The 57671-nt window shown below is 54.0% G+C and carries 45 protein-coding genes and 1 pseudogene (1 of these 46 running past the window's edge); 12 read left to right on the top strand and 34 right to left on the bottom strand.

Going from position 1 to position 57671, the window contains the following annotated elements; translation table 11 throughout:
* A protein-coding gene (locus WBG83_RS15320) for an ABC transporter permease (RefSeq protein WP_336746031.1) crosses the window boundary here: on the bottom strand, positions 1 to 173 show its start. The gene continues 685 nt to the left of window position 1, outside the view; the window shows 173 of its 858 coding nt (coding positions 1-173); the start codon lies at positions 171 to 173; the stop codon falls past the left edge of the window.
* 433 nt (positions 174 to 606) lie between these two features.
* Between WBG83_RS15320 and WBG83_RS15315 the strand changes: the two genes are divergently transcribed.
* Positions 607 to 1380: an alpha/beta hydrolase family protein gene (locus WBG83_RS15315; protein ID WP_336746030.1), complete on the top strand. Its 774-nt coding sequence runs from the start codon at positions 607 to 609 to the stop codon at positions 1378 to 1380.
* A gap of 381 nt (positions 1381 to 1761) precedes the next feature.
* Here the strand turns inward: WBG83_RS15315 and WBG83_RS15310 are convergent, their stop codons facing one another.
* Positions 1762 to 2751, bottom strand: coding sequence for a hypothetical protein (locus tag WBG83_RS15310; RefSeq protein ID WP_336746029.1), 990 nt, complete (start codon positions 2749 to 2751; stop codon positions 1762 to 1764).
* Positions 2748 to 2888, bottom strand: a complete 141-nt coding sequence (locus WBG83_RS15305) for a hypothetical protein (RefSeq protein WP_336746028.1) — start codon at positions 2886 to 2888, stop codon at positions 2748 to 2750. Before WBG83_RS15305 ends, WBG83_RS15310 begins: the two co-directional genes overlap by 4 nt.
* 154 nt (positions 2889 to 3042) lie before the next feature.
* Between WBG83_RS15305 and WBG83_RS15300 the strand changes: the two genes are divergently transcribed.
* Complete coding sequence (locus WBG83_RS15300; RefSeq protein ID WP_336746027.1) at positions 3043 to 3183, top strand: hypothetical protein; 141 nt, start codon at positions 3043 to 3045, stop codon at positions 3181 to 3183.
* A gap of 442 nt (positions 3184 to 3625) precedes the next feature.
* Here WBG83_RS15300 and WBG83_RS15295 read toward each other — a convergent pair whose 3' ends face one another.
* The 19 genes from WBG83_RS15295 to WBG83_RS15205 form a co-directional block, all read right to left on the bottom strand.
* Positions 3626 to 6016 (bottom strand): helix-turn-helix domain-containing protein, encoded by a 2391-nt coding sequence (locus tag WBG83_RS15295; protein WP_336746026.1) that lies wholly within the window; start codon positions 6014 to 6016, stop codon positions 3626 to 3628.
* Between the two features lie 61 nt (positions 6017 to 6077).
* Complete coding sequence (locus tag WBG83_RS15290; protein WP_336746025.1) at positions 6078 to 9512, bottom strand: glycosyl hydrolase; 3435 nt, start codon at positions 9510 to 9512, stop codon at positions 6078 to 6080.
* 5 nt (positions 9513 to 9517) lie between these two features.
* On the bottom strand, positions 9518 to 10546 hold the full coding sequence (locus WBG83_RS15285; protein ID WP_336746024.1) for a sialidase family protein: 1029 nt from the start codon (positions 10544 to 10546) through the stop codon (positions 9518 to 9520).
* Positions 10547 to 10618: 72 nt separating this feature from the next.
* On the bottom strand, positions 10619 to 12262 hold the full coding sequence (locus WBG83_RS15280; protein WP_336746023.1) for an extracellular solute-binding protein: 1644 nt from the start codon (positions 12260 to 12262) through the stop codon (positions 10619 to 10621).
* Between the two features lie 162 nt (positions 12263 to 12424).
* Positions 12425 to 13309 carry a carbohydrate ABC transporter permease gene (locus WBG83_RS15275; RefSeq protein ID WP_336746022.1) on the bottom strand — a complete coding sequence of 295 codons (885 nt, stop codon included), beginning with the start codon at positions 13307 to 13309 and terminating at the stop codon, positions 12425 to 12427.
* A gap of 14 nt (positions 13310 to 13323) precedes the next feature.
* Positions 13324 to 14205 carry an ABC transporter permease gene (locus tag WBG83_RS15270; protein ID WP_336746020.1) on the bottom strand — a complete coding sequence of 294 codons (882 nt, stop codon included), beginning with the start codon at positions 14203 to 14205 and terminating at the stop codon, positions 13324 to 13326.
* 363 nt (positions 14206 to 14568) lie between these two features.
* Positions 14569 to 15942: a DUF1593 domain-containing protein gene (locus WBG83_RS15265; RefSeq protein WP_336746019.1), complete on the bottom strand. Its 1374-nt coding sequence runs from the start codon at positions 15940 to 15942 to the stop codon at positions 14569 to 14571.
* Between the two features lie 357 nt (positions 15943 to 16299).
* Positions 16300 to 17577 (bottom strand): MGH1-like glycoside hydrolase domain-containing protein, encoded by a 1278-nt coding sequence (locus WBG83_RS15260; protein ID WP_336746017.1) that lies wholly within the window; start codon positions 17575 to 17577, stop codon positions 16300 to 16302.
* 16 nt (positions 17578 to 17593) lie between these two features.
* Complete coding sequence (locus WBG83_RS15255) at positions 17594 to 20248, bottom strand: glycoside hydrolase family 78 protein (RefSeq protein WP_336746016.1); 2655 nt, start codon at positions 20246 to 20248, stop codon at positions 17594 to 17596.
* Between the two features lie 50 nt (positions 20249 to 20298).
* On the bottom strand, positions 20299 to 21744 hold the full coding sequence (locus WBG83_RS15250; protein ID WP_336746015.1) for a DUF5060 domain-containing protein: 1446 nt from the start codon (positions 21742 to 21744) through the stop codon (positions 20299 to 20301).
* Positions 21745 to 22218: 474 nt separating this feature from the next.
* Positions 22219 to 23775, bottom strand: coding sequence for a DUF5605 domain-containing protein (locus WBG83_RS15245; protein WP_336746014.1), 1557 nt, complete (start codon positions 23773 to 23775; stop codon positions 22219 to 22221).
* Positions 23776 to 23878: 103 nt separating this feature from the next.
* Positions 23879 to 25372, bottom strand: a complete 1494-nt coding sequence (gene glpK / locus WBG83_RS15240) for a glycerol kinase GlpK (protein ID WP_336746013.1) — start codon at positions 25370 to 25372, stop codon at positions 23879 to 23881.
* Positions 25373 to 25387: 15 nt separating this feature from the next.
* The gene (locus WBG83_RS15235; protein ID WP_336746012.1) at positions 25388 to 26395 is read right to left on the bottom strand and encodes a transketolase family protein; all 1008 of its coding nucleotides are present in this window, start codon (positions 26393 to 26395) and stop codon (positions 25388 to 25390) included.
* Complete coding sequence (locus WBG83_RS15230; RefSeq protein WP_336746011.1) at positions 26392 to 27219, bottom strand: transketolase; 828 nt, start codon at positions 27217 to 27219, stop codon at positions 26392 to 26394. Before WBG83_RS15230 ends, WBG83_RS15235 begins: the two co-directional genes overlap by 4 nt.
* A 196-nt stretch (positions 27220 to 27415) precedes the next feature.
* Positions 27416 to 28852, bottom strand: a complete 1437-nt coding sequence (locus WBG83_RS15225) for an L-fucose/L-arabinose isomerase family protein (protein WP_336746074.1) — start codon at positions 28850 to 28852, stop codon at positions 27416 to 27418.
* 27 nt (positions 28853 to 28879) lie between these two features.
* Positions 28880 to 30352, bottom strand: coding sequence for a DUF5605 domain-containing protein (locus WBG83_RS15220; protein ID WP_336746010.1), 1473 nt, complete (start codon positions 30350 to 30352; stop codon positions 28880 to 28882).
* A 41-nt stretch (positions 30353 to 30393) separates the two neighbouring features.
* Positions 30394 to 31236 carry a carbohydrate ABC transporter permease gene (locus WBG83_RS15215; RefSeq protein WP_336746009.1) on the bottom strand — a complete coding sequence of 281 codons (843 nt, stop codon included), beginning with the start codon at positions 31234 to 31236 and terminating at the stop codon, positions 30394 to 30396.
* Between the two features lie 2 nt (positions 31237 to 31238).
* Entirely contained in the window at positions 31239 to 32189 is a 951-nt protein-coding gene (locus WBG83_RS15210; protein WP_336746007.1) for a carbohydrate ABC transporter permease, read from the bottom strand.
* A gap of 96 nt (positions 32190 to 32285) precedes the next feature.
* Positions 32286 to 33605 (bottom strand): ABC transporter substrate-binding protein, encoded by a 1320-nt coding sequence (locus WBG83_RS15205; protein ID WP_336746005.1) that lies wholly within the window; start codon positions 33603 to 33605, stop codon positions 32286 to 32288.
* Between the two features lie 469 nt (positions 33606 to 34074).
* Here WBG83_RS15205 and WBG83_RS15200 point away from each other — a divergent pair, with 469 nt between their 5' ends.
* Complete coding sequence (locus tag WBG83_RS15200) at positions 34075 to 35139, top strand: LacI family DNA-binding transcriptional regulator (protein ID WP_336746073.1); 1065 nt, start codon at positions 34075 to 34077, stop codon at positions 35137 to 35139.
* 294 nt (positions 35140 to 35433) lie between these two features.
* Here WBG83_RS15200 and WBG83_RS15195 read toward each other — a convergent pair whose 3' ends face one another.
* The 6 genes from WBG83_RS15195 to WBG83_RS15170 form a co-directional block, all read right to left on the bottom strand.
* Positions 35434 to 36243, bottom strand: a complete 810-nt coding sequence (locus WBG83_RS15195; RefSeq protein ID WP_336746004.1) for a polysaccharide deacetylase family protein — start codon at positions 36241 to 36243, stop codon at positions 35434 to 35436.
* Between the two features lie 27 nt (positions 36244 to 36270).
* Complete coding sequence (locus tag WBG83_RS15190) at positions 36271 to 37533, bottom strand: MFS transporter (RefSeq protein WP_336746003.1); 1263 nt, start codon at positions 37531 to 37533, stop codon at positions 36271 to 36273.
* Between the two features lie 494 nt (positions 37534 to 38027).
* Positions 38028 to 38348 carry an SPW repeat domain-containing protein gene (locus tag WBG83_RS15185; RefSeq protein ID WP_336746002.1) on the bottom strand — a complete coding sequence of 107 codons (321 nt, stop codon included), beginning with the start codon at positions 38346 to 38348 and terminating at the stop codon, positions 38028 to 38030.
* A gap of 288 nt (positions 38349 to 38636) precedes the next feature.
* Complete coding sequence (locus WBG83_RS15180) at positions 38637 to 40544, bottom strand: ABC transporter ATP-binding protein (protein WP_442955841.1); 1908 nt, start codon at positions 40542 to 40544, stop codon at positions 38637 to 38639.
* On the bottom strand, positions 40528 to 42273 hold the full coding sequence (locus WBG83_RS15175) for an ABC transporter ATP-binding protein (RefSeq protein ID WP_336746000.1): 1746 nt from the start codon (positions 42271 to 42273) through the stop codon (positions 40528 to 40530). Before WBG83_RS15175 ends, WBG83_RS15180 begins: the two co-directional genes overlap by 17 nt.
* Before the next feature lie 251 nt (positions 42274 to 42524).
* Complete coding sequence (locus WBG83_RS15170) at positions 42525 to 43310, bottom strand: IclR family transcriptional regulator (RefSeq protein ID WP_336745999.1); 786 nt, start codon at positions 43308 to 43310, stop codon at positions 42525 to 42527.
* Between the two features lie 318 nt (positions 43311 to 43628).
* On the opposite strand from WBG83_RS15170, the gene WBG83_RS15165 reads away from it, so the two are divergent.
* Positions 43629 to 44627: an aromatic acid exporter family protein gene (locus WBG83_RS15165; protein WP_336745998.1), complete on the top strand. Its 999-nt coding sequence runs from the start codon at positions 43629 to 43631 to the stop codon at positions 44625 to 44627.
* A 293-nt stretch (positions 44628 to 44920) separates the two neighbouring features.
* Here the strand turns inward: WBG83_RS15165 and WBG83_RS15160 are convergent, their stop codons facing one another.
* The 4 genes from WBG83_RS15160 to WBG83_RS15145 all read right to left on the bottom strand — a co-directional run bounded on the left by WBG83_RS15160 (position 44921) and on the right by WBG83_RS15145 (position 47320).
* The gene (locus WBG83_RS15160; protein WP_336745996.1) at positions 44921 to 45187 is read right to left on the bottom strand and encodes a hypothetical protein; all 267 of its coding nucleotides are present in this window, start codon (positions 45185 to 45187) and stop codon (positions 44921 to 44923) included.
* A 47-nt stretch (positions 45188 to 45234) separates the two neighbouring features.
* Complete coding sequence (locus WBG83_RS15155; protein ID WP_336745995.1) at positions 45235 to 45954, bottom strand: 3-ketoacyl-ACP reductase; 720 nt, start codon at positions 45952 to 45954, stop codon at positions 45235 to 45237.
* Between the two features lie 89 nt (positions 45955 to 46043).
* Entirely contained in the window at positions 46044 to 47180 is a 1137-nt protein-coding gene (locus WBG83_RS15150; protein WP_336745994.1) for a glycerate kinase family protein, read from the bottom strand.
* A complete protein-coding gene (locus WBG83_RS15145) occupies positions 47180 to 47320 on the bottom strand; it encodes a hypothetical protein (protein WP_336745993.1) in 141 nt (46 codons plus the stop codon). Before WBG83_RS15145 ends, WBG83_RS15150 begins: the two co-directional genes overlap by 1 nt.
* 360 nt (positions 47321 to 47680) lie before the next feature.
* Here WBG83_RS15145 and WBG83_RS15140 point away from each other — a divergent pair, with 360 nt between their 5' ends.
* The 5 genes from WBG83_RS15140 to WBG83_RS15120 are packed head-to-tail and all read left to right on the top strand — an operon-like array spanning position 47681 to position 51776.
* Positions 47681 to 47917, top strand: a complete 237-nt coding sequence (locus tag WBG83_RS15140; protein ID WP_336745991.1) for a hypothetical protein — start codon at positions 47681 to 47683, stop codon at positions 47915 to 47917.
* Positions 47918 to 47945: 28 nt separating this feature from the next.
* A complete protein-coding gene (locus tag WBG83_RS15135) occupies positions 47946 to 49061 on the top strand; it encodes a GerAB/ArcD/ProY family transporter (RefSeq protein WP_336745990.1) in 1116 nt (371 codons plus the stop codon).
* Entirely contained in the window at positions 49058 to 50569 is a 1512-nt protein-coding gene (locus WBG83_RS15130; protein WP_336745989.1) for a spore germination protein, read from the top strand. Before WBG83_RS15135 ends, WBG83_RS15130 begins: the two co-directional genes overlap by 4 nt.
* A 23-nt stretch (positions 50570 to 50592) precedes the next feature.
* Positions 50593 to 51240, top strand: a complete 648-nt coding sequence (locus WBG83_RS15125; RefSeq protein WP_336745988.1) for a Ger(x)C family spore germination protein — start codon at positions 50593 to 50595, stop codon at positions 51238 to 51240.
* A complete protein-coding gene (locus WBG83_RS15120; RefSeq protein WP_336746071.1) occupies positions 51228 to 51776 on the top strand; it encodes a Ger(x)C family spore germination C-terminal domain-containing protein in 549 nt (182 codons plus the stop codon). The genes WBG83_RS15125 and WBG83_RS15120 overlap by 13 nt, the downstream gene beginning before the upstream one ends.
* 265 nt (positions 51777 to 52041) lie before the next feature.
* Here WBG83_RS15120 and WBG83_RS15115 read toward each other — a convergent pair whose 3' ends face one another.
* Complete coding sequence (locus tag WBG83_RS15115; protein WP_336745987.1) at positions 52042 to 53202, bottom strand: sulfite reductase subunit alpha; 1161 nt, start codon at positions 53200 to 53202, stop codon at positions 52042 to 52044.
* 965 nt (positions 53203 to 54167) lie between these two features.
* Here WBG83_RS15115 and WBG83_RS15110 point away from each other — a divergent pair.
* A complete protein-coding gene (locus tag WBG83_RS15110; RefSeq protein WP_336745986.1) occupies positions 54168 to 54692 on the top strand; it encodes an RNA polymerase sigma factor in 525 nt (174 codons plus the stop codon).
* Positions 54689 to 55822: a hypothetical protein gene (locus WBG83_RS15105; RefSeq protein ID WP_336745985.1), complete on the top strand. Its 1134-nt coding sequence runs from the start codon at positions 54689 to 54691 to the stop codon at positions 55820 to 55822. The genes WBG83_RS15110 and WBG83_RS15105 overlap by 4 nt, the downstream gene beginning before the upstream one ends.
* Before the next feature lie 582 nt (positions 55823 to 56404).
* Here WBG83_RS15105 and sigK read toward each other — a convergent pair.
* Entirely contained in the window at positions 56405 to 57106 is a 702-nt protein-coding gene (gene sigK, locus WBG83_RS15100; protein ID WP_336745984.1) for an RNA polymerase sporulation sigma factor SigK, read from the bottom strand.
* 125 nt (positions 57107 to 57231) lie between these two features.
* Here sigK and WBG83_RS22640 point away from each other — a divergent pair.
* Positions 57232 to 57306: pseudogene (locus WBG83_RS22640) on the top strand (IS66 family transposase); the annotation flags it as partial.
* Between the last annotated feature and the right edge of the window lie 365 nt (positions 57307 to 57671).

Genomic DNA, 57671 nt, shown 5'->3' with positions numbered 1-57671 from the left:
CCCAGTTCTCCGCAAATTTGCCATACGGCTAAAATGGATACGGGCAGCAGCGCCCCGCGCCAAAAGGCTTGAAGCCTGGAATGGCCCGTCCTCGCTCCGGATCTGTCCCCGGATGCCCCGGTGCCGCTGCCGAGCGGCTCTGCGCCTGTTGAAATAATCTGCGGGTTACTCATCGATTGTCACCTCTTGTCCCTGGAGTTAGAAAGAATAAAAAAAGAGACATTCCCGGCGCTGGCGCTGCAGGAATGCCTCCGTTCATACGGTCGGCAAGCACTAGAATGGAGCGGATTCACAAAGGCTCGCATCGTTTAATTCTGACTAATCCAATTGGTTTTTAAATATTTGAGACTTATCTTAGCAGAGCGGCTTCCACCCTGTCAATCGTTTATTTTCGAGGATTTATCGGATTTATTTTGTATTTTCCCGTTGACAGCGAACTGACGAAACTGATATTATTCATATCATTATTATCGGAATTAAATCCACTGCTTTAAGCCGGGTTGACCGTCCAAACGGAAACTTCTTCCATTACACCGATTGAAGAAGTTTTTTCTTTTTCTCATTTCATTTCCCTCTTCCTTACACTGATTAAAGGAGTGATTCGTTATGGCCAGCACGCTCGTCGTTAGAAAAGAGTTTCACCTTGATTTGGTTCAAGGTCTTTTTGTCCATGGAGAAGTGAAGGCCGTCAATGACGGAACGGTTAAGCCCGTGCTGATCGCCGCTCACGGCTTCCGGGGCCACAAGGATTGGGGCTTCTGGCCTTATGTGACCTCCTGGCTTGCCGAGCGGGGCTTCTACACCGTACAGTTCGATTTCTCCCGCATCGGGGTCAAAAATAGCGGCGGCGACGAATATGCCGTGCAGCAGGCCAGCACCTTCTCCAGAGAGCTTGCCGACCTGGGGGCCGTGCTGGAACGGGTGCTTGACCGGAGCCTGCCGCTTGCCGAGCAGAGCGACCCGGCCAGCATCACCCTGCTCGGCCACAGCCGGGCGGGCGGCAGCAGCATCGTGTTCGCCGCCGAGCATCCGGAGGTAAGCGCGGTTATCGCCTGGAATGGCGGCGTTAGCCCGGCTCCGGCCCCTGCAAGCAGCCATCCGGTGCTGCGCGAGGATATCGAAAAAAATAAAGAACGCTTCAATACCTCCCGGCTGCTCGCTTCCTTGACAAGACCCGCACTGCTTATCCAAGGAAGCGAGGATGCGGATCGGCTGCTGGAGAACCACGCCCGGCTGCGCCAAGAGGCTCCGCACCATCACTATGTGAGCATTCAAGGCGCTGACCATGCCTTTGGCGCGGAGCATCCGTTTCACCGGAGCACCCCGCATTTGGAGGAAGCGCTGGAGGTCACTTATTCGTTCTTGACGCGGCGGCATTAGCATGTTGTGGTTCAACCGGCCGCCGTCATGCGGCGAAGCACCGTGCGCTGGGAGCTGTGCGCGGTGCGAATTTGCAGCGTGTGCGGCTTCCAGTCCGCAATGCCCGCACGACGGCGGCCGGTTGATTTAAAGCGCGATGCCCAATCCCCGTTGCCGTCCGGCGTGAGGCGGCTGAAGCTTTATAGCCGTTGAGACGTTCTCACAGTTACCGCTGCCCTATGCGCCAGGGAAGCCCGCAGACATTACCGTCCCGGGCTTCCCTGGCATTTCGTTATCCTCACGCCTAGCCTTTAATCCCTGTCATAGTCAGCCCCGCCATGAAATACCGCTGCCCCGCGAGCCTTACGGACTGGAAGCGGCAAAATGTAATTCGAGCCTTCATTACTTCCCTACTACGTTTGATCTGAAAAAAACTTCCCCTTCAATAACCGTTTCTCTCCAGGCATCAATATCTACTTCTACATAGGTTTTACTGGCTAACGATGTAACCACTGCTTTATCATCAACAAGTGATAAGTGGTAAAAGTTCTGCGGAAGCTGTAAGGTTTCGATTTGTCTTGTTCTGACATCCATTCGACTTAGCACGCTTTTAACTTCTTTATCTACGCTCGCCAAATCGACATGAAGGATTAGAAGGAAATTATCCTTTCTCACCATGTCAAAGGGATATTGGGACGACGGAATGCGTTCTATGAGCCCCAAATCCTTATCATAAATCGCCAGATGCGATTGACCCTCAAGTCCACTATACACACCTAAATACAGCTCGTTTAGGTGAGCCTCTATAGAATAAATCCGCCCACTTTCTACGATCGTCTTCTCGCTTGAAAAATCGTCCAGTTGGATTCGATAAAGGTTACTATTTTTTCCGTCTGTCGTTATGTTACTCACCACATATAAATACGTATCATCGAAAACAGCATCCTGGATATCTCCCTCGATATCCAGGATTTTTGCAACCGAAAAATCCGATTCTTTTATGAAAGTAACTTTTCCTGTTACACCGTCTTCTGCACTCAAAACCGCATGAACATCATGTCCTTCAATCACCTTTATCGGAAAAGACGGCAAATCGTCTATCGTTTTGACAAATTGGAAATCCTTTATGACGATCACTTTGTTCTCGGCAGCTCGTCTATCCTTCTTATATTCCAGAGGAATCCAGATTTGCCCTCTACGGTCCTTCATTATGTAGGAAGAACGTCCGGGAAGCTTCAATCCCTTCTGCGTCGGCAAATCTGAAGTGAAGACCGGCCCCGAACCATCGGTAGACTGACCGTAAAATTTGGAGGCGGGATCATCGGTTATTCGGACTGTGGTGCAAGAACAAAGCATGAACAATAAAAGTACAGCCCCAGCACAGCTTCTCATGCCTCAATCCAGCCCGAGCTTGTCCGACTCAAATGAAAGCTGATGAATGCTTTTCGTCTCAGGCCTTCTACAGCTTTTTCCATGGTTGGAGGTGTCCCATACGCGCCATGCACAGAATGGACCCAAGCTTCGCTCATGCATTATTCTCCTTCCAGCTTCGGTTTACGTTTAAAAACTTGAAAACTGATGTAAAGCTATTTTCCATAATGTACTCGTCATGTTTAGAACCAGCGCCTCCCGCAACCAAGCACCGGTCTGTGCGTATACGTTTTCAGATCGGAGGTGATGCTGATGTCAGGAACGAAAAGAAGGAAGTTCAAGCGTTATTTTACAGCCTTTGTGGATGCCATGGAATTTATTTTCGGGTTTATCCCCTTTGTGTTCCGAATTATCGGAGCAGGATTCCGGTTTCTATTCAAATGGCTGGATTAGCTGACCGCCGCTTTCCCTTTTCCCTGTGAGCAACCACCGAGAGATTCACCAATATGGAAAAATAACCCGTTCAAATTAAGGCTATTATAGTTCTCCTCTCACAGGATTGTCTACATTTGTAAAAAGAAAAAACACGGAGCATGGCGGTTTTTCGGGTTGGTCCCCACACACATACAAAAAGACACCATCCGGCAAACAGATGATGTCTCTGGTTCATTCAAGGTGCCCGCTTGAATTTTAGCTGAAGCTGCGCTGTATAAACAGCATGCGGCGGTCTAACCATTGCCGTACAGTCTGCGCCAATCGCTGTAATGTACAGTGCATTTTGCTCCGTCATAGCGCATGAAATGGCAGCAGCCGCAGGGCAAAAAACAGGTGTCAGGGTACATTGCTGGTGCTGCGTAGCAAGCCTCAGCTGCGCTGGCGGTTAGTTTGCCTAGCCTCACCCCTCCCCCTTGGCCTGATGCAGCAGCCGGTACTCATTCGGAGAGATGCCTTCGGTTTTTTTGAATACGCGCAGGAAGGTTGTGCGGCTGTGGATGCCGAGCTGCTCGGCAATCTCATTTACACGCAAATCGGTGCCGACGAGCAGCGCCTTGGCCTTGTCCATACGGACCTGATGAATGTATTCGGTCAGATTGATGCCGGTTTTATCCTTGAAGACGCGGGACACATATTTGACGGAAACGCCCATTTCATCGGCGATTTGCTCCAGGCCAAGGTCCTGGGTGTAATGCTCCTGAATGTATTTTTCAATTAAGGTGACGAGATTGTCCGACCGCGGAGCGCTGCCGGGTCGGGCCTCGGCCATATCCATCATCCCGGCATAAAAGCTGTTCAATGCAGCCAGCAGCTGCGGCGTGCCCGCAAACGATTCCCGCCGGTCCGTGCCGGTGTCCATGAACAGCCGCTGCGGCTGCCGCAAATCCAGCCCCGCTGCATCCAGCCCCTTGTCAGCCAAGAAGCGCAGACCCGTCTGGTACATCTCCTGAAACAGCCGGCGCAGGTGCTCATAGGAAATCCCGCGTCCGGCATTGCTCTGCACAATCTCGCCGACCACCTCCTGCAGCCCCTTACGGTTGCCCAGCTTCAAATAATTCAAAATCCGCTGCTCATCTGTAAAAGAGTACACATAACGGGTTGCGATCGACAGCTGCTCGGCATCCACAATCTGAAAACCGGTTTCCGCATCACGCTGATCCAGTGCCGTCAGCGCATCGTTGCAGGACGTTCCGATGTCATTAATTTCGTCACAATAACGGCCGAGTCCGACGGTCATGTTATAGTACAGCTGCAGATCATGCCGGAAAATATGCAGCATGCGCTCAAACACCTGCGCCAGCCGCTGCTTCTCGCCGGCATGCGCCATGTTCACAATACCCACATACATATGCTGCCGGTATTCCAGCACATATGCAGGCGCCTCGGCATTCAGAAGCGACCACACAATCTTTTTAATCCCATTCATCACCGACAGCCGTTCCGTATCCTGCACATGCTCGTAGAAAGCTGCGTTAAACTCAAAATAAACCGCGCAGCAGCAGTAGCCGGCCCGGTTAAAGCCGAATTCCGCCTCCAGTGTCTCCCGCAAAATCTGCTCCTGATTAATGGTATGCCCCTTGAGCAAAAACAGGAACGAGGATTCCACATATTCACTGGTATGCTGGTCATACCGCACCTTATACTGCAAATGATGGTCGGTCAACCGGCGGATGCCCTGCCGGATTTGCTCGAATTCCCCTTCCGCTTTGTCCGCCGGGCCGTTAAGCCCGTTTTCCCACAAATCGCTTTTATCCAGCAAAATGTTGCGGATGCTGCGAATAGGACTATAGATCCGGTAGCTGAACATAAAAGCAAACTGGATGCCCATCAGCAGAAGCACCAGGGACAGCAGCAGCGTCATCTGCAGAATACTGAACGTATGACGGTTAAACTCCGAAGCAGGCGTAAACGAGTAATAATCCCAGCCGTACAGATTGGACTTGGCATGGGAAATTTCATAACGCCGTCCGTCCAGCTTCAGTTCCCGGGACACACCGGGTGCCTCCGTATCCTGAAGCATGCCGGACGATAGGCCGGAGGCTGCCATCAAGCCGTCCGGATCGTACATGACCTGTCCCTGGCCGTCCGTCACCACAAAGCCGGTCGCGTCGAACACCGTGTTCCCCCGCAGGGTCCGCTCCATTGCCTCTACCATAATGTTCAGCACCACAATGGCATTATGGCGCTGAATACGGTTGACCATGACAACCGGAACGACCTGCTTCGTGACCCGGGTTTCCTGCTGGCGGACCGAAGTCACCGGAAGCAGCTCAATCGGCTTGTCGGAGGACAGCTTGCTTCGCCAAAACGCCGCGTCATAGTGTTCATAACGGTACATACTGCCGAAGAACGACTCGAATTCATTCACGCCGCCGCCAACGTACAGATCCTGGTCATCCACATACACAAACATCCGGTCCGTGAAATCGCTTACAATATTTTCGCTTCGCTGGATAATCTTAGGCAGCCGGGAGAGCTGGGTTTTCATCTCCAGCGTATGCTCGGTTCGAGGGACAAGCAGCTGCTGTACCATATCGTCGTAAAAGAAATCCACACTGGTCTCCTGTGCGGTTTCCAGATACAAATCGATCGTAGCCGCCGCCGAGGCCAGATTCGCGGCAATCCGCTCGGTAAATTCATGCTTCATCATTTGCACGGAGTACAAATAAGTGCCAACCCCGATAATTACAATCGGAATCAGGAGGGACAGGAAGTATGATAATATTTTGAGAAACAGCCGGTTCTCCTTGCCGCCCAGACTGCGTACTAGTGCGATCCCTTGTTTTATCATACGTCCTGTCCTTTCCTCCTTGAATTCGTTGCTCTTGTACTAGTTTTCGTTACAGGGTTTGTTACACCTTGCGGAGCAGCTTGACCTGCTGATTCAGGCCGTACGGCTTCACCACATACTCCGCGCAGTATTCCCGGCCTTCCGTGCGGAAGGAGCCCCAGTTAGTCGTCGCCGTCGCGCCGCGGGCCTGATGGAACGGGCCGAACATATTGCGCGGGCTGCCCATCACTTCAATCTCCAGCTTGTTCCGGCCCGCCTGCAAATAGCTCGTTACATCCAAACCGTCGGCAGCCTTCCATGGAATTTGTCCGGCCGGCATGCCGTTAATCCGCACCTCGACCGTAACCGCCGAGAAATCGCCCAGCTCCAGCACAGCTCGCACGCCGGGCTCCGGCGGATGCTCGTAATCCGCCTCGTAAATCATGCTGCCGCAGTAATGATAATATCCCTGCAGGCACCAATCCCCAACATGAAGCCGCTGCGGCTCGCTGACAATACGCCGGTCCGGGCTAACGCCGAACTCCCCAATCAAATAAATGTCCTCCAGCTCCATCGCGTTCGTATACGCGCAGGACAGCTCGATCTCGTTCATTCCTTGCCGCAGGAAGCCGGACTCCAGGCGGATGCAGTCAAAGGTCCGGTCCAGAAACCAGCGGTCGGCTCTGTTCTCCACCGCTGAGCGGTTCAAGCGGATATCAAACTGCTTCGCCCCCTCCAGCACAAGCGACAGCCCCTGTGCCGGAATTTCGCTGACTTCAAATTCAAACCGCAGCGTGACTGGCGCGCCATCGTTCGGATGCGGCCGGGACGCCCATTTGTAGCGCTGGGTGATGCCGTTATAGTAAACCTGCCGCATTCCCAGCGATTCGCGTATACGCCGCTGAGCCTGCCATACCTCCAGCTTCTCCGACCACGCTTCATCCTCCAGCTGGTAGAAGCATTGATCCAGCGTCAGCACATTCGGCATCGTCCGCCGAAAGCGGAACGCCGGGCCGAAGGCGGCATACAGGTCCTCATCGTGGAAAACAACAGGCTCTACCGTCTTGCCGGAGGCTTGGGGCGGCAGCGTGCTGTTAATGAAGAACAGCTTGGAATCCGCCGGGCCAAAACGCACATCCAGCCGCAAGCCCCTGCCCTCCTCCAGCCAAGCCTCGATTTCCTTGCGCTCGCCGGTAAGCGCATTCCATTCCTCGACCCGCCCGATATCCCCCGGCAGCTCAATCGACGCCGGAACGGATCGGTAACGGTCGTTGTTGACGATAAACAGAATGCTGCCGCCTTCCAGACGCCTCAGCATATACAATAGCTCCGGTGCTTCAGTCCCGTACTCGCTGCGAATGGATATATTCCGGGGCAGCACTTCCTCCAGACGGGCAATAGCCTCGCCGGGATGTCTTGCCGGGATAAAGCCGGGATGCTGAAACAGCCGCTGCCGCAGCTCCTCCGCCGCGCTTCGGCCCTCGATCATCGACGGCAGCGGCTGCACGCCAATGATGCGCCCGCCGGCGGCCATAAACTGCTCCAGCAGCTCCACCGTGCTGCGCAGCAAAGTATGTACCGGCGGCAGGACTACCGTTTTATACCGGGATCGGTTCACAACCAGCCGGCCGTCCTGCACCGATCCGGTCTCCGCCATAATCGTCTCGTCGCCGAGGTCAAGGTCATGGTGCGCGCCGAAAAGCGCTTTCAAAAACGCGTTGAATTCATCGCCGTACCGGTTAATGCCGGGGATATCCCGGTCGCGCCCGCGATTGGGCAGGCCGTATGGATTCGAGCCCAGCAAGGACCATGCGGTGGAAGCCGGATGCAGCACCAGCAAATCCCGGACAGGCTCGCCTTCGCTAAGCACTGCCCCGATGCGGGCGAAATAATCCTCCATCACGTGGTCGTATTTCCACCAGGAGGTATTATAATTGAATACCGGCGGATAATCCCGCTTCCGGCAGCCCTTGATGGAATAGAGCGCCAGATGCTGGGACAAGAAGTTCACACCGAGCACATACTGCCAATCACCAAGCCATTTTTGCCCTTCAAAAGTAAACTCCCAGCCCGTGCAGCCGTACGTTTCCGAGATGACCTTCTCCCGGCCGTACTGATTGGCTACACTGGTGCATTGCTTCACTGTCATATATTCGTCTGTCTGCTCGGTAAGCAAATCAATGCCGGGAATATGCTGATACCGGTAATGCGGCATCAGCGCCCCGCCGACACGGGTGCCAAGTCCCAGCTTATCCTCCTGCAGATAGTGGCCGGTAAGAGCCAATTGATTGTCCTCGCACCAGTCGTACAGCTGCTTCGTAAACGCCTCGCAGAACTTCTCGGCGACCGTCCGCCAATAATCATGGCGGGCCGCCGGGGATTCGCTGCTGTTGAAAAAAAGATGCGGCGCTGCATCCAGAATATCATATCCCCGCCTGCTGCTAAAGTAGGAGGCAAAATCATACGTCCACGGTACCCAGCCTCGGCCCGCCGTGTATTTGCAGTGCCGGTCATTAATGCTCGGCTCATCGGTGAAGATCCCCCGAATGGTCCGCCCGAAATGCTCTCCGACCTCCCGCTTGTAAACCTCATGTGTCCGGTCAATAAATTGGCGCACTGTGGCGGGATTCAAGCTGTCCGGCGGCGCCTCGTCATTAAACCATTCCACCGCCTCCGACACCTCGATACGGAAAGCAAGAAACACCTCGCCCTTCGCGGGCTGGGAGAAGCCTTCTTCGGAAACCGGACGCTGTCCTTGCTGTTGTCCTGGCGGCTGGCTATGACTGTGTTGACCAGACGGAGCGGAGTGCTGAGAGTGCGGAGCCCACTGCACCGCCTCCTCCGCCCAGTCAACCGCTGCACGCGCTTCAGCCCCCCGCTTCGCCGAGACCGCCTCCTCCCCTTCCGGCTCTGAGCTTCCCCTGTCTGCCCGCCCGGCCCCCGCTGACTCCAGCTCCCAGCGCCGGCCGGGCTCTCCGTCCAGCGGCAGGCGCTCACAATGGGCCAGCGACATGTCGTCCACCTCGGCCCGGAACAGCGCGACCTCCCGGCCATCCGTTATATACGGTCCCGAAACGACCTCAATCGTCAGCCCCTTGGAACGATACTCATCCCCGAGCGCAGGCACCTTGCCCCCTACATTACCTGAGGGCCAGCGGTCTTCGTCGTACATCCATGCCAGAAGCCCGACCTCCTCCGCCCGCTTCACCGAGGCTTTGACGGCCTCCATCCATTCCGGGCCCATGTATTCCGTCTCCAGACCGTCCCGGGAATGCATAAAAAAGCCGCCCATGCCCTGCTCCTTCATGCCGTCAATTTGCCGAACCAGCTCTTCGGGGTCCAGCTTGTCGTTCCAGCCCCAAAAAGGGGCGGAGCGGTATTCTGCAGAAGGGCGGTCAAACTTCGCCCTCAGCCGCTCCAGCGCCTCCGCCTGCCCCGTTATTCCCGGTTGTGCCGGTGCCGCCTGCTGCGGCTGCCCCTCTACCGGTTTCCGGCTGCGGCTGTCCTTGTCACCCATTCGCCTCACTCCCCGATTTCAAGACTCCAGCATACAATTCGTTCGCGCTTCCAGGTGTAGGTTACATAGACGCGGTTTCCTTCCGCAAGCACCGCAGGATATGAATATTCACCAGGCTCTCTTTCCAGTACCAGCAGTTCCTCCCAGGTATATCCGTTATCGCTGGAGACGCTTAACAGCAGCGGCGTACGCGGTCCCTTATACATCCCGACGGGGTTGTAGGCCAGCACAAGCGTCCCGTTTTCCATCTTAGCCAAATCAATGCCGCTGTTGTTGTTGGGCAAGTACGTCTTGTACGCCGGTGACCATGTCCGCCCGCCGTCCGCCGAATCACTGCGGTAGATGAAGCCGGCGGTGCTGCGCAGCAGCATATGCACTTGACCCGGAGCAGACTCCCATAACGTCGGTTGAATAATGCCCCGGCCGTGAACAAGCTGCAGCTTCTCCAGCACCTGCCCTGCTTGCTCCGGTGCCCGAACCGAACCCGGATGCAGCACCGGCACAAGGCCGCTGGCCGTCCAGGTAGCTCCTTCGTCGAAGGAGAGATCTACAAAAGCGTCCCATTCCACCGGCGTTTCCAAGGAGGCCGGAGCAGCCCAGGTGCCGTCCTGGAGCACAATGAGCTTATTTTTGACCGGACCGCGGCCTCCGACATCACCCGGCACCAGCTCAACCGGCTCGCTCCACGTTTGCCCGTCATCCAGTGAGACGATAAGCCGGGTATACCACTGCGGAATCGGATAACCAACCTTGTAGAACAGTAGAATTTCCCCTGATTCCTTGCGGTGCAGCACCGGATTCCAGTGAACAAGGTTTTCCTCATCGGCTACCTTGTACGGCGGGGACCATACCCCGTCTTTTTGCCTGGAGCACCAAATCGCCTCATCCGGCGCGCCTTCCTTCGATCCGGCGAAATACGAGATCAGCAAGCCTCCGTCCGGAAGCGTCACAATCGTAGAAGCATGGCAGCTCGGGAACGGGCGGTCCTCCTCAAATAAAAATTGTTTCTCCTGTTTCATCAGCTTCACACTCATGGCACACACTCCTATAGGATTAGTAGTAAGTTTTACGTTTGCTTCTCTACAAGCTTGAACGAATGCAGCCTCTTATTTTTTAAGCCGAGCCAGAGCGTCATTATAAATTTTTTCCAGCTCGCCCGCACCCATCTGCTGTGCTTTCTTCATTACCTCGTCATACGCCTCAATCGGCTTAACCCCCATAATAAACTTGTCGTATTCCTGATCCAGCATCGTGTTCAGGGTTACTGTCAGCTCCTTCACGCGGGTCGCCTCTTGCTTCGAAAGCGGCGGGTCCATCACCGGCTCGACATAGGCCTTGTCGTTTGCCACGATGCTCCAATATTCCTCGTTCAGAGCATCCCAATTTCCGGTCAGCTTCTCGATTTGGAACTGAGACATCGTGTTGGAGTAGTACGGCGTGAAGTTAAGCTGGCAGCAGCCCAAATCGGAATAGACGGCGTAATACGGTGTCGGCTGGGCATTTTTGAACTGGGCGATATAGTCCTCCTTGTACTTCGGCTGGCCCTTGTCATCCAGTGTGTAATTCACACCTTCCACGCCGAAGTTCATCAGATTGGACGCAGGCTCGGAATACATCCAGTCCACCAGCTTCACCAGCGTTTCCGGGTCCTTCGCTTTGGCGCTCAAGGCAAACGCCTTGCCTGTGAACGTCGTCGCATAAAATTGGGCCCGCGCCTTGCCGTTGGCGTACTGTGGAATCGGGAGAATCTGAAACTTGGCATCCGGCTGCGTCTTGCGCAAATCCCGGGTGTAGTTCAGCCCGAAGCCGCTGTTGTCCAGGAAGAAGAACGACTTCCCGCTGGTCAGCTTCTCTGTCCACTGCTGGGAGGTGGAGACCGCGTAATCCGGGTCCAGCACGCCCATTTTATACGCTTTATGGAAGTAAGCCAGCACGTTCTTGAAGGCAGGGGTTCCCGGACCGAACACATAACGTCCCCCGTCCACATCCTTATCAAAATAGATGCCGTTGCCGCTCGAATAGCCGCTGCCCAGCATGTACGCCCCGGTGCCGATAAGCTGCCCGGTGCCCTTGCGGATCGACCACGGCGTAGATTGCGGATACAGCTCCTTCAGCCTCGCCAGCACCGTCAGCAGCTCGTCGAAGGTTTTGGGCGCGGCCAGATTATGCTTCTTCAGCAGGTCCTCCCGGATCACGGGGCCAAAGCCGTTTTTGGCTTCATTGCGGGCAATCGCCGGAAAAGCGTACAGCTCGCCGTCTACCGTCATTTTGACCAAATCGGGGTTAGCGTCCCAAATTTTTTTGAAGTTCGGCATCAGCCCCTTGTTCATATACTCCATCAGCGGCAGGAATACCCCGGTGGAGCCGAAATCGTTAATGTCCTGCTTCTCAATCTGGATAATGTCCGGCAGGTTGTTTGTCGCCATCAGCGTCTTCTTCTTATCGTTGTAGTTGCTGCCGGGAACCGCTTCATATTCCAGCTTAATGCCGGTTTGCTTCAAAATCTCCTGCTGAATCGGCGTATTGTTCTTAATCGGCTGGTTGGCGCTTTCCGAGAGAACGACCTTTACCGTGCGCTCCTTCTCTGAAATTTTACCGCTTGCCGATCCTGCAGCCGGTGCCGACGTGCCCTGCGCTCCGGTCGACGGCGTCTCCTTATTGCCTGTGCAGGCGGTAAGACCTGAAGCCAGCAGCATCACCGCCGCTGCCGTTAAAAATACCGTTCGACCCCCGAACCACCATTTTGCCATTATTTCGTCCCCCCATCAGATTATTGGCTTTTATGCTTCGATCAAGGAAATCGGGCTGATGCTGCCGCCTCTGCTTCCCTCTGCGCGCCCCTGCCGTCAGGCTGTGCGCGTACACCTGCTGACCTCAGGACGGCGATTCCCGCTTCACCCATCCGCAGCTTCTTACCCTTTCAACGCGCCGATCATGACCCCTTTGGCAAAATATTTTTGCAAATACGGGTACACGATCAAAATCGGCAGTACGGTAATAATAATGACGGCATATTTGTAGTTGGTCGCCACCACGCGGAAGCTGGACCCGACACTGCCGATTTCGCTCGACTGGTCGGAGAATTCTCCGGCAATGACGATATTGCGCAGCAGCACCTGCACCGGGTACATGTCCTTGCTGTTCAGATACAGCAGGGCGGGGAAAAAGCTGTTCCAATGATGCACCGCATAGAACAGCACCATGGTGGCCATAATCGGCATGGATAACGGCAATATAATGCGGAACAGGATTTGAAAATCGTTTGCCCCGTCCAGAAAGGCCGATTCCTGAAGCGATACCGGAATGCCTTCAAAAAACGTCTTCATAATCAGCATGTTGAAGGTATTGATTGCGGGAGGAAGCACCATCGCCCACATCGTATCGATGAGTCCCAGCTTCTGCACAACCAGGTATGTCGGAATAAGACCTCCGCTCAGGAACATCGTGAACGCAATCATGAAGATGAATACATTGCGCCCGTACATGTCCCTGCGGGACAAGGCGAACGCGCACATCGCGGAGCAAATGACATTGATGGCGGTGCCAACGGATGTATAAAGCAGCGTGTTGGAATAAGCGTTCCAGATGTCTTTGTTCTTAAAAATAATCGCATAGGCCTCCAGCGTCATATCCTGCGGCCAAAACTTGACCAGCCCCCGGTTTACCGCGCTGCCGTCGCTAATGGACACGATGAAGATGTAGTACATCGGATACAGCGTGACAAACACCAGGACTAGCAGCAGCAGCACATTAACGACCTCGAACAGCCGGGCGCTCCAAGGCTTTCGGATTCTCATCGGCCGACCACCTCCTACCATAACCCGGTTTGGCTTATTTTTTTGGAAATGCGGTTTGCGCTGTACAGCAGGACCAGCCCGACCACCGCCTGGAACAGCTCAACCGCGGTGGCATAGCTGAAATCGCTTCCAAGAAGACCTCTGCGGTACACGAACGTGGAGATGACATCCGCCGTCTCATAAGTGGAGCCGTTGTACAGCAAAATGATTTTCTCAAAGCCGATGGACATCAGCCTGCCCAGATTCAGAATGAGCATGATGGAAATCGTCGGGGTAATGCCGGGCAGGGTCACATTCCACAGCTGCCGCCAGCGGCCGGCGCCATCCATATTCGCTGCATCGTACAGCTCTGCATCAACCGCCGTGAGGGCCGCCAAATAAATAATCGAGCCCCAGCCAACATTTTGCCAAATATCGGAGGCGATGAAGATCGTCCGAAACCACTCCGGAAGCATCAGAAATTTGATCGGCTCCATCCCGAGCCATTTCAACAGCTGATTCACCAGGCCATCTGTGGACAAAAAATTAACGATCATCCCGCAGACAACCACTGTCGAAATAAAATGGGGCAAATAGCTGATGCTCTGCACAACCCGCTTGAACACCCGATGCTTGACCTCATTGAGCAGCAGCGCCAAAATAATCGGAGCCGGAAACGCCCAGAACAAGCCGTACACGTTAATGAGCAGCGTGTTGCGGACCAGCTTCCAGAAATAGGCGTCCTGCATGAATTTCTCGAAATGCTGCAGTCCCACCCACGGGCTTCCTGTAATGCCTTTAACAATATTGTAATCCTTAAAGGCAATCAGAATGCCGTACATGGGCCAGTAATGAAACAACGCATAATAACAGAACGGAATGAAGAAGATGGCGTACAAAAATTTGCTGCGCAGCATCCCGCGCAGGACGGGGTGCCTGACCTTGCGCTGTATGTCCCGTTCGAGGCGGACCGCCTCCTGATGTGGAGAGACTTGGATAGAAATTCCTCCTTTCTGTGTGGTGCGGCATGCAAGTCTGCTGCTTCGCTATTCGACGTTAAGACAGCGCTTACATTTCCTGCTGTGCTCATTATAGGTACAGCGGGAAGCCGGAGGAAAGAACCGATACCGGAAAGGACGATTCATTTTTCCCACAGAAAGGCCGATGATGCATTTTTCCCAGACGATGCAAATGTCCCACAGCCCGCCGCCGGCCCATTCTTGGGCCAACAAAGCAAGCAATCCCCCTGCCCGCGCCAGCAGGACAGAGGGATTCACATTTCATCCTTCGACGTTTACAATCACACGCCGGTAACGAGTCAGAGCCGGACTGCCGTTATCGGTGACGGCAAGAATGATGTGCATGGTGCCATTGCGCAGGACACGCTCCGTCGGGACGGTAAACCAGGCTTTTTGCTTGTCGGCATCCTGAATCGGGACGGGAGCCCCGGTACGGGCCGAGGATGTGGTAAAGGTGCCTGCCTCATCGTAATAAAACCACTGATACGAAAGCGTGTCGCCGTCCGGGTCAAAGGAGCCTTCAGCACTCAGATCAACGCGTTCACCGGGCTTAGCCGACAGCTCGGCCGGGTGGCCCAGCCTGGGAACAGGCGGATGGTTAGCCTCGGCATAAGCTTTGATCGTCCAGTCCATACGTGCCGAAAAATCATTTTGAAACGCTTCGCGCCAACGCCAAATGGTCGCTTTATTGCTGGTGTGCCAGTTGCCGTCAACACCCAGAACCTCGTCAGCGGCATCACTCCAGAAAGGCCGTGTCTCCGGCTCCAGGAAGCTTTTCTGCGTAGGCGGGGTATACAGCTCATAACGTCCTCCCCAGCTCCCCCAATCGGGGTGTTCGGGGTGGCCTAGACCATTATTGATAAGATACAGGAAAGTCGGCGTGTCACCTTCCATGAGGAAGGTAGCCTGCGGGTATTGAGCGCCAAGCGGTCCCTTGCAGCGGATATGCTCATCTAACCATGGATTGTCGACGATACTGAAGTCGGCACCGGTAAACCGGCCATGAAACTGATCGCCGCTAATCCCGCTCCAGGTGGCGAAATGATACGCTCCGCCGCTATGAAAGCCTGGACTGGCGATGTAGAACAAGCCGGGGAACTCCTTCCGCATCCAAGGACCTGAATCGTCTTGGTCGGAAATGGCGTACACCCGTACCCGCGAGACGAATTGATCGAGCTCCTGCGCCGAACGGGTAGCCCGAATTTTCCAGAGCGCCTGCGCGAGGACGTTCGGTCCCCCCCAGACAAGCACCCATAACGGACGCGGATCGTCGCGATCGACAGCCGAGATCAGCAGTTCAGAGCCCGAAGAATCCTTATCCGCGCCTACTCCTTCCAACCCGTAGAGAGGAAGCCCTTCTTTAATGATCGATAGCAGATACTCGCCATCCGGAAAACCGGATTCATGCTGTTCCAGTTGATCACGAACCTGGCTGTAGGCACGAACGATATCCTGAATACGCCATGCGGCAGTTTTATCCTTCAGATGGATGGATGTGGTAGCGACAAGACCCTCGACGTCCCAATGATTCGAGTAAGTAAGAAAACGGACCAAAGACATGGCGTCATCCGGTTCATTCTCGATGTCGGTCAGAACAAGAACTCGCGGCTTGGCATTTGTTTCGTCTGGGTACATGATTACCTCCTGCAATGTATTTCTATGAACCGGTAAACGTTGCACATGAAGAAACGAGACGGAAATTCAGCAAGCCACGGGAACAAACCCGTCTTTTTCCACAGCGCGGAAACTGCAGGCAATCGTTCTGCACAGACCAGACGGATGCTCCGGATGGGCCGCTCAGGTGCGCCATGGCGCAATCCGGCTGATGTTCTAGTCGTACAGTCCGTCTACTGAGGTCTCGCTGCCGGGAAAAAGCAGCTCTGTTTGAATAACACGTTAGCTCGTCACTTCCGCTTGTTGCTTTTCAAATGGTACAAGCCGGCTTCGGCTTCGGCTATCATCGCCCGGCATAGGGTCTGACAACGAGGTGCTCTAGGCCAAAAACCGGCTAAGCGGCTCTTTGCCGTTCCATTCGTCAATCATATTCAGCACCAGCAGATTCCAGTTCAGGAAACCGCCATTCATGACAGGCTCCCCGGTTTCCGGATTGTAGTACTCATGCAGTGTTCCTGTTTTCTGAAGATCGCTTCCGAGCAGGTCCACAGTGGCCCGGCAAATTTCCCCTGCCTCCTCGTGGAAGCCGTAATTCATCAACCCGCGGAATACCACATAATTGGACACAATCCATATAGGCCCCAGCCAGTTCGACGGGTTATTCGTTACTGAAAGATCATACATCTTCTCATCCCGCGACAGCGTCCGAATGCCGAAGCTGCTCGCAAATGTGTTCTGATCCACCGCGTGGGTTTGTGCCAAATACGCCGCTTGCGCAGCATTCGCCACACCGGACCAAAGCGGCAGAAAGCCGGTCCAGGCACGGATTTTGATCGGGAGCGTTTTCCAGAACACGCCCAGCCCCTGGTGGAACCAGTCGTAGGCCCGGGTCTTGATATCCACATCCACGGAATAGAAAAACTTGTCCCGTTTATCCCAGCATTCTTCCTGAATGGCGGCCTGCAGCGCTTCCGCCTTGGCTTGGTAATGAGCCGCTCGCTCCTCCCGGCCCAGCTTGCCCATGATGAGCGCCATGGCTTTCAGCTCGCTGACCATGAAGCCGTTCAAGTACATATTGGCCGTGGAAAACCGGGGACGCCCGAACGTAGCCGGATCGTTGTCCATGCCAATCATGACATCGTCCGCCCATACGTACAAGCCGGTATGCTCATGGTAATAATAACGGTCATAGCATGCGAAATAAGCCTCCAGCTTGTCCGCATAGTGACGCACCCATTCGAAATCTCCGCTAACCCCGCTGATGAGGGCGATTTGCTGGCACAAAAACGGCTTGTGCATATTCAGAATGACGCCTTCCTTGTGCTTGGTAATGAGGTAAGGCTCTGTCACGCCCTCGGCTTCCTTCATGATCATCATCGGAATGTACCCGTCGTCGAGCTGATGATCCATGAAGTTGTGAATGTTTCCTTTGGCAAATCGCAGGTAATGCGCTTCCTCCTCCTGATTCTCGGCCAGGTTGAGCAGGGCGTACACCGCCCAAAAGGAATCCCAATCCCACAAGTTGCCGTCATATACCGAACCGGGATCGACAAACGGATGCTTCAGAAAATGGGTCGGTTCTTTCAAGGTTAGATGAGCCTGGCTGCGGATAAATTCCCGCAGCGAAGCCGCATATTCTGGCTGAATAACATTCATAGTTTGTAGTTCTCCTTTATCCTTTTACGCAGGCAGCGAGCTTGCTGCTGAACTCATAGCGGCCCGAGCCGATGCGGTAGATACGTTTGTCCGCCAAGATACCCAGCTCCTCCGCGCCTTCTGGGGCGGCGATCACTTCTTGAGGCACATAGACCGTAGCGGTCGTGTTAACCGGAACCGTCACATTCAAGACAAAACGGTCTTCCTCCAGCTTCCAAGCCGACTGAATCAGGCCGTAGCTGCTGTCCAGCTCCGCCTTCACCCAGGTCAGCTTGCCGCCCGGACGAGGATGAATCACAATGTGCTTGAAGCCGGGCTGTGCCGGCTCCGTATCGATCCCGGCCATGTACCGGTACATCCATTCCCCCACCGAGCCAAGCGAGTAGTGATTGAAGGAGTTCATTCCCGGAGTTTGGAAGCCTTCCGTTTCGGTCCAGCCGTCCCAACGCTCCCAGATGGTTGTTGCCCCGTGCTTAACGGAGTACAGCCAGGACGGGAACGAATCCTGATGCAGCAGCGTGTAGGCCAAATCGTTTAAGCCGTTCTCCGTAAGGACCGGCAGCAAGTAACCGACGCCCAGAAAGCCCGTGGACAAATGGTCATCATTTTCATGAATAAGCTGCTCCAAGCGCTGAATCGCAAGCTTTTTCAGATCGGGCGGAAGCAGATCAAAGTACAGGGCCAGCACATAGACCGTTTGCGTGTCGCCTTCGATGATTCCCTGCTCGTTCACATATCGCCCGACAAATGCGGCGCAGATGTCATCAAACAGCTTGCGGTAGCTCGCCTCATCCTCGCGGCGACCGAGAATGCCGGCGATTCGGGCGAATAGGGCTGTACTGTAGGCGAAATAAGCTGTCGCCAGCACATCCTTCGGCGTATCCGCATTGATGGACAACCAGTCGCCGTAGTCGGCATAATCCGGACGGATGAGATCGGTTGTTGTCGATTTCAAATAACCGACCCATTTTTTCATCGCCTCGTAGTTCGCTTCCAGAATGCGCCGATCCTCATACATCAGGTACAGGGTCCAAGGGATAATAATTCCCGCATCGCCCCATCCGGCATTGTCCGGCGCAAACCACTCGACACGGACCTGCTTCCAGGCAAACCAGCCCGCATCCGGCGCTACATCCGGAAATGCGCCCTCCGGTGTTTGAAAGTCTGTCATGTCTGTCATATATTTCATGAAGAAACGCGAAACGTCCATATTGTAAGCTGCTGTACGGATGAAGATTTGCGCATCGCCGGACCAGCCCAGACGCTCATCCCGCTGCGGACAGTCAGTCGGCACGCTCAAATAATTGCCCCGCTGGCCCCAACGAATGTTGCTGATAAGACGGTTCACCATGGCATCGGACGTTTCCAGGGTGCCGGTTGGCGGGGTGTCGGAATGAGCCGCTTGACCCGTAATGAGGTCTGCCGTCAGCTCTCCCGGATAGCCTTCCACCTCCACATACCGGAACCCGTGGAAGGTGAAGTGAGGCTCGCAAACCTCCACGCCCTCCCCGCGCAGCACATAAATATCCTCCTGAATCGCACGGCGCAGATTTTCAATGTACAGGGTGTCGTCTTCCTGAATCATTTCGGCGTGGCCGACCTTCACGCGTGTTCCCGCCGGCCCGCTGACCTGCAGCCGAATCCAGCCCACCATATTTTGGCCCATATCTGCCATATACGTGCCGCGAGCCGTCTTCCAGATTTTCACCGGAGTCAGTGATTCCGTAACGCGCACACCCTTATCCGGCTGGGAAACGAGCAGGCCTGAATACGAGGCAAGCTTCTCCGCCGGCCGCCAGCCCTCTGCTGCGAAGCCCGTTTTATTCCAATCCGGCCATGCCTTACGGGCATCATAGGTTTCTCCCATGAGCATATCGGAATACTGAATGGGTCCGGTATTCATCGTCCATGTCCCGTCGGACACAATACGGCTGCTGGTCCCGTCTGTATAATGAAGCTCCAATTGCACGAGCAAACTCGGACTTGTGCCATAAATACGGCGGCCCATCATGCCGACGTGTCCGGCATACCAGCCCGTGCCGAGTATGGCGCCAATTGCATTGCCGCCTGCCTGGATCTGAGCCGTTACATCATAGGTTTGATATTGAGCGCGGATATTGTAGTCGGTCCAGCCCGGCGCAAAATAATCCCCGCTAACCCGGCTGCCGTTCAGATGGAGCTCATATACGCCTAAGGCTGTGGCATACAGAACCGCCTGTTCCACTGCTTTATCCGCCGCAAACTCCTTGCGCAAATACAAGGCCGGCGGCAGCTCCTCCTCTTCATCTACAGTACAGCCAATCCAGTCGCCCTGCCAGTCCCCGGCATGGAGCAGTCCCATCGACCAGCTGGACACCTCGCTCCATGCAGAGGCGCGTCCGGCTGCATCCCACACTTGAACCTTCCAATAATAGACACGGCCAGATGCCAGCGGGCTGCCTTCATACACAACCTGTATCGACCGGTCCGAGTCTACCTTGCCGCTATCCCAGACGTCCCCTTGATCCTGTGCTAGCAGCTCTTCCCGGGTCGCGGCCAAAATCCGGTAAGCTCCCTGGCGCTGCGAAGCCTCATCGGACTCCAACATCCAGCTGAACCGGGGCTGAAGCGTATCCAGCCCTAAGGGCCGGTCCATTGATTCCACACGCAGACGGCGTATGACTACACTCATGCTTCGTGCTCCTCCTTGTATTTTGTCCTGGGCATGGCTTGCCGGAGCGATTACTGCCCGGCCGCAACAGCCCGCAGGGCCAGATAAGACTGGCGAGGCAGAGGAATCGTGCAGCTTCCGCGATAAGTTCCGTCCAGCCGCTCTGTCTTCATATTCCAAGTGTCAACCACATCAATGTAATACTCTTTCGTTTCCGGCAGGTCCAGCTCCCAGCTCGCCGGACGGTTTATCCCGAGATATTCCCAGAAGCAGGCGCGCTCCTCCGGCGGATTCCACAAATCCGGCAATGCTTCCTCCATCAGGCTGCGCATGAACGCAATCCGCTCCGGGCTCTCGCCATACAGCTTTCCGCCACGTGAAATCCACGATTTTTCGTTGACGACCTCGCCATGGGCTGCATAACCGCCCTGAACCATGCTGTCCCAGAAACGGCTGACCAGCTCTTCGCCCGGGACATTGCCCCAGCGCCGTGCGGCATTGCCCTCATAGCAGCATTCATCCAGCACGACCGGCTTCTTATGGGTGGCAATCCATTCCGTCATCAGGCCGGAATCCCAGTGCTGGACACTTTGATGTGTAATCCAAGGCTTGGAATAATCGTAGGTGGCTGTTCTGGTATAATCATACATTTTGGTGCCGTTATGAATGGACAGCAGATGCCCGTACGGGTCAAAGCGTTTCACCACCTGGCATACGCGATCCCAGTTTTCCATTGATTTGTATTTATTGAAGTCGAATTCGTTGGCCAGCGACCACCATACATTGCGGAAGGAGGACAAGCGGGCAATCACATACCGCAGGTACAAATCTTCCGTTTCCGGCTCCAATTGCTCGAAGCCCCAGACGCCTTGGTCATACGGATGGAACAAAATAATATCCGCTTCGATGCCCAGACGCTGCAAATCCATAATACGCGCTTCGAAATGGGCGAAAAATGCCGGGTTAAAGCGCGTTACGTCCGCTCCTTCCGTCCGGCTGCCCGCAAATGCCAGCTGACGGGAATGCATATCCCCGGTCGGCAGCACGCACATGCGGACCTTATTGAAGGAGGCCTTCGCCAGCTCCGACAAGGTTTCCTCTTCCTCCGCCACATTCTCGTGATGCACCCAATGATAAAGCGTTGTTCCGAAAGGCAGGTATGGCGTGCCGTCGGCAAACTCAAAACGGTAGGCATCCTTGACCACGACCGGCCCATGATTATCTCCCTGTGCAGCCACCGCCTGGAAGCTTCCCTGCATTCCGTCCAGCTGCGGGCTGCTGCTCCGCGTTACATACGTCCAGACCCCTTCGGCGTCCGGCATAAAACGCAGCTTGTACACGCCGTCCCCATCATAAAAGCCTTCCGCCTCTACAATCCGGTTGCCATGGCAGAACTCGGCATAAAACGTAACCTCCTGAAAAGGGTTCCCCTCCGCCGGGCCATCAAAGCGCCGTTCGAACCGGTCCCATACCTGTACAGGCTCCAATGCTTGGATTACGCTGTCGCTGTGTGTCATAAGCTCCTCCGTTTCTACCGTGTCCATGATTTATCATTTATCGCTTCGCTTGCGGCACGCAGCTTCAGGCAGGCCGGATATGACCCGGTAAAGCCTGCCGCTTGCGAGCCGTGCTGCGAATTTTTTCTCCAGAAAGGTCGTGAAGCCGGTGCCTTGGAACGGGCGGGGATTCTTCTCCCGCATGTCCGGACCGGATGATTTCTAGTTGCACGTGGATATGCCAAGAGACGAATTGCAGCATACCGCCCGCGCGCATCTTTTATGCACCTGAATCCTGGAAGACATAGCTTCCTGCGCCGCCAAGCGGTACGTCGAACCCCATCGCCTGTCATCCGGCCTCCGGCTTCTTGTTCACCGCGCATTTAAGCAACTTTTCTACCTTAACGAGGGTTCAGCCTGTTCAGGTCTGCTTCATTTGTTTCGTTTGTTTCGTTTGTTTCGTTGTTTCGTCGTTTCGTCCGTTCAGCCCATTGTTCAATCCGGCTCGCCATGATCCGCCTTCGGACGTTCCGACGCTCGAATAAAGTTATCGTCAGCCTCCAGACGGTTTCCGGCTGCGCCTTTTCTTGACGTGCCGCTCGCAGCTGCTTTGGAAGCGAATTTTGACGGCTGGTCTGCATTCAAGTCATATCGGACTGATTGCGCAGCTGCAGCCTGATTGCGAATACGCAATGCCTGATACCGCTTCGACGGCAGCGGCACACTAATATTATCCGTGAATTCGCCAGGCAACTCGGTTACGGTCATATTCCATACATCAATCAGCTCCACCTTATAACGGCCTTCCGGCACACGCAGCTGCTTATACGGGAAGCGGTGAATAATGTGGTACTGCAAATAGTACTCGCCATCGACACCAATCGTCGGAGCGTCGTAATACTCGGGCATATAACGCAGGTGTGTCGGAGCCCCCTCCATAATACTGCGCAGGAAGGCGATTCTCGGCGCAGACTCTCCGGACAACGCGCCCCCTTGTGTCTGCCAGGTTTCGCCATGCTCGCGGACAAAGGTTTCGCCATGCCCGGCAAAGCCGCCACGGCACATGCTGATCCATATGCGGTTGACAAGCTCCTCGGCCGGTAAGCTGCCGATTCTTGTCGGGGCATCCCCCTCGCTGCCGCACTGGTCCAAAATAACCGGTTTGCCATGCAATTCCGCGTAACGCGAAACCTGGCTCGCATCCGTACAAATCAAGCTCACATGGCTAATGGCAGGCACCGAGAAATCGGCAAACGGATTCGCTGTATGTATCGTCAGCAGATGGCCGTATGCGTCATGAGCCTGTATAAGCCGCAGCAGTTCAGCCCGTTCCTTGGCCGGCGTTCCCGCTTCGTTCAGGAGAAGGGTCCACCATACATTCCGGTATGCCGCAAGACGGCTGACCGTTTCCCGCACCAGCTGTGCCGCTTCCGGTCCGCCTTCGCTGCAATCCAGCAGCAGCTCCGCTTCAATTCCAAGCGCAGACAGCCGGATAATCGCAGCCTCCAGCTGATCCAAGCCGGCTGCATCCACCCGCATCCGCAGCTTGGTAAAGGACGCGTCCTGCAAGGAAGCAAGTGTCGCCTCCGCCTGTTCCCCCTTGTACCACTCCAGGCTTGTGGTGCCAATCGGCACATATGGTGTTCCATCAGCATAAGCAAATGCTGCTTTGCCGACGACCTGCACAGGTCCGCGGTTGCCCGCCGACGGAGGTGTGCAAATAAAGCTGCCGACTTGAATTTGCTGCAAATCCGACCCGGCTTGCCCGGCTCCGTTCTGCTGTCCCTGCCAAATGGAATAAGTCCATTCCCCTTCTTCACCCGGCATAAACCGGACGATTTGTTCCCCATTGCTGCCGGTAAAAGCTGCGACCTCCCGTTTCCGGTTGCCGTTGGAAAAAATAGCTTTTACCAGAGAAACGCCGGTATCCCCCTGTTCCGAATTACCGCTTGCTGCGGGAACGGCCATTTCCACCATTCCCCACCGTTCCACCTGCCGAAGCCGGCCCTCTGTCCCGTGATCCTCTCTAGCCGATGCTGTTGTAGTCAACATGACACCTCCGCTCAAATTCGTATAGGATTGAAAGCATGACCACGCACGCTTGGACGGCGCACGCTGCCACAGGTTATATTCTCATTTCCATGCTTAAACCAGGTCAGGAGATGACGGATAGAACCGCCTTTTTCCAGCCCTGGCACAGCAGATCCCGGTTCTCCGGGTGCATGGACGGCTGAAACGTCGTCTCATCCGAAGCTAAGGAACGGATTTCCTCCGTATCCTTCCAGAACCCGACTCCGATTCCCCCCAAGTACGTGGAACCGATTGCAGACAGCTCGGAAACCGCCGGCCGGACAACACTCGCCTGGAGCATATCGGCCTGATACTGCATGAGAAATTGATTCTGGGCTCCCCCGCCGTCTACACGCAGCTCCTGCAGCCGAATTCCTGACTCCGCCTGCAGCAGATCCACCATATCGCGGACCTGGTAAGCAATACTTTCCAGCGCAGCACGGATAATGTGCCGCCTGTCGCTTCTCCGGCTCATGCCGGTTACTGCCGCGCGAGCATCCGGGCTCCAATACGGAGCTCCCAGGCCGACCAGGGCAGGAACGAAGTATACTCCTTCGTTATCCTGCAGCGAGGCTGCCTGCTGTTCCGCTTCCGCATAATCGGTGAACAGTCCCATCTGATCGCGCACCCACTTCATGCTGTCTCCCGAGCTGTGGATAATGCCTTCAAGCGCATAGTGCACGGTTCCGTCAATGCCCCAGGCGATTGCGGTTACCAGACCATTCCGGGACGACACCGGGCTGGAGCCGATATTCATCATCACAGAGGTTCCCGTCCCATACGTTGCCTTGGCCATACCGGGCAGGTAGCACATCTGACCGAACAGCGCTCCCTGGGAATCACCAATCACTCCGGAAATCGGGACCTCATCCGGGAACAATCCGGCATCTCGGGTCACACCATACACCGCATTGCTGGACTTGACCTCCGGCAGCTTGACTCCGCCAACGCCGAATAGCGAAATGAGCTCCGCATCCCACTGGAGCGTGTGAATGTTAAACAGAGACGTCCGGCTGGCATTGGTATAATCCGTTGCATGCACCTCGCCGCCCGTCAGCTTCCACAGCAGCCAGCTGTCTATCGTACCGGCCAGCAGCCTGCCGGACGCCTCCGCCTCCTTGCGGTAAGCCGGGTCCAGATGCTCCAGAATCCAGCGGATTTTGCCTGCGGAAAAGTACGGGTCCAGAACCAGTCCGGTCTTATCCCGGACCAGCCCTTCAAACCCGCCCTCCTTCAGCTCGGCGCAAAGCCCCGCCGTTCGCCTGCATTGCCAAACAATCGCATGATGTACAGGAAGACCGGTTTCCCGGTCCCATATCACTGCGGTTTCTCTCTGATTGGTCACCGTCAGCGCCGCAAGCTGCTGCGGGGAAACACCCGCGAGCTCCAGCACCCGCCGGATCGTTTCCTGCACATTTCCGTAAATCTCCATCGCATCATGCTCGACCCAGCCCGGCTGCGGATACAGCTGGGCATGCTCCTTCGAGCATTTGGCGGCAATGCGGCCCTGCTTGTCGACCAGAAGCGCTTTCGTTCCGGATGTGCTTTGGTCAACGGATAAAATGTAGTTTTTGTCCATTAGTGCAGCACCTCATTACGCCTGAATCATCTTCAGGGCAATCGCTTGAATATTTTCCTTCGTCAAGCCATAATGCTGGAATACTTCCGCGGTGGTTCCTGTAATCGCCGGCTCATCGGGAATTCCGATAATTTTCATCGGCACCGGACGGTATTGGACAACCTCCTCCGCCACTGCGGCGCCCAGGCCGCCGAAGATGCTGTGCTCCTCCAGCGTAATAATTCTTCCGGTCTCATCAACCGCGCTGCGGATGGCCTCCACATCCAGCGGTTTAATGGTATGCATATTCACCACGCGGCAGCTGACACCGTCTCCAGCCAAGCGTTCGGCCGCATCAAGCGCGATCCGTACCGTTTCGCCCGCTGCAATGATCGTAATATCCGAACCCGCCCGCATCGTTACCGCCTTGCCGATCTCAAACGGATAATCATCCGATTCATAGCAGTCCTGTACCGGGTTACGGCCGATACGCACATACACGCCGCCCTCGTAGTTCACCAATGCTTCCGTCATCTTCTTCGTCTCGTGACGATCGGCAGGCAGAATCACGGCAAGCCCCGGGATCGCGCGAGTGACAGCAATATCCTGCAGGGAGTGATGGCTCATGCCCAGCGCCCCGTAGCTAACCCCGCCGCTGATGCCGACCAGCTTGACGTTGGTTCCCGAGTAAGCGACATCAACCTTCACCTGCTCAATCGAACGCATGCTGAGGAAGCACGCCGGGGAAGTTACCCACGGCTTCTTGCCGCTGGCGGCCAGACCGGCTGCGATGCCGACGATATTTTGCTCCGCGATGCCTGTCTCTACGAACTGATCCGGCAAAGCCTGTACGAACGGCACCATGGACGCTGAACCGCGCGAATCGCTGGCCAGCAGAACAATATCCCGGTCCTGCTTCGCTTCAGCAAGCAGCGTTTCGCATAATGCTTGGCGGTTCGGTATCGTGTTGCGGGTGGCAGGAGTCGCCAAAAGCGTATTCACAGCAGTACCCTCGGTATGAATGGATTTTCCGGATTGACTCATTTCATCCCCTCCAAAGAAGCGGCTAACTCCTGCAACGCCAGTGTCAGCTCAGAATCGTTCGGTACATGGTGGTGCCAGTGCGGCACATTTTCAGCAAAGGAGACTCCTTTGCCCTTGGTTGTGTAAGCCATAAGGAGGGTCGGCTTGCCAGTCGTTTGCTTCGCCGCCTCCAGCGCATCGCACAGCTCGCCCAAATCATTGCCGTTGACCGCGACGACATTCCAGCCGAAGCTGGTCCACTTGTCCTCCAGCGGCTCCAGCCCCATTACATCCTCCGTGCTGCCGCTGATTTGCAGCTTGTTGCGGTCAATAATGCCGACCAGATTATCCAATTTATAATGGGCGCCGGCCATCGCCGCTTCCCAAACGGAGCCCTCCGCCTGCTCGCCGTCACCCATCAGGGTGTACACCCGGTAAGAACGGCCGTCCATCTTCGCAGCCTTGGCCATGCCGACAGCAATAGAAAGCCCGTGGCCCAGCGCCCCTGTATTCATCTCCACACCCGGCACTTTATTGTTCGGATGACCAATAAGCCGGGACCCGAAGCGGCTGAACGTCGCCAGCTCCTCCTTCGGAAAAAAGCCTTTATCCGCCAAAATGCAGTACAGTGACTCCACCGCATGCCCTTTGCTGGCGATGAAACGGTCGCGATCGGCCCATTTCGGATTCGCGGCGTCCACCTGCATAATGTTGTAATACAAGGCGGTCAGGATATCGGTGTTGCTCAGGGAAGAACCGGTATGCCCGGTTTTGGCATGGTAAATCATGTTCAGCAAATCCATGCGGATTTGCGCCGCTTTTTGTTTCAGCTCGGTAAGGTTCATAGGGCCTCCACTCCTTATGTTTTGTCGCTTCATTCCTTTATCTGCTCCCTTATATCTAAAAAACCAGGTGAAGAACAAAGCCCCTGCAGCCACAATGAAATCGTATGCCCCGTTGCTGCGAAAGCTTAACCGTCATTGTGCCCCGGCTGCTTTGCCTCCACCGGTCCTTCAAGCCTTCCTTCGGAATCAGTGTCCTCTATTTCCAATCATGTCCGCGCAGCCAGGCTTGAATCTCGGCCTCCGTCGGATCAACAGGGTCTGCCTTCAGACCAGGAATATAGGTACAGGCTTCGTACAGCGCCGCCACAACGTCCTCATGGATACCGACGGAGTGATGCACGTATGGCCCCTTCACCAGCTTCTCTTCCCACAGCGGCCAATCGTTTACTTCGACCCAAACATAGGAGCCGCGGGTATACGGTCCCGAGATGCCTTTCGCCTTGCCGATAAAAATGGAATATTCGCCATGGTCTCCGTCGAAACGGGCCAAGGTCATCAACCCGCCTTTGATCTCTCCCTCATGCGTGCCCGGCGAGTGATCGTCAAACAGGAAGTGCTTGCGCAGCTTTGGCTTCTCCTCCACGCTGAGCGACACCGGAAAGTTGCCGCAGTGGAACAGCAGCTCGCCGTTTGGATTGTCCGGATGACGTATCGTCAAATCGGCGAAGAAGGTCGGCTTCGTATTAAGCGATGCCGCTTGTACCATAATGGAAGTAATGGCCCCGTGAATATCGGTCTCGCACGTGACCGGAATCTGCTCGTCGGTCAAGATGGCGTTGGCCAAACACGGCATAATGCCAATGGCATCCTGCAGAGACGACCAGCATTGAATCGCAATTGCCGTGCTCTTGGTCTTCACTGCATAGTTCTTCATTGCAACCTTGAGAGCAGCGATTTTGCGGACCGCTTCTTCGCCGACCTCGGAGTAATCCAGCGTCTCGCGGATATACTTCATCGCATCTTCCAGCTCCGGGCTATCCTTCGCGGCTACCTTCTGGGTTGCGCGCTTGATGTCCTCCAGTGTAATCGGATAGACCTCGATGCCGAATCGTTCCAGCAGCTCGCCCTCGTTGCAAATCATCGTCCAGAACGAAGCAGGACGCGGTCCGATTTGCAGGATGCGCAAATTGTTGAACTGCTTCACCACGTTGGCGGCGGCGACGAAATTGCGGAAGCCGCGCTCAAACACCGGATCGTCTACAGCCGTGTTGGTAATATAAGTGAACGGCACATTAAAGCGGCGCAAAATTTTGCCGGTGGCAAACAAGCCGCACTGTGTATCGCGAAGACGCATTCCATCCTCAAGCGGCGCCTCGTCACGCGGCCCCCACAGCAGCACAGGCTTGCCGAGCGCCTTGGCCACACGTCCGACCATATCTTCGGTACCGAAGTTACAGTGCGGGAAAAATACGGCGTCCACAGCAGCATTCCGGAAATGCTCGATAATCTCCTCCGCATTGTACAAATCGTCGTACAACAGGCCTTCCTTATTTAACCCTTCCAGATCAATAATCTCGATCGGAAGATTGAAGCTATCCATTTTTTCACGAATGAGCACTTTGAATTTAAACGCATCCTCCGCACTGAATACAAATCGGCGTGTCGGAGCATAGCCGAGCCTGAGTTTTCCCAAGGACATAGTTGACGCCTCCTAATTGTTCTATATCGCACGCACCCGGACGGCCATGTAAGGCTTGCCTGGCATCGGAATACCGGTAACTCCGGAGAATTCCCCGTCGAGTGCGGTGATTGTCATATTCCAGGTATCAATAATCTCAATCCGGTAGCAGCCCTCTTCCGGCAGCGGCAGCTCCCGGTAAGCCGGACGGTGATTGTTGTAATACTGCAGATAGTACTTCCCTTCCACGCCAAGCGTTGGCACGTCGCGGAAGCTGTCCTGCGGCTGCAGATGAGCCGGCGCATCATCGAGGACCTTGCGCATGAACGCAAGCCGTTCCGGGCAATTCCCATACAGCCTGCCTCCCCGGGCCCACCAAATAATGTTCTCGGGATGCATGTAGGTTTCACCGTGGCCGCCGTACCCGCCGCGAGCGAAGCAATCCCAGAACTTGGCCGTCATCTCTTCACCGGAGATGTTGCCCCAGCGCTGCGGAAGGTTGCCTTCATAGCAGCATTCATCGACAACAATGGGCTTTTTGTACATCGTGCGCCAGGACTTCATCAGCGTCACGTCCCAATGCTGCATGCTTACATGCGTTACCCACGGCTTCGTATGGTCGTAATAAGTAATGCCGCCCGGATTGTACATGCTCGATCCGTTATGGAGCGATCGCAGGTGCTGATACGGGTCGCGCTCTACGACGATGCGGAAGAAGCGGTCCCAGTCGCTAAGTACTTTTTCCTTCATGAAATCAAATTCGTTGGCCAGCGCCCACCAAACGTTGCGGTATGCGCTAAGACGGGCAATGACATAACGCAGGTAGAAATCATCCGTTTCGGCCGGCATGCGGTCAAAGCCCCAATGACCGGTATCATAAGGATGGAACAGGATTAAATCCGCCTCAATGCCCAGCTCCTGAAGCTGTACAATCCGCTTCTCCAAATTGGCGAAGTATTCCGGATTAAACCGGGTCAAGTCAAACCCGTCCGCTTTCGAGCCGGCAAACGGGAAATAGTCGGGCTCATTGGAGTTAAAGCTGTACCGTTTCGGGAACAGGCACATCCGGATTTTGTTAAACGGCGACGTTTGCAGCGTCGCAAGCGTTTCTTCCTGCAGCGCCTGATCCTGGTGAGTCCATGCGTAACAGGTCGTTCCGAACGGGTGGTACACCGTCCCGTCCTCATAGGTAAAATGCAGCTCATCGTGTACCCGCACCGGACCATGGTTGCCCGCCATCGCGGGCGTACACTCGAATTCGCCGACGGCCCCTTGCAGCTCCGGGGTGCTGCTGGATACTTCGAACGTCCAGCGCCCTTCCGTGTCCGGCATAAACCGGATTTTGTAGGTACCGTTGCCGTCATAGAAGCCGTCCACCCGGATAACGCGCTGCTGATGCCGGAACTGCGCCGTCAGCGTAACGTCCTGGTACGGATTTCCCTCTGAAGGCCCGGTCAGGAGAAGCTCAAACAGGCCCCAGCGTTCAACTGTCGTACTGTACAGATTGGTATTCATCTCTATCACTCCTGATGACGATATAAGTAGAAGCTTGCGGATTAGCCTTTGATCCCCGAAGTCGAAATTCCTTCGACAAAATACTTCTGGGAGCTGAAGAAAATAATCAGACTCGGAATCAGTGACAGGACGGACATTGCAAACAGCACACCCCAGTTCGACTCACCGGAGGAATCCATAAACAGGCGCAGCCCAAGCGGAATCGGGTACAGCTTGGCAGTATTCAAATACAACAGCTGGCTGAAGAAGTCGTCCCAGCTTTGAATGAAGGTGAAAATCCCGGTTGTAATCAGCGCCGGAACAGCCAGCGGCACAATAATTTGCCAGTAAATGCGGATTTTCCCACAGCCGTCGATCGTTGCTGATTCATCAAGCTCCTTCGGCAGACCACGGATAAACTGCACCATCAGGAAGATGAAGAACGCATCGGTTGCCAGCCATTTCGGAATGGTCAGCGGGTAATACGTATCAATCCAGTTCAGCTCTTTGAACAAAATGTACTGAGGGATAATGGTTACGTGATGCGGCAGCATAATCGTAACGAGCATCAGCGCAAACCAGAGCTTCTTTAAATCGAATTCGAGCCGCCCGAACGCGTAAGCGGCCATCGAGCATGCAATCAGGTTACCGATGACGCTTAAAATCGAAATAATGAAGGAGTTCATCATAAAAGTCGGAAAGGTGACACGCGCAATACCCGCCCAGCCTTTGGTATAGTTCTCAAACGTAATTTCCTTCGGCCAAAGGCTTAAATCGGTAAAAATCAGATTGGCCGGCTTGAGTGAGCTGCTGATGAGCCACAAGATCGGGTAAAGCATGAAGAGGCCAAGAATAATAATGACGCCGTGCAGCAGCAGTTGTTGAATTCGATTTGATTGTGCCATTCTTATTTCCCCCCGTCCCCGTAGTGCACCCAGAGCTTCGATGAAGCGAACAATACTGCGGTGAACATACCGATGATAACAAGCAGTACCCATGCCATCGCCGAAGCATAGCCCATCTCATAGAATGCAAAGCCCTTCATGTACAGGTACAGCGTGTAAAACAGCGTGGAATCCATCGGGCCGCCTTGACCGCCGCTAATAATGAAGGATTGGGTAAACGCCTGGAAGGAACCAATCAGCTGCATTACCAAATTGAAGAAAATTACCGGAGTCAACAACGGAATCGTAATGTGCCAAAATTGTCTCAGCTTGCTCGCCCCATCAACCTGGGAGGCTTCGTAGAAATCCTGTGGAATCTGCTTGAGACCGGCCAGGAAAATGATCATGGACGAGCCGAACTGCCATACCGACAAAGCCACAATGGAGTAGAGTGCGTAATCGGGATTCGCAATCCAGTCAGGCGCCTCAATTCCGAACATCAGCAGGAACTCGTTGACAACACCCGAGCCGCCGAAGATTTTACGCCACAGCACGGCAATCGCCACACTGCCCCCAAGCAGCGTCGGCAAGTAATACATCGTCCGGTAAAAACCGACGCCGCGCAGCCCTTTGTTCATAATGACAGCCACCAGAAGGGCAAAGCCCAGCTTCATCGGCACAGAGGAGAATACATAAATGAAGGTAACCTTCAGAGATGTAAGAAAGCGAGGGTCCGCCGTAAGCATTGTTGCGTAGTTCTCCAGCCCGATATATCGAGGCGGAGAGATAACGTCGAATTTCGTTAAAGAATAATAAAACGAGCTAATCATCGGCCCGATAGTCAGGACGATTAAACCGATTAGCCACGGAAGCAGGAACAAATATCCGACTGCATTCCGTTTCCACAGCCCTTGCAGAAAGCCGGTCTTCTTTACCGTTGATGCATTCTTTGTTGCAGATGTTACCGAGCCCATATTCTGCACCCCTTTGCAATGCCTTAATGTCCATGTGTGTTGAGGAAAAGCGAACCCGGACATGTGCTTTATCCGGGTCCGTCTGAATTCCTGTTCTTATTGTTTGATGACTTTTCCAGCGATGCTGAGCACTTCATCCGCGGCTTCGGAAATGGTTGCTTTGCCGAAGGCCACTTTTTGGCTCATATTTACGAGTGTGGATTCAAACGCTTTTCCGTTCGGAATCTCGCGGTCAGGGGACCGGGAATTTTTGGCTGCAATGTCGATATAACCATATACCTTCTTGTCTACTTCACTTGCATTCGCTTTCAGAGCCTCACGCGCTTTGGAGGACCCTGGTACGCCGCGCTCACTGCCGAGAATTTTGGTTGCTTCCGGATCGTTGACCATGAAGCTGATGAACTTAGCCGCTTCCTTCGGATACTTCGTTTTGCTATTGACAGTCATGAACTGGCTTGGCTGAAGCCACAGACCTTGAGCGGAGCCTGCGCCGCCTTTTGGAGGCAGAACGACCTTGATTTCATCCTTCATCGCTTTCTGGTATGCGTTGATTTGGTTGGACCAAACCAGATGCATAGCCGTTTTGCCTTCTACAAACGAAGAGTTCTCCGGTGCTTCCGTATAGGCTGCTGTAATATCCGCCGGCGGCGTGCTGCCCGCTTTGCGGAAGTTGTCCCACATGGTGAACCAGTTGGCAATCTCTTCCTTGCCCAAGCCTACCTTGCCATCCTTATAAAGCGTTTTATTGCTTTGACGAGCAAAGTAGTTCAGATACAGAGGCAGGCGGGATTCATCGACCGCACCGTAGTAGCCTTTGCCAAGCTTCTGGGTCAGCTCGGCGGCATACTTGCCGAACTCTTCCCAAGTCCAGTCGCCTGTCGGCGGCTGCATGCCGGCTTTTTTAATCAGCTCCGTATTGTAGGCAATGCCATAAGCATTGGAGCCGAGCACGATCCCGTACTGCTTGCCGTCCATTCCGCCGGATTCAATGCTGGACTTCTCGAAATCGGCAACATTAATTTCTTTGCCCATGTACGGAGTCAGATCCAGCAAAGCATTTTTCGTCACATAATCAGGAAAGTTATTTCCAAGCTGGATCAGGTCCGGCGCGTTGCCGCCGGCCACCTGGGTGTTCAGCTTGTCAAAATAACCGTCACTTCCCATATATTCACCGACAATTTTAATATTCGGATTTTGTTTCTCGAACAGCTCAATAACCTTAAGGGTTGCATCGTGACGGGCTTGGGCGCCCCACCACATCATGCGCAGCTCAACCTGGCCGGACCCGCTTTCACCCGCTGCGGAACCGGTGTTTGCACCAGTTTCGCTACTTCCGCCGCCCGGGGAACATGCAGCCAGCAGGATGATTGTCATGACCATCGCTACCATAAAGGACACATTACGTTTTAGCTTCATTCGATTGCCTCCTCAAGATGATGTACTAAACTTGTTTAATCTTCATGCCTGAACGCAAACCCCTCTTTGAAAACGCTGTCAATTAGAGCAATTAAACTTTCAAAATCACCTCCTTAGCGATGTAAATCAGCGATTTTCTCCGTATTAAAGCCCTTACACAAGCTGACAAGCAGGTTTGCTGTTTCCCCCAAATCATAACATCCGATTTCGCTAAACGTCAATCTCTTTTAGTAAATATTTTTATTTTATTTACTTAATTTTTACTAAAAAAGTTTACTCCCTCAACAGACGTCCGCTAAAATCCAACTTCGATTCGTCACAATTCGACTTTTATTCGACAAATATATTGTGTTTAAGAAAGCACGATCGCCACCTTGTATACCATATAGAGATGTAGTACACTAAAATTGTTTAGTTTAGTTAAGTTGGATTCAAGGCCTTGATTAAGGAGTGGTCAACCAGCGTGAAAATGAAAATGGAAGATATTGCGCGAATTGCCGGAGTTTCCAAGTCGGCAGTGTCCTTGGCGCTTAGCGGGAAACCGGGAATCAGTGAAGAAACCCGTGCAAAAATAGTAAAAATCGTAAAGGAGAGCGGATACGTGCCGCGGCCTATGGTAAAGGCCGAGAAGATGTACGGGCTGACCAATACCCTTCGTTTTGTGGCATGCACCAATTCCGGCATCGTCTTGGAGCAATATTACAAGCAGCCCTTCTTTATGGAGCTTATTCACGATATCGAGGAGCAGAGCCGTTTGCGTGGCTATTCCTTGTTCTTCTCCTCCATATCCACCGACGATTTGGAGGAAGCGTTCGCGAATTTGGAGCAGGAGCACGAATCCAGCGGCATGATTTTGCTGGGCACGAACCTGACCCAGGAGCAAATCCGGTTTATTGCGAAGAAGCAGCCGAATTTGGTCGTGCTGGATACCTGCTACGACACGCTGAATGTGAATTTTATCGTCATGAACAATGTGATGGGCGCTTATCAGGCCGGCCGCTATCTGCTTGACCTAGGGCACCGCCGCATCGGCTATGTGCAGTCCAACTCGCGCATGTACAATTTCGATGCACGCATGCGGGGCTTTATGCAGGCGCTGGAGGAAGAGCAGCTGACTGTAGATGAGCCCGTGTCGTTCTCGGTCTCGCCGACAGCCATCACCTCCCAGGAGGAATTTAAGCACAAGTGGTCCAAGCTGAACGGCAACTGGCCGACAGCCTTGTTTTGCGAGTGTGATTACATCGCTATCAGCGTCATCAAGTCGCTTACGGAGCTTGGAATCCGCATTCCCGAGGACATCTCCATTGTCGGGTTCGATAACATTCAGGAATCCACTATCATTGCCCCCGAGCTGACGACTGTTCATGTGGAGAAGGGCAAAATTGCCGAGATGGCCGTCACCAAGCTGCTTGATTTGGCTGAAAACGGCGATTCCGTCAAAATCAAATCCCTGATTGACACCCAGCTCGTTATTCGCAAATCGTGCAAGCCTGTAAGCAGCCATGTTCCGGCCCTTCATCCCGCCGGCGAATAAGACAAACGCCCCTTTTCGTTCACCTGTTTTTGTATGATTCGCCGGGCGATCATCGGCAAGCTTCCCAAGAAACGCATCAGCCTGTTCTCCGGCTTGATCGCGGACCGGTACGGGGCGGACACTGCTTTTTTCATCTGCGGGCTGTGCGCGCTCGTCAGCAGTCTGCTCGTACTGGTACTGTATTGGAGACAAAAAAAGCCGCCATCCTCGTTTTGCCGGACAACATGCAATACGAGGCGCATAAGAAAACCGGCGCTCCCCGCTTCATCGCGGGCAGAGCGCCGGTTCTATTTTTTACAGCTGCACCTGGGTGCCGCCCTTCACTTCCACGATATCCCCATCCACGCTGAGCCACAGGCTGTGCGCATTCGGATTGTATACAAAATCCTGCGCCGCCGAGAACCGCAGCCGGCTGTACGACTTCACATAATCAACGATTTCAATATTGGTTGCGTACCAAATATCGTTGCGTCCGCCGATAAATTCGCAGAACTGCTCCATCAGCTCCCAGTTGTTGTCGTTATCGAACTCGTAGCTGTGGCCCCAAACGTACATCAGATACAAATATTGCGTCTTGTCCAGTCCTGCGAAGGCTTCCGCATGCTGCATCAAATTCCGGTTATGATGGCAGGTGCCCTTCCACTCCAGCCAGTCATCCGGGAGGCCGAAGCCGCCGGTCGTCTCCACCACACGCGAATATTCGATGCCGAGGTGCGGCAGCAGATCCTTGATTTGGCTTGTATAGGAGCCGTTCGGATACGACATGCCCCGTACCGTATAGCCGAACAGCCGCTCCAAATTTTTGCGGTCCTCGAAAATTTCGTGAATAAGCTGCTCTCGCGGGCTGCGGGCAATCGTCGGGTGCGTCAGCGTGTGAGCCGACACCTCATGCCCTTTGTAAAGCGCCACCGCTTCCTCCTCGGTCAGCCGCTGCCGGGCGCCAAGCGTCCCGAACATGCCCGAATTGATGTGAAATGTCCCTTTAATGCCGTTCCGGTTAAATATATCGACCAGACGCACATCCGCTTCCACCCCATCGTCATAGCTCATGGTCAGCGCCTTGTGCTTCCCTTCGGGGTAGCAGAGCAAAATCTTTTTAGGCATGTCTCTCACCTGTCCTTTTCCTGAATGTTAGAGCTCAGCTTCTTTTATGGTGCGATTCATTTTGCGGGCTTGTACGATCAGCATCACGAAGTGAAGCACGAACACGCCTGAAATGATGTGAAACACAATCGGAATCCCGAAATTGCTGGCCATCACACCGCCGAACAGCGCGCCGATCACATTGCCTGCGGAATTGGCGCTGGTGTTGTAGGCAAACACGCTGCCTTGCAGGCTTATCGGCGTCATTGCGCGCAGCAGCGAGCTGATCGAGGGCACAAGCCCGCCGACACAAAGGCCGGATAAGAAACGCAGGCCCATCAGCACCCAGGCGTTGTCTACACTGGCTTGGGGAATGTACAGAACGGCGATCAACATCAAGCTGATCAGCAGCACGCGCAGATGCCCGTACTTATCGCCAATCCGGCCCAGGAACGGCGAAGCGATCATCGTTCCGAGCGCACTTGATGCGAAGATGAGCCCAGCCATAATCTCAATATGATTCTCAATGTGCATGCTTTTGACATAGAGCGTAATGATCGGGCTGATGCTCTGAAAGCTGAGCGCGATCAGAAACGTAGAAGCGAACAGCGTCACAATGACCGGCGACTGCTTCATCACATCGCCGAACTGCAGCTTGGGCGCAGCCGCGGCTTTCCCCTGTGTGCCAGGCGCAGAAGCGCTGTTTTTTTGAAACAGGGAAGACAGCTTAAACGGCGGGTATTGCTTCGTTTCCTGAACGCCGAGCAGCACCAGAATCGAGGCCACGAGAATAAAGAAGCCGGTAAAAAAGAACGAGTTGCGCATACCGAGCCATTCGGCCAGCACCCCGCCCAGCAGCGGCCCGAACAGCTGTCCGCTGACGAGTCCGGTCTGCAGCGTTCCGAGCGCCTTGCCGACCTGCTCCTTCGGTGTCTCCATCGCCATCAGGGCAACGGCCGAGGTTTGGAAGCCGTTCATCACTCCGAACAGCGCCCGCAGCAGCAGCAAATGCACCGGGGTGCCGACCAGCCCCATCGCCGCAATGACGAAGGCCATGCCGAATCCGGAGCGGAGCATCGATTTTTTTTGACCGTACTTGTCCGAGAATTTGCCCCAGAACGGCGATACCAGCGCGATCATCACATGATTGATGCCAAAAATAACCGCGGCCCAGAGCGCGGCCTCCTTCACATCGTGAATGCCGAGCTCCTGCACATACAGCGGCAGGAACGGGACAATCATACCGATTCCGATAGAAACAAAAAAACTGCCGAACCACAAAATATAAAGATTGCGCTTCCAAGCTTCCATTAGGCGTGACCTTCTCTGCTTGTAATGGTGTTCTCTACTAATGTATGTACAAATGCCCGCCCCGTCAAGAAGTTAACCCGGCTTCACTTGATTACGAAGCATAACCGGCCGCCGCCCCGCCATAGGCGTGAGCTATAAACCAAGCCTCCGTACAAGCGTTATAATGCGCGTGACTGTGGTCAGCCACTGTATGAAATAGCGAACGTATACTGGCGCTGCTGCTTATTGCCGAAGCAGTCAAGACACGCAAGTCCCGATAAGTATTTTTTCTCCCAAGGGCGGCGAGGCGATTTGTCTCTATGTAAACAAAGCAGCCGCCAGGCTTCACCGCCCCAATTTCAGGAGGACAGGTTCAGCCTTTGAAGCTGCCCGAACGCTTCGCTTGTACCGGACCGTTTCACTGATGGCTTCAGGGCCGAAACAGCCCCCAAGCAGCCGCCCATCCCCATGAATAGAAAACACTTCGCATTTGAGCTGTGCTCAAGCTGGCTCCCTTATTGATACTCCGGGAACAAACTACAGAAATTGAGCACAATCGTAATGAAGCCAAAAATAATATGGAGAAAAAACAACGACACGGCAATATCGAAAACATGAGGGAAAATCAGGAAGCTTACGCCCATCAACAGCGCCAGCCAATTCGGCCACGATGTTCTCCCCGACCGACCGATCGCCAGCAGGGAGCAAACACACTGGATCGCCCCCATCAGCACACAGGTCAGCAGCGCGCTGCGGTGATCCGTAAAATCAAAGAGCCATGGAGTAAATGCCAACCATACGCCAATCAATGCCGAGCACACATTTTTGACTGTCATGGTCCCACCTCCCGAAGATGTCTTCATTATCTATATGCAAACGCTTTCATTGATGTGATTGATCCCACAGTCCTCACGCCCATTTTGGAGAAATTTGTGTGTCCGTCCGCCGGTACGCAAAAAACAGCCATCAGGAGCGTAGCATTCAGCTCTTGATGGCTGCTTCTTGTGAATCGGCATGTCTGCGGGCAAATCGGCGGGCAAGCTTCCCTGAGCAAAGTAATGATTTGCATCGGCCGTACCGCTTGTCAGCCGAACAAACCCGTTACTGCGCAAGCCGCCCCCTTGCTACTCCAATGCTCCTGGGGCATGCTTGAACTGGTTGTACACCATCCGGCGGTACAAGCCCTCCTTGCGGAGAAGCTCGTCATGCGTGCCGGACTCTGCAATCGTCCCCCGGTCAATCACCCGAATCATATCCGCATCCCGAATCGTATTCAGCCGGTGCGCGATAATAAAGCTGGTCCGGCCCTGCATCAGCTTCAGCAAGGCGTCCTGGATATGAAGCTCGGTCCGCGTATCGATGCTGCTGGTCGCTTCATCCAGAATCAGAATGGACGGCTTGGCCAGAATAGCCCGGGCAATGGCAAGCAGCTGCCGCTGTCCCTGGCTCAAGCCGCCGCCATTTTCAGACAGCACCGTATCGTACTGCTTCGGGAGCCGGCGGATAAAGCCGTCCGCATTGGCCATTTCCGCAGCCTCTGCAACCTCTTCATCGGAGGCGTCCGGCTTGCCGTATTTAATGTTGTCCCTGATCGTGCCGGAGAACAAATACGTATCCTGCAGCACGATGCCGAAGCAGCGCCGCAGGCTGTCCCGGGTATAGTCCCGGATGTCTCTGCCATCGATCGTAATGGTCCCGCCGGTCACATCGTAAAATCGGGTCAGCAAATTAATGATTGTCGTTTTGCCCGCTCCGGTCGGACCGATGAACGCGGTGCTGCTGCCGGCCGCCGCCTCGAAGCTGACCTCCTTCAAAATCGGCACATCCGCGCGGTAGCCAAAGCTGACGCGATCAAACACGACGCGGCCAACCGGATGCTTGAGCTCCACGGCCCCGGGCCTATCCGCCGTCTCTTCTCCTTCGTCCAGCACCTCAAACACCCGCTCCGCTCCGGCTACGCCCGACTGCAATATGTTATAAATGTTCGCCATATCATTAAGCGGCCGGACGAACTGGCGGGAATAGCCCAGGAAGCTCGCAATCAGCCCGACAGTGATTGCGCCGTTCACAGCCATGATTCCGCCCGTCACCGCCACAGCCGCAAAGCCGATATTGTTGATGACACCGAGCAGCGGCATCATATACCCGGAATAAATTTGCGCCTTCAAGCCCACCTCATACAGCCTGCCGTTCATCTCTTCAAAATCGTTTACCGCTCTAGCCTCATAATTGAAGGCCTTCACGACATGCAGCCCGGAAATCGTCTCTTCAATATGACCGTTCATCCGGCCAAGCTGCGCCTGCTGCTCTTTAAACAGCTTTCCGGTGCGCCTCGTAATGGTCCGGCCAAGGAAATACACCATAGGCACCGTAACTAGACTGGCCAGCGTCAGTACCGGGCTGAGGACAATCATCATGACCAGAGATCCCGCAATGGCGATGAGTCCCGACATCAGCTGGGTTGTGGATTGAGAGATCGTGCTGCTTACATTATCGATATCGTTGGACAAGCGGCTCATCATTTCACCATGAGGGCGGCTGTCAAAATACGTCAGCGGCAGCTTCTGCAGCTTGGCAAACAGCGTCTGCCGCAAATTGGCGACGATTCGCTGGGACACCCCCGCCATCAGCCAGCCCTGCAAAAAATTCAGCACCGCATCGGTCACATAAGCAGCCCCGAGCGCCAGTACAAGCAGGCCCAGCAGCTTCGGCTGCACCGTGCCCGGTCCGCCGCTGTCTGCGCCCCCCATCGCATCCACCGCCTGCCCGATCAGCCATGGCGCGGTCATGGCAATCCCGGCCGTCGCAAGCAGGAACAGGAAAATCACTGTGAGCAGTCTCCGCTCGCTCCCTACGAACGACCACAGTCTGCGCAGCGTCGCGGTGAAATTTTTCGGCCTCGCCACCGGACCTCTTGGCCTTCCGCCAAATCCGCCCGGCCGGCCGGCGGGACCCTGCATAGGCGGCAAATCCGGAGGGGCTGCGGTGCCGGGGCGGTCATGCGCTGCTGCGCCTTCATTCGGCTTTGACATTCGTAAGCGCCTCCTTGCCCAATTGGGAATGTACAATTTCCTGATAGACGCGGCAGCCGGACAGCAGCTCTTCATGCGTGCCGATACCGGCCACCCTGCCCTCATCGAGCACCACGATTTTATCGGCGTCCATGACAGAGGCAATACGCTGGGCAATAAGCAGACAGGTTAATCCGCGGGTATACGCTTTAAGCGCCGCTTTGATTTTCCCCTCCGTTACCGCATCCAGCGCACTGGTGCAGTCATCCAGAATGAGAATCCGCGGCTGACGGACGAGGGCTCTGGCGATCGACAAACGCTGCTTCTGCCCCCCGGACAAATTAACGCCCTTCTGGCCAATCCGCGTATCATAGCCCTCCGGCTGAGCCGCAATAAATTCGTGCGCCTCCGCCACCTCCGCCGCCCTACGGGCTTCCTCCGGCGTGGCGTCCTGCTTGCCCCACCGGATATTTTCCAGAATCGTCCCGGAAAAAAGCACCGTCTTCTGCGGCACGATCGAAATGATGCTGCGCAGCTGCTCCGGCTGCACCGTAGTGACATCTACGCCATTAACCTTGACCTTGCCGCTTGTCGCATCATAGAACCGGGGAAGCAGATGCACAAGCGTGCTCTTGCCGGAGCCCGTGGAGCCAATAATCCCGACCGTTTCTCCGGGCATACAGGTGAAGGTGACCTCCTTCAGCACCCTCCCTTCCGGCGTTCCGTCGTAAGAGAAGCTCACCGCCTCGAAGTCAATCCGGCCGGACATTCCCGCTTGCAGACTCGCGCCTTCCTGCCAGCGCATGGCGCCTTCCTGCCCGAACACCTCGCCAATCCGCAGGGCCGAGGCTTTGGCCCGCGCAAACATAATGAACACCATCGACACCGTCATCAGCGCAAACAGCACCTGCGTCATATAATTGACAAACGCGACAATGTGGCCCACCTGCATACTGCCGTCCTGGACGCCGGCCCCGCCGAACCAAAGCACCGCGATAATCCCCAAGTTGACGGTCAGCACAATCGCCGGATTGAAGATGGCCATCGCCCGCATCGCCTGCTTGGACAAGTTCTGAAAATCCGCGTTCGTAGCTCTGAATTTATCCACTTCATCATCAAATCGGTTAAATGCACGCACAACCCGCACACCGGACAAATATTCCCGCATGAGGCCGTTTACCCGGTCCAGCGCCTTCTGCACCTTCATAAAGCGCGGGAAGCCCGCCTTCATGTTCAGCAGAATTAACAGCCCCACGAGCGGCACAACAACAGCCAAAATAACCGCCAGCTGCGGATTCAGACGCGCCGCCATAATCAGTGCGCCCAGGCCGAGCAAAGGCGCTTTTACAAAAATGCGCATCAGGCCGTTCGTAAAGTTTTGCACCTGCGTGACGTCGCTGGTCAGCCGTGTAATAAGCGAGGCCCGCTCGAACCGGTCCATATTGCCGAACGAGAACGTTTGAATTTTGCGGAACAAATCGGACCGCAGCTCGGTCCCGAACCGCTGCGACACCCGGCTGGAAATCAAATTGCGGCCTACCGCCGCCAGCGCCCCGAAGGCAGTGATGAGCAGCATAAGCCCCCCGTACTGAAGCACGACCTCCATGCGGCTCTTGGCCACACCTTCATCGATAATGTGTGACATCAGCGTCGGCAGCATCAAATCGCAGAGCGCCTCGCACATGACAAATGCAATGGAAATGAAAAAGCCGGGCCAATATTTCCGTGCATACTTTCGCAAAAAAGACATGCCGTCCCTCCTACGCCGCTGAAATGATATGTAATTATCGTCATATCCAACATACTCCTTTCTTCCCTCATTGTCACCACAAAAATATAAAGTCATGACCGGATCGCTGAATCCGCCTATTCAAATGAAAAACCTTCCTCACCACGATCTTCATCGTGGTATGGAAGGTTGAATTTGCTCCATCGCTGTGTAGCCGTATGCTCTGCCACAAGCTAACCCTACAGAGAGACATCATGCTTCTGCACTCGCGTTTACCTCCGCCGATTCTGATTCCCTTCGCCAAGCCGGGCGGATAGCAGCGACGCCGTCAGCGTCAGCTCCTTCAGCAGGCTCTCCTTCTTCGCGGCCAGCCGCTCCACGGGCCCGGAGATGGAAAGCCCGGCAGCAAGCTGTTCTGCCGCGCCAAATACAGGCGCAGAGAAGCCGATGACGCCTTTCATCCGGTGGCCCACGGTCATACTGTACCCGTTGCTCCGGATTCTCCGCAGCGCTTCCAGCAGGGCGGCCTGCTGCTCGGAGGCCATATCTTCCTGGCGGATGATTTGACGGGCCTCCTCCTCCGGCATAAAAGCAAGCAGCACATTGCCGGAAGCCCCCCGGCACAAGGAGCTGCGTTCGCCGGCTTGCACCAGACTGCAGGCAGGATACAGGCTCTCCAGCTTTTCAATACATACACGCTCACCCCGGTCAACGATGTTCAGGCTCACCGCCTCGGAGGTTTTACTGTTCAGTGTCCGCATGAACGGAAGCGCCAGCTTCCGCAAATCCATTCCGGCCGCATACACATGCCCCAAATCATAGAGCCGGGAGCCGAGCTGATAACGGTCGGTTCGGGTATCCCGCTCAATATAATGCTTGCTTCGCAGTGTGCTTAACAGGGGGGAAATCGCGCTCTCGGGAAGCTTTAACCGCTCAGCAAGGTCGGAAACCGACAGCTCCTGAGCCGAGCGGGAGAAGCAGTCCAGTATCTCCAGGGCTCTCTCCACCGATTCCACAGATTCCACAGATCGAACAGCTTCATTTTGATCCGGTTTCACGATACCACCCTTTCCTAAGGAATTATATAACATGCCGTATCATGGAATATATATTCGCAATGGAACCGGCAAAATGATGCCGGATGCTTTCATTTTCTGCGAAAGCGCCTTCGTGAACGATGAACGTGCGTCATTATTTTTTACATAATTATGAGCAGCACCCGAAAAAAATCGCTTGTGCAAAGCTTTGCTGCTTTTTCTAGGCATCCGCCTACATTTGAGATATGATAAATATACTTAAATCATAAATCGACGCATTATACATGTCAATATATATAACATTTGAACAAGCAATAAATTTCAGCAAGCGAGGTCCCTATGAAAATTGGCTTTCGAACGATCAAAACGGCACTCGGCATTTCCATCGCGGTGCTTATCGCCCAAGCCCTGCAGCTGGAGTATTTCTCCTCCGCCGGAATTCTGACGCTTCTTTGCATTCAAAAGTCCCGCCGCAAGTCGTTTCAGGCCGCCAGCAGCCGCTTTTTTTCCTGCATGCTGGGGTTTCTTTGCTCCAGCGCCGTTTTTTTGCTGATCGGCTTTCATCCGTACGCGTTTTTGGTTTTGTTTCTGGTATTCATTCCCCTGTGCGTCCGGCTGCGGATTCAGGAGGGCTTGTCCAGCAGTCTCGTTATCGTAATGCATGTATATATGAGCCAGAAAATCGACGTGGCCTTCTTTATGAATGAGCTGTTCGTGGTGACGATCGGTCTGGGGGTCGCCTTGCTTATCAATGCCTACATGCCGAGCAGCGACAAACAGCTGAACCAGTTCAAGTCGGAGATTAACGGCCTCATGAGCATCATTTTGAAGGAAATTGCGGCGTATTTAAAGGATGGGAACACCCTGTGGGACGGCAAGGAGCTGCTGGCTCTAGCAGACTCTCTCCGGAAGGCCAAAGCGCTCGCCCTGCTGGATATCGAGAATAGCCTGCAGCAGCGGAACGACTACTATTACGAGTATTTTGAGAAAAAACAGCAGCAGTACGATGTGCTGGAACGTATGCTCCCGCATATCTCCCATATTTCCATTCCGCTGGAGCAGGGGGCCCGAATCGGGGATTTCGTCCTGAAACTCAGCCAGCATTTGAATGAGCCCGGTCATCGGCACGATACACAGGACTACCATGAGCAGCTTCGTGCCATACGCGATTACCATAAGCTGCTGCCCCTGCCCGAAACCCGGGAGGAATTCGAAAATCGGGCCAGCCTGTTCGTCGTAGCGAATCAGGTGGGGGATTTTGTCTACTTGATTGAAGACGAGCTGGCCGGGCCTGAGGAACAGCGGCTGCGGCGCAGCACCTCGTCAAGCGCGCCGTAATTCCCGCCGACGCTGGCCCCCTCGCCCGGTGCTTGTCTGCCTGGCGGCAGTCCGCTGAACCCTGCGGCGGCTTTATCGACGCAGATGATAATCGTTTCATTCAGCCCAAAAACACGTCCGCCGGTCATCCCCTCCAAAAGGGATGCCGGCGGACGTGTTTTAATTCGGTCCTAATCTATTTCTTGCATGGTACTGCATAGAATGGAACAGGACAAATCCGTTCGAAATCACATCAATCCAGGTGAATTCGTTTCCTTCCTTATCCGTTTCCTACGTAAGCACGGTGAAGCGGTCTAAGAGGACATGCTTTCCATCGCCGTGTCGACCAGCCAGTCGAACAATTCGTCATCCTCTTCCAGCGCAGTTTCCACAACGTCGATTTCTTCATCTATCCCCGGGTCCTTCCCGAAATTCAACGTATAATCCCACATGTTGCCATTCTTGCTAAAGAGCATTATTTCATAGGAATGCTTATGCCCCTCAACCTCGAAAATCACGCTGCCCCGGTAGCCTTCTCCCGGATTATGGGCCATTGCGGCAGTCACAATCTTTACCTTCATCCTCGGCTGCACCTCCTTCTCTTGGTCCCGCCTGCCTGCGGCAGCCCTTATTGAGGGTTCGTCGTCCAGATGCCCGCTGCTTTCACAAACACACGCGGCGGCAGCTTCAAGGTGGCCATAATCAGCTCGGCTACATCGCCAGGCTGCATCATCCGGTCCTCATCCCCAATTTTAAGTCCAGCGTTTACCGCCAGATCCGTATTCACCGTGCTTGGCGTAAGCGCAGTTACCCGGATATTGTGCTTGCGCACCTCCTGCATTAACGATTCCGTCAAGCCCATAACGGCAAACTTCGACGCGCAGTAGGCCGAGCCTGTGGCAAAGCCCCGCTCTCCGGCTGTGGACGCGATATTGATGATCGTTCCGCTGTTGCTGCCGATCATTCCGGGCAGTACGGCCCGGGTCACATAATAGGTGCCCATCAGGTTGGTTTGAATGATGCGCTCCCACTGCTCCGGCTCCATGTCGGCCACAGTTCCGAATCGGGCGATGCCTGCATTATTCAGCAAGATATCAACCGATCCGAGGCTCTCCGTCAGAGCAGCCACGGCTTTATTTACAGCGGCCATGTCGGTAATATCTACAGACGCATAATAAACACGGATTCCGAAGCTCTCTGTCAAATGCGCCTGCAGCGCCTCCAGCTCCTGTGCATTTCTTGCGACAAGGCCCAGATGGACCCCTTCTTTGGCCAGGGCAATCGCCGCCGCCTTCCCGATGCCTTTACCTGCGCCTGTAATTATCGCTGTCTTATTGCGAAGCTCCATGTCCATCTCTCCTGCCGTAAGTATTCTTAGTGAATCGTTCACATCTATGTACCTGTTCTATTGTAGCATAAATGGGGGCGCGTCCACATTCACCCCCGATAATGCCGGATTAGCCGCATGATTAGCTCCGTCCGTTCTGTTATCCAGCCCGGCGCTTGTGCGATAGCATCCTCCAGCCGGCACGGTCCCGGTACTATGGAGCAAGCGGTCAGCAGCTTCAGCTCATCGAGCTGTGCCGGGGACAAATCGAGACTGCCGCAAAGAGCAATGACCGGAACATGGTACGCTTGCGCGGCACGGCTCACGCCGGCAATGACCTTGCCGGACAACGTTTGCGCGTCCAGCCGTCCTTCTCCGGTAATGACCAGATCGGCAGTCTGCAGCAGCTCGTCAAGCTTCAGCTGCTCCATGACGACCTCGATACCGGAGCGAATGCTGGCCCCCAGGAAAGCGACAAGCGCCGCTCCTATCCCTCCTGCAGCTCCGCCGCCCACAATATCCCGTATCTCGCTGCCGCGCCGGGCACGGACAATATCGGCAAACCGGTTCAACGCCTGATCCAGTGCGAGAACCATATCCGGCGTGGCCCCTTTTTGCGGACCGAATACGGCGGAGGCCCCTTCCGCTCCACATAAGGTGTTCGTAACGTCGCAGGCTGCGGTGAAGGTGCAATCCTTGAGCCGGGCATCCAGCCTCGTCTCATCGTAGGCAGCCAGCTGCGCCAGTGCCCCGCCGCCGTCCGGCAGGGCGGCACCGGATTCATCGTACAGCTGCAGTCCCAGCGCCCGCAGCAGTCCGGCCCCGGCATCGTTTGTCGCGCTTCCGCCCAGTCCGACAACAAAATGACGGTATCCCGCGTCCAGAGCATGCTTCATCATCTCGCCCGTGCCGTAGCTGGTAGCCAGAAGCGGATTTCTGTCTCCAGCCGGAACAAGAGGCAGACCCGAAGCCTGCGCCATCTCGATCACAACCGTACGGCCGTCACCAAGTATTCCGTAGGCGGCATCAACCGGCTTGCCCAGCGGTCCCTTCACCTGCACACGCTGAATCGTCCCCTTGGATGCAAACACCAGGTTGTCCATCGTTCCTTCTCCGCCATCCGCAAGCGGGACAGAATGCACCTTCGCCTGCGGAACAACACGCCGTATTCCCGCTTCAACCGCAGCACAGATTTCCCTTGCTGAAAGCGATCCTTTGAATGCATCCGGCGCGACAACAATGTTCATTATTCAGCCTCCTCTCCATGCTCCAGGCGTTCATCGCCGATTAAGCGATGAATTTCTTCTCCAGCGATCTGCTTATACTGATGTACACCGCCAATTTCCTTATTCCTCTCGGCTGCGGCCCTGGCCTGCTGCACGCTCAAGCGGACACCTGCTCTACCGCCCGGCCCGCCGCCGCTTATTATCGACATGCTGGATAAGGATTAGTATACAGGATGGGCTTGAAGCTTTTTTGAAATTTTTTTGACAAACGGTCTTTCGTATCCTTGATCGCGATACCTCGCCAGGTTCCTCGATGACCTGCAGCCGCAGGGGATACCATACTACAAAATTCCTAAGAACAGGCCGCCTGCGGATAGGCGCAGGTGTCCTGTTGCTTTTTTTATTGTTCTTATTTGGCCGCTGTACCCACGGGCGCTTGACTTTATGTATAAGAAGCAGCCCCCTGTGGAAATATAATTCCGAGCGCTGGGAAAATCGGGAAACTTGAAGGGATAGGGATCATGCTTGAGCACCTTCTTTGTATCATCGTGTTATTTGCCGGGCTGGGCTTGACGACGGGGCGAGAGCTCAAGGACATGAACAAGAAAGAGCTGCTGGTTACATTCTGCATCCTGCTCCCTTCCCTTTATTTTGCCGTTTTGTTTATTTGGCAGCCGGATTGGCCAGGGTTATCCGAGCTGCTGCAGAAGCTGTACGGGGGTCCGTCCAAGCTTATTGTTGACTACCTAAAGGGTTAATCCAATTTGAACACTGGAGACACTGCCAATGAATAAGCCGCAAGAGGTAACGTCCGGACAAATGGCTGCTATGCTAATCGGCATGACCACCGGCTCCGCAATTGTATTTATCCCGAATCCGGTCATCGATGCCGCCAAAAAGGGGGCATGGATTTCTATGCTTCTATCCTACATGGTCGGGCTGCTCCTGCTCGCGGGCATCGTTTATTTGAACCGCGCCCACCATGGAAGCAGCCTGATACAGCTTAGCAAGCGGCTTATCGGCAAGGCGTTAACCCTCCTGCTCGCCATCCCTGTCATCGGTATGCTGCTTTTTGCCATTCCGGCTATTTGCGCGGGGATCGGCGATTTTTTCACTAGTGTGATGATGAAGGAAACCCCCGCTTATATTTTTGTGTCGACCAGCCTGATTACAGCTGCCTTGACAGTCCGTGCCGGCATTCAAGTGATGGCCCGCATGTTTGTGCTGCTGGCGCTGGTACTCGTTTTCTCTTCGGCCATGGTTATGGTGCTGGCGATTCCGCTGTATGAGCCGGGCTTTCTGATGCCTGTTTGGCCCACCGACCTGAAGCCAATCCTCCACGGCACTTATATTGCCAGCGGCTTTCCCTTTGGAGAAGTAGTCCTCTTCTCCATGCTTCTTCCCTATCTGGAGAAGAACGATCCGGCAGCCATCAACAAAATATTCGGCGCGTTTACGTTGAACGGGCTTCTGCTGACGCTCTCCACGGTGTGCACCGTGCTTGTCTTCGGCCCGCTCGCCGGATCAATTAAATATTCGCTTTACCGGCTGGCCGGCGAAATCGAAATCGCGGACATCATTCAGCGTATAGAATCGGTCATCGGCATCGCTCTCATTATCGGCTCTTATATGAAAGCCTCTCTGTTCCTGTTTATTCTCAATCAAACCGTCATTCAACTGACAGGCTTACGCAATGATCGTATCCTCATCTACCCGATGACATTACTATGTATTGTGTTAGCTCTTACGATGTTTGGCAACCCCGGCGCGTTTTATCATCAAGTGTATGTCATCTGGCCATTTACCGTCTTGACCGTCAGCTGTACACTGCTCCTGGTGCTGGTCGGAATAACATTGGCAAAAAGGAATCCGGCTTTGTCCGAAGGGAGGAAACGTTCATGACCGGGAACAGGGCTCATGCCGAAACGGAGTCTGCCATTTCCAAGCAAATGGAGAACAATTTATTGTGGCTGGAGAAGATCTTTGACAGATGCCATGACGTTGCGTTTGAGCCGTTCCGTTTCGGTCCAGAGCTGGCGCATTCCGCTTTTGCGGTGTACTGCCGATCGTTGGTTAAAAATAGCCACAACGAATTCGTCGAGGATGTGCTTCAACAGCTCGCGGGGCGTCAGCCGGGGGCCGTAGAAGCCGTATCCATCGAGCAGGTTATCCATTTTCTCTCCTCCCACGGCGCCGCTTCACAGCCTTTTTACCGGCTGTCTTCCCTTCAGGGGGTAGAGAACGCGGTCTGGCTTGGCCATGTCGTCATCTTGTTCCAGGGCTGGGACCAGGCTATCGCCTATAAAGCCGCTGAATTTGAAAAAAGACAGGTTACCGAGCCTACCAGCGAGCCGGTGGTCCAAGGGCCCCGGGAGGGCACCGTTGAGAGCCTGTCGGTCAATCTCGGCATGATCCGGCAGCGGGTCAAAAGCTCCAGATTAAAAATGGAATTTATCCGGGCCGGGTCTGTGATGAAAACGAACATTGTGTATGCTTACCTGGATCAAGCCGTGGACCAGGAGGTGCTTCGGGAGTTCCGCAGCCGAATCGGTGATATTGACACGTATGAAGTGCTGGATACTTCCTACGTGGAAGACTGGATTCAGGATTCCAACTATTCGCCGTTTCCGCAGCACCGGATTACGGAACGTACCGATACTGCCGCCGCCGCTCTGCTGGACGGAAAAATATTGATCCTGGTGGAAAATTCACCGATGATCCTGATTTGTCCTGCCGTATTCGTGGATTTCTTCAACACCAGTGAAGATTATTATGTGCGGACCATGTATGCCATTCTCATCCGGCAGCTCCGGCTTGTGGCATTTTTTATTGCGCTTACACTTCCAAGCATTTATATTGCACTCTCAACCTTTCATCCCGAGCTGATTCCAACCGTGCTGCTCCTGGCCATATTGGACACAAGAGAGGATATTCCGTTTCCTGCTTTTTTCGAGGCACTGATTATGGAGGTTTCCTTCGAGCTGCTTCGGGAGGCCGGAATCCGCCTGCCCCGTCCGGTTGGCTCCGCGGTCAGCATCGTCGGCGCGCTTGTCATCGGACAGGCCGCCATCATGGCCAAAATCGCTTCACCGACCATGGTCATTATTGTAGCCTTTACCGGGATCGCTTCCTTCGCGATTCCCCATTATGATATGGCTATCGCCATTCGCGTTCTCCGATTTCCGTTCATGATTGCCAGCGGCATGCTCGGCGGGTACGGTCTCATGCTTGGATTTCTGCTGACGCTGCTGCATCTGACCAGCCTGCACACTCTGGGAGTGCCCTTTTTGTCATCTTTGGCCCCTTTATGCATTCAGGATCTGAGAGATGTGTTCATCCGCGCTCCATTGAAAACCTTTCTCCGCATCCCGCGAAACCGGCGCCTGCACCGCTCCGGCCACAACCAGTAATTTCCAGGAAGGGAGCATATCCGATGACCAAATTACCGGCGCTTCTCGTTCTCCTTCTCGCGGCAGGCATACTATTGCCGGGATGCTGGAGCTCCCATGAATTAACCAGGTGGGGGTTCGTTCAGGCGGCGGCCATTGACCTCGGCAAGAACGGCCAGCTGCAGCTGACTGTGCAAATTTACCGGGCCGGCAGCAGTAAAGGCGGGGCCGGGGGGGGCGGATCACCTGCACAGCAGACAAAATCCGGACCGTCTTTTATCAATATCCAGACCAGCTCCTCGACTGTACATGGGGCGACGCGGGATGCGGTGCTTCAATTGGGGCGTCGGCTGCAGTGGAGCCACATGCGTATGCTCCTGCTTGGGGAGGATATCGCACGTTCGCAGAACATTCCCCAAATTCTGGATTATTTCTCCCGGAATAATGAGCCTCGTGGAACCGTCTCTTTATTAATTACAGAAGGAGAGGCTCAGCAGTATTTGAATTTGCGTCCGCTTATTGAAGGCACGATGGGGCAGCAATTGAAAACCATTGAGCAAAATTCCTTCCGCTATAGCGGCAAAACGATGGAGGTGTCCTTGACGGATGTCGGAATACAAGCAGCCGACGATACGCCCGTCTATACGATTCCGTTTGCTTCCATCGATAAAAAAAGAATATCATCACGGTAGCCGGGCTTGCCATTCTCAAGTTCCCGGACGGAAAAATGACAGGGCGGATCTCCGCCGCGCAAACCCCGTTCCTGCTGATGATCAACAATCAATTCAATGGCGGATCTCTGGAGGTTCCATGCCCGGCAGGAAAGCCCTGCTACGACTCGGTAAGGCTGCTGAAGGTCCGCTCCAAAGTGAATCCCATCCTTCAGGGCGAATCCGTACAACTGGACATTCAGACCGATGTAGAGGGAGGAATTGCCGAGCTGGCCTGCTCCGAGATTGTCAGCGACGAGGATTTTAAAGCGTTCTCTCAGCGTTTAAGCGAGATCATCGAGACACGAATCCGGGAAACCGTCCGGCACCTGCAGCAGGAGCGCGCCGATCTGATTGGAATCGGAAACAAGCTCAGCCGTACCTCACTGAAGCTATGGGCCGATTGGCAGCAAAGCTGGTCCGACCAATTCGCGGCCATGGACGTTCAAGTCCAGGTCCATTTGAAAATAACGAATACCGGGATGCAGGTCAGTGTCCCGTTTTCGCAGGGCAAATGATTTTACTCGAAGTCAGACTTCGATTCAGCGATTCAGATTCAGCCTAATTCCGCCTCTGGGATAGCCCCCTTCCCACATGTAGCTTTCTTCTGTATGGGCCAAGATTCGGGGCTGCCCAAGAAGGCTCAACAAATGACACGGTTCGCATACAGATACAGGGTACAGGGAACACCCTCGCTATTCAGCAGCATAAAAAATGACACCAGCCATACGCATATGGCCGGTGTCGAATTTTTTTAAGGTCTGCCTGCAGCTTTACAGATTTTTAATATACATCCCGTTGGTAACGGCCTTGCTCCTGCATGGCTTTCACATATGCTTCAGCCTCTTCGCGGGACAGCTTGCCTTCTTTTTCGATGACTTCAAGCAGCGCATTGTGGACATCCTTCGCCATGTTGAGCTTGTCTCCACAGACATAGAAGTATGCTCCGCCCTCCAGCCATTCAAACAATTCTTGGCTTTGCTCAAGCATTTTGTGCTGAACATATACCTTTTGCGCCGAATCACGCGAAAACGCAGCATCTATTTTCGTCAATACTCCGTCTTGCTGATAATGTTCCAACTCCTCTTGATACAGGAAATCCGTCGCGGCATGCTGGTCTCCAAAAAACAGCCAGGCTCTGCCCGACGCTTTGGTCACGGCACGCTCTTCGATAAAAGAACGGAATGGCGCAATGCCTGTCCCCGGACCGACCATGATAATATCTTTTTCCTGTGCCTCCGGAAGATGGAAGTGTTTGTTCGTTTGAACAAATACCGGGAGCGTGTCTCCTTCTTGAATGCGCTCAGCCACCAAAACAGAGCAAACGCCTTTGCGTTCGCGTCCGTGAGCCGTGTACCGTACAGCACCAATTGTCAGATGCACTTCCTCAGGATGGGCGGCAATGCTGCTTGCAATCGAATACAGCCGGGCTGTCATTTTTCTTAGAAGAGACACAATATCCTGAGCCGTAGCCTTCCATGGCCCGAAATCGCGCAGCATATCCAGCAAATCGCGACCGTTCGTGTATTCCTTCAGTTGATCCGCATGTTCAGGAGACAGAAGCTTGTGAAGCTCTTCGTTTTCTGTGAACGGTGCTGCCGACTGTACAAGCTTTTTGGACAACAGGGTAATTTCAAAATAATCGGTCAGCGCTTGCTTCAGCGGAAGGGTTTCGCCTTCCTTGTTGATTACCACGGGCGTTTCTGCATCCCACTTCATTTCCTCAAGCAGAGAAGCGACAAGCTCCGGATCATTTTGAGGAATAATACCGAGAGCATAGCCCGGAAGATAGGTAAGGCCGGAGCCTGCTAACGAAAGCTCAATATGGCGGGTTTCTTTTTTAGAACCGCTTCCATTTAGATTCACATTTTTGAGAACTTTGGCTTGAAACGGATTTGTCCTGGAGAATATCGAAGGGGTCTTGTTGACATCGGTTACATGCATTCGTTTTCACCTCAAATATATAATAATTTAGGATATCATAATAATGAAATTTAGAATATGTTTAATTTATGTTAGAGGCCTTCCCTCCCTTAATCAAAACGCAACACTAGGTTTAGTTTACACAGAATGATGGACAGACTCAAGTCGGACGCATTTCAGGCGATAGCTATCCGGCTCCAGAACACAAAAACACAGCCCGCCCTTGATTCTCACGGCCGTTCACATGTGGTTGATGTGGCGCCGCACCGCGCGCTGGGAGACTACAGATACTGGAAAATCGCGATTTCAACGCTTTGTATTTCATTTTAAGAAGACAAACCACCGGGGCTCGACGGTTGTTTGGATGGAATCAGGTATTTGCTAGCGTACAGAAGAAGCTCGCTTAAAGCAGCTTTGGCTCCTACTTCCCCTCCGGCTGAAGCGGGATTCCAGCGCTTGATAAGGCGTTCGATAAGCATGTCCATTTCCGGACGATCTGCGCTGGAGGAGGGCATATGAAACGGCAGCGCCCCAGCAGCCGGACCGCATGCTGAAGCCGGATAGCAAGGTCTTCAAAAAAACAACCGGACTTTCTCCTACGATATATAAGAAGAATCAGTGTGGCCGATGATCAACGAAGACATAATCGAAGAATGAACCTCACCATTTTTACCCAGACAGGAGCTGTAAAAAACAGGGTTGCAGCGCACTGGTGGATCGAACCTGAAGCAACGTCCATGTCCGGACCGCGAGCAGAACAGCAACTAAGCGTCCAGTGGCGTCGAAACGACATCCATTCGTTAATTACGGAACAAGATAGAAATGTTGTTTTGGAAAATAAGCCAATCGCATTCTCGTTATACATGAACAACAGCTCCAGCCGTAGAGCTCTCCTCTGAAGCCACATCATATTTCCCACATCAGTGAACCCGCTGCTTATTTGCGACAATATATAGATGAGTGGCCATTCAGAAAGGAGAACCTACTTGAATACCGATGAGCTAATCGAACTCGTAAAGCTGCATGGCAAATCGATTTACAGTTTCTGCTACAAGCTGACGGGGAACAAACATGAAACTGACGATCTATATCAGGAGACTTTTCTGAGAGCAGTGGAGCTGCAATTCAAGATCAATGCAGCCCATAATCCAAAAGCCTATCTCCTATCCATCGCTGTCCGGGTATACAAGAATCATTATCGTAAGCTGTCCCGGAGGCGAAGAATCGCTCCTATCGAGGAGCTTGACGAAGCTTCAGCCACGTCCCGTTTGTCTCCATTCGAAGCATCACCGGAGGATGCTGCTCTAATGCTAGAGAGCCGTACCCTGATTCAGCAAGCCGTTCACCGGCTGGACGACAAACTGAAAATCCCTCTTTATATGCATTATACGGCAAACATGACCGTAGAAGAAATTGCCAAAGCGCTAAGCATTCCTACCGGAACAGTCAAAAGCAGAATGCATCATGCACGTCAGGCGATTAAAAAAGCACTGGAGGTTGAATCCCTATGAAGGACGCGGATTGGGAGCAATTACTCAGACAATCTTTGGCTCCTACGGTCGAGCCTGAGGAACAATTAAATCAAAGCCTCATTCATCAACTCGAAAATCGTCGCCGAACGAGACCGAAATACAAGAAAAGATTGTCGGCGGCCCTGCTTGCTGCTGCCTTATTACTAGTCCTTTCGGTATCTGCCTATGCAGCGACAAAGCTACTCAACGCCAACCAAGTCGCTGTGCAATTCGAAGACCGATTATTGGCGAATGCATTCGCAAGCGCGGACGCGCTTCGAATTGAACACTCTCAGAATGCCGGGGACTACCATTTTACGCTGCATGGCCTCGTATCGGGATCGGGTCTTAGCGAATTTCCGAATGCGTCGGAGCAAATCTTCCCTGACAGAACTTATGCCGTTGTTTCAATATCCAGACAGGATGGCAAGCCAATGCCGGATGTTGCCGACCCCGAATATGGCAAGGAGCCATTCTTCATCTCGCCGCTAATCAAAGGCTTGGAGCCTTGGAAATTCAACATCGTCACGATGAACGGCGCCTACAGCGAGGATGTGATTGATGGCGTAATGTATCGGCTGATCGCATGCGACCAAATAGAAATTTTTGCAGATAAGGGAGTATACCTTGCCATCAGCAGCGGGAGCCCGTTTTATAACAACAAAGCCTTTGCGTATGACGCGGCGACTGGCGAGATACACGCCAATAAAGACTATCCGGGCGCCGCAGTACTGTTCGATCTCCCGCTCAATCCTGCCAAAGCCGACCCGGTCAAGGCAGAGACTTATATGGAGAAGCAAACGAAGGAAAACGAAACCGACACGGCTGCAAAGCAGCCGCAATGGGTAACCACGATGGAGGAGCTTCGGGCCAAAGTACGCAGCGGCGGACCGATTGAGGAGACGATACCCGAATCCATCCAAGAAGTGGACTACGACGATTCCGGGAATATCCGGTACATCTACGAGGGCCGGAAGCATACAACATCTCCCGAACAAATGTTTACACAGGGGCACGTCGGATTCTCAGATCACTTCTCCATCATCGTAGAAAACGATAGCCACCAAGCGCTGCTATTCTACAGAGACGAGCACGGCGTGATTACAGGCAGGCTCGTTCAATTGGATTAATATGGAATACAGACATAAACTTTCCGCACCGCGCGCAGCTCCCAGCGCGCGGTGTTTCGCTGCATGACGGCGGTCGGTCGACCACACAATTGCGGTCAAGCGCACATCGCCGGCAGGGCAAATGCCTCCGGCGATGTTTACTCAGAACATTTGCGCTCCTTGGGCGGACCATCTTCTGAGCCCAATCTACAATTTCTTCCGCGGCGAAAACTCGTTGTAATACATCGGCCTACGGCTAATCAGCTAAAGCTTCGTAGATTTTATGTTAACAATTAAAAGCATGTTCGCCCCCCCAAAAATTCCATTCACTACCACCTGCCAGGGGTGCGGAATGTGAGCTAACCACCATCGCGCCCTTCGTTAAAGAGTCAGTTAACTTTTGTCGGGTTAAACGGTTAAACTGGCATAAGCACAGACGTATTCCAGGAACTAGTAAGAACTACCATTGATTCCTGTGAAACAATCCGACTGGCGGGCCACTAAATTTCTCTGAATGTTAAGCCTTGATAAGTAACAAGGAACGGGAACCCGGTTAAGCCCGGATTCCCGTCTTTTTACTTTGAGTATTTACAGCAGCGCCTCTTACCGCTTCGCCTTATAGAATTCATGATACAGCTTCATCAGCGCCCGCTTCTCGATGCGGGACACATACGATCTGGAGATGCCCAGCTCCTTGGCGATTTCCCGCTGGGTCCGTTCATCGCCGCCAAGCTCCAGCCCGAACCGGCCGCGGATGACCTCCTGCTCCCGGGCGTCCAATATATCCAGATTGCGGTAAATTTTGCTTTTTTCAATTTTCAGCTCGACCTTATCCACCACGTCGTCGGCATCCGTGCCGAGGATATCAATCAAGGTGATTTCGTTTCCTTCCTTATCCGTTCCAATCGGATCGTGCAGCGATACGTCCTTGCGGGTTTTTTTGAGGGATCGTAGATGCATCAGAATTTCGTTCTCGATACAACGCGCCGCAAAGGTAGCCAGCTTCGTGCCTTTATCCGGGGAAAAGCTCTCAATGGCTTTAATCAGACCGATTGTGCCGATTGAAATCAAATCCTCCAGGTCTTCCCCGGTGTTATCGAATTTCTTCACAATATGCGCCACCAGCCGCAGGTTATGTTCAATCAGCAGGTTTCGTGAACGGGCGTCCCCCTGAGCAAACCGCCGCAGGTGCTTCTCTTCCTCTTCCTCGGTCAATGGCTGAGGAAACGCATTATTTTTGACGTAAGAAACGAGCAGCATCAGCTGTTTAATGAAAAAAGCAATAGCCGTGAAAAATCCAGGCACCCTGACCACCTCCAGTACGTTATGCTTCGATGTCCCGCCCGCCAGCTGCGCGGCTTTGTTACATTGTATGTAGGCAGCGGCCCAGAAGTGCATGTACCAGGGGAAAGTGGGAGAAGCCATTCACAATAGCGAATTACTTACAAGATGGGAACTGTGTGATCTCGAACAATTTAGCAGAAAACAGCATTCGTCCCTTTACTGGACAGTGAAAAGTTCTTGTCGAAAAATCGTCACATAGAAAAATAACCCAATCAGGCAATGGTCTGGTATCCTTGAGTTCTCACACAAAAAGGAAGGACCGCTGAATGGGCTACAAGGTGTAGTTTACCCCATTTCCAAGCGAATGACCATAACCATGCTCACATTTATGAACACAATCCTACTTGCATTTCGTTCTTGTTTCTCCCGAAAGTCCACCTTCGGTAAGCGTCAAACCAAACCCACCTGTTCGTAGGCAAAGCAATCCCTCATAATGAATCCATCCTGCCAACGAGAGGATGGATTCTAAATTGGAAATGAATCTGCAAGCCATATGGAGCGAGCGGATCGCGGCCTACCAGGCCAG

It is taken from the genome of Paenibacillus sp. y28, assembly GCF_037137075.1.
Lineage (GTDB): Bacteria > Bacillota > Bacilli > Paenibacillales > NBRC-103111 > JBBBNV01.
The sequence above is the reverse complement of the archived record's forward strand: the minus strand, read 5'-3'. Positions and strand labels throughout refer to the sequence as shown.

Bases quoted from the DNA above. Each gene is read 5' to 3' on its own strand.
- WBG83_RS15115 (WP_336745987.1), bottom strand. From the start codon at position 53,202: ATGCATGTAACCGATGTCAACAAGACCCCTTCGATATTCTCCAGGACA.
- WBG83_RS15150 (WP_336745994.1), bottom strand. From the start codon at position 47,180: ATGAACATTGTTGTCGCGCCGGATGCATTCAAAGGATCGCTTTCAGCA.
- WBG83_RS15255 (WP_336746016.1), bottom strand. From the start codon at position 20,248: ATGAGTGTAGTCATACGCCGTCTGCGTGTGGAATCAATGGACCGGCCC.
- WBG83_RS15245 (WP_336746014.1), bottom strand. From the start codon at position 23,775: ATGTTGACTACAACAGCATCGGCTAGAGAGGATCACGGGACAGAGGGC.
- WBG83_RS15140 (WP_336745991.1), top strand. From the start codon at position 47,681: ATGCTTGAGCACCTTCTTTGTATCATCGTGTTATTTGCCGGGCTGGGC.
- WBG83_RS15130 (WP_336745989.1), top strand. From the start codon at position 49,058: ATGACCGGGAACAGGGCTCATGCCGAAACGGAGTCTGCCATTTCCAAG.
- WBG83_RS15185 (WP_336746002.1), bottom strand. From the start codon at position 38,348: ATGACAGTCAAAAATGTGTGCTCGGCATTGATTGGCGTATGGTTGGCA.
- WBG83_RS15285 (WP_336746024.1), bottom strand. From the start codon at position 10,546: ATGAGTGTGAAGCTGATGAAACAGGAGAAACAATTTTTATTTGAGGAG.
- WBG83_RS15155 (WP_336745995.1), bottom strand. From the start codon at position 45,954: ATGGAGCTTCGCAATAAGACAGCGATAATTACAGGCGCAGGTAAAGGC.
- WBG83_RS15275 (WP_336746022.1), bottom strand. From the start codon at position 13,309: ATGAGAATCCGAAAGCCTTGGAGCGCCCGGCTGTTCGAGGTCGTTAAT.
- WBG83_RS15175 (WP_336746000.1), bottom strand. From the start codon at position 42,273: ATGTCTTTTTTGCGAAAGTATGCACGGAAATATTGGCCCGGCTTTTTC.
- WBG83_RS15215 (WP_336746009.1), bottom strand. From the start codon at position 31,236: ATGGCACAATCAAATCGAATTCAACAACTGCTGCTGCACGGCGTCATT.
- WBG83_RS15230 (WP_336746011.1), bottom strand. From the start codon at position 27,219: ATGAACCTTACCGAGCTGAAACAAAAAGCGGCGCAAATCCGCATGGAT.
- WBG83_RS15260 (WP_336746017.1), bottom strand. From the start codon at position 17,577: ATGAATGTTATTCAGCCAGAATATGCGGCTTCGCTGCGGGAATTTATC.
- WBG83_RS15105 (WP_336745985.1), top strand. From the start codon at position 54,689: ATGAAGGACGCGGATTGGGAGCAATTACTCAGACAATCTTTGGCTCCT.
- WBG83_RS15305 (WP_336746028.1), bottom strand. From the start codon at position 2,888: ATGAGCGAAGCTTGGGTCCATTCTGTGCATGGCGCGTATGGGACACCT.
- WBG83_RS15280 (WP_336746023.1), bottom strand. From the start codon at position 12,262: ATGGCAAAATGGTGGTTCGGGGGTCGAACGGTATTTTTAACGGCAGCG.
- WBG83_RS15250 (WP_336746015.1), bottom strand. From the start codon at position 21,744: ATGACACACAGCGACAGCGTAATCCAAGCATTGGAGCCTGTACAGGTA.
- WBG83_RS15190 (WP_336746003.1), bottom strand. From the start codon at position 37,533: ATGGAAGCTTGGAAGCGCAATCTTTATATTTTGTGGTTCGGCAGTTTT.
- WBG83_RS15220 (WP_336746010.1), bottom strand. From the start codon at position 30,352: ATGAATACCAATCTGTACAGTACGACAGTTGAACGCTGGGGCCTGTTT.
- WBG83_RS15210 (WP_336746007.1), bottom strand. From the start codon at position 32,189: ATGGGCTCGGTAACATCTGCAACAAAGAATGCATCAACGGTAAAGAAG.
- WBG83_RS15200 (WP_336746073.1), top strand. From the start codon at position 34,075: ATGAAAATGGAAGATATTGCGCGAATTGCCGGAGTTTCCAAGTCGGCA.
- WBG83_RS15180 (WP_442955841.1), bottom strand. From the start codon at position 40,544: ATGTCAAAGCCGAATGAAGGCGCAGCAGCGCATGACCGCCCCGGCACC.
- WBG83_RS15205 (WP_336746005.1), bottom strand. From the start codon at position 33,605: ATGAAGCTAAAACGTAATGTGTCCTTTATGGTAGCGATGGTCATGACA.
- WBG83_RS15290 (WP_336746025.1), bottom strand. From the start codon at position 9,512: ATGGGTGACAAGGACAGCCGCAGCCGGAAACCGGTAGAGGGGCAGCCG.
- WBG83_RS15235 (WP_336746012.1), bottom strand. From the start codon at position 26,395: ATGAGTCAATCCGGAAAATCCATTCATACCGAGGGTACTGCTGTGAAT.
- glpK (WP_336746013.1), bottom strand. From the start codon at position 25,372: ATGGACAAAAACTACATTTTATCCGTTGACCAAAGCACATCCGGAACG.
- WBG83_RS15195 (WP_336746004.1), bottom strand. From the start codon at position 36,243: ATGCCTAAAAAGATTTTGCTCTGCTACCCCGAAGGGAAGCACAAGGCG.
- WBG83_RS15315 (WP_336746030.1), top strand. From the start codon at position 607: ATGGCCAGCACGCTCGTCGTTAGAAAAGAGTTTCACCTTGATTTGGTT.
- WBG83_RS15160 (WP_336745996.1), bottom strand. From the start codon at position 45,187: ATGAAGGTAAAGATTGTGACTGCCGCAATGGCCCATAATCCGGGAGAA.
- WBG83_RS15270 (WP_336746020.1), bottom strand. From the start codon at position 14,205: ATGCTGCGCAGCAAATTTTTGTACGCCATCTTCTTCATTCCGTTCTGT.
- WBG83_RS15310 (WP_336746029.1), bottom strand. From the start codon at position 2,751: ATGAGAAGCTGTGCTGGGGCTGTACTTTTATTGTTCATGCTTTGTTCT.
- WBG83_RS15165 (WP_336745998.1), top strand. From the start codon at position 43,629: ATGAAAATTGGCTTTCGAACGATCAAAACGGCACTCGGCATTTCCATC.
- WBG83_RS15295 (WP_336746026.1), bottom strand. From the start codon at position 6,016: ATGATAAAACAAGGGATCGCACTAGTACGCAGTCTGGGCGGCAAGGAG.
- WBG83_RS15265 (WP_336746019.1), bottom strand. From the start codon at position 15,942: ATGTACCCAGACGAAACAAATGCCAAGCCGCGAGTTCTTGTTCTGACC.
- WBG83_RS15300 (WP_336746027.1), top strand. From the start codon at position 3,043: ATGTCAGGAACGAAAAGAAGGAAGTTCAAGCGTTATTTTACAGCCTTT.
- WBG83_RS15125 (WP_336745988.1), top strand. From the start codon at position 50,593: ATGACCAAATTACCGGCGCTTCTCGTTCTCCTTCTCGCGGCAGGCATA.
- WBG83_RS15135 (WP_336745990.1), top strand. From the start codon at position 47,946: ATGAATAAGCCGCAAGAGGTAACGTCCGGACAAATGGCTGCTATGCTA.